The 50317-nt window shown below is 73.4% G+C and carries 40 protein-coding genes (1 of these 40 running past the window's edge); 23 read left to right on the plus strand and 17 right to left on the minus strand.

Annotated elements, in window-relative coordinates:
• The 3 genes from D459_RS0119180 to era form a co-directional block, all read left to right on the plus strand.
• A protein-coding gene (locus tag D459_RS0119180) for a hemolysin family protein (RefSeq protein WP_152523046.1) crosses the window boundary here: on the plus strand, positions 1-225 show its end. 1113 nt of this gene lie to the left of the window's left edge; 225 of the gene's 1338 nt are visible here — the last part of the coding sequence; its start codon lies off the left edge, out of view; its stop codon occupies positions 223-225.
• Positions 226-285: 60 nt separating this feature from the next.
• Positions 286-636 carry a hypothetical protein gene (locus D459_RS0119185; protein ID WP_017594625.1) on the plus strand — a complete coding sequence of 117 codons (351 nt, stop codon included), beginning with the start codon at positions 286-288 and terminating at the stop codon, positions 634-636.
• Between the two features lie 91 nt (positions 637-727).
• Positions 728-1696, plus strand: a complete 969-nt coding sequence (era, locus tag D459_RS0119190) for a GTPase Era (RefSeq protein WP_017594626.1) — start codon at positions 728-730, stop codon at positions 1694-1696.
• A 131-nt stretch (positions 1697-1827) separates the two neighbouring features.
• Here era and D459_RS0119195 read toward each other — a convergent pair whose 3' ends face one another.
• Positions 1828-2562 (minus strand): IclR family transcriptional regulator, encoded by a 735-nt coding sequence (locus D459_RS0119195; RefSeq protein ID WP_017594627.1) that lies wholly within the window; start codon positions 2560-2562, stop codon positions 1828-1830.
• 454 nt (positions 2563-3016) lie between these two features.
• Here D459_RS0119195 and D459_RS0119200 point away from each other — a divergent pair, with 454 nt between their 5' ends.
• Positions 3017-4279 (plus strand): DUF6986 family protein, encoded by a 1263-nt coding sequence (locus D459_RS0119200; RefSeq protein ID WP_026120546.1) that lies wholly within the window; start codon positions 3017-3019, stop codon positions 4277-4279.
• Between the two features lie 53 nt (positions 4280-4332).
• A complete protein-coding gene (gene allB / locus D459_RS0119205) occupies positions 4333-5685 on the plus strand; it encodes an allantoinase AllB (RefSeq protein ID WP_017594629.1) in 1353 nt (450 codons plus the stop codon).
• A gap of 1913 nt (positions 5686-7598) precedes the next feature.
• On the opposite strand, the gene D459_RS0119210 is transcribed toward allB, so the two are convergent.
• The 5 genes from D459_RS0119210 to uraD form a co-directional block, all read right to left on the minus strand.
• Positions 7599-9203: a nucleobase:cation symporter-2 family protein gene (locus D459_RS0119210; RefSeq protein ID WP_081620629.1), complete on the minus strand. Its 1605-nt coding sequence runs from the start codon at positions 9201-9203 to the stop codon at positions 7599-7601.
• Between the two features lie 251 nt (positions 9204-9454).
• Complete coding sequence (locus tag D459_RS0119215; RefSeq protein ID WP_017594631.1) at positions 9455-10915, minus strand: nucleobase:cation symporter-2 family protein; 1461 nt, start codon at positions 10913-10915, stop codon at positions 9455-9457.
• A gap of 250 nt (positions 10916-11165) precedes the next feature.
• Positions 11166-12062, minus strand: a complete 897-nt coding sequence (pucL, locus tag D459_RS0119220; RefSeq protein ID WP_017594632.1) for a factor-independent urate hydroxylase — start codon at positions 12060-12062, stop codon at positions 11166-11168.
• A gap of 231 nt (positions 12063-12293) precedes the next feature.
• Positions 12294-12638: a hydroxyisourate hydrolase gene (uraH, locus tag D459_RS0119225; protein ID WP_017594633.1), complete on the minus strand. Its 345-nt coding sequence runs from the start codon at positions 12636-12638 to the stop codon at positions 12294-12296.
• Positions 12635-13183, minus strand: coding sequence for a 2-oxo-4-hydroxy-4-carboxy-5-ureidoimidazoline decarboxylase (gene uraD, locus D459_RS0119230; protein WP_017594634.1), 549 nt, complete (start codon positions 13181-13183; stop codon positions 12635-12637). Before uraD ends, uraH begins: the two co-directional genes overlap by 4 nt.
• A 447-nt stretch (positions 13184-13630) precedes the next feature.
• Here uraD and D459_RS0119235 point away from each other — a divergent pair, with 447 nt between their 5' ends.
• From D459_RS0119235 to leuA, 4 genes are all read left to right on the plus strand, one after another.
• On the plus strand, positions 13631-14431 hold the full coding sequence (locus D459_RS0119235) for a hydroxypyruvate isomerase family protein (protein WP_017594635.1): 801 nt from the start codon (positions 13631-13633) through the stop codon (positions 14429-14431).
• A 50-nt stretch (positions 14432-14481) separates the two neighbouring features.
• On the plus strand, positions 14482-15372 hold the full coding sequence (locus D459_RS0119240) for a 2-hydroxy-3-oxopropionate reductase (RefSeq protein WP_017594636.1): 891 nt from the start codon (positions 14482-14484) through the stop codon (positions 15370-15372).
• A gap of 173 nt (positions 15373-15545) precedes the next feature.
• Positions 15546-17264, plus strand: coding sequence for a glyoxylate carboligase (gcl, locus tag D459_RS0119245; RefSeq protein WP_026120547.1), 1719 nt, complete (start codon positions 15546-15548; stop codon positions 17262-17264).
• A gap of 433 nt (positions 17265-17697) precedes the next feature.
• Complete coding sequence (gene leuA / locus D459_RS0119250; RefSeq protein ID WP_026120548.1) at positions 17698-19410, plus strand: 2-isopropylmalate synthase; 1713 nt, start codon at positions 17698-17700, stop codon at positions 19408-19410.
• Between the two features lie 78 nt (positions 19411-19488).
• Here the strand turns inward: leuA and D459_RS0119255 are convergent, their stop codons facing one another.
• Entirely contained in the window at positions 19489-19782 is a 294-nt protein-coding gene (locus tag D459_RS0119255) for an ArsR/SmtB family transcription factor (protein WP_017594639.1), read from the minus strand.
• Between the two features lie 57 nt (positions 19783-19839).
• Here D459_RS0119255 and D459_RS0119260 point away from each other — a divergent pair, with 57 nt between their 5' ends.
• On the plus strand, positions 19840-20166 hold the full coding sequence (locus tag D459_RS0119260) for a putative quinol monooxygenase (protein ID WP_017594640.1): 327 nt from the start codon (positions 19840-19842) through the stop codon (positions 20164-20166).
• 99 nt (positions 20167-20265) lie between these two features.
• Here the strand turns inward: D459_RS0119260 and D459_RS0119265 are convergent, their stop codons facing one another.
• Positions 20266-21069 carry a CAP domain-containing protein gene (locus tag D459_RS0119265; RefSeq protein ID WP_017594641.1) on the minus strand — a complete coding sequence of 268 codons (804 nt, stop codon included), beginning with the start codon at positions 21067-21069 and terminating at the stop codon, positions 20266-20268.
• Between the two features lie 160 nt (positions 21070-21229).
• On the opposite strand from D459_RS0119265, the gene recO reads away from it, so the two are divergent.
• The 4 genes from recO (at position 21230) to D459_RS0119285 (ending at position 24869) form a co-directional block, all read left to right on the plus strand.
• Positions 21230-21976, plus strand: a complete 747-nt coding sequence (recO, locus tag D459_RS0119270) for a DNA repair protein RecO (protein ID WP_017594642.1) — start codon at positions 21230-21232, stop codon at positions 21974-21976.
• A gap of 324 nt (positions 21977-22300) precedes the next feature.
• Positions 22301-23152: an isoprenyl transferase gene (locus D459_RS0119275; protein ID WP_017594643.1), complete on the plus strand. Its 852-nt coding sequence runs from the start codon at positions 22301-22303 to the stop codon at positions 23150-23152.
• Positions 23149-23940 carry an SGNH/GDSL hydrolase family protein gene (locus D459_RS0119280; RefSeq protein ID WP_017594644.1) on the plus strand — a complete coding sequence of 264 codons (792 nt, stop codon included), beginning with the start codon at positions 23149-23151 and terminating at the stop codon, positions 23938-23940. The genes D459_RS0119275 and D459_RS0119280 overlap by 4 nt, the downstream gene beginning before the upstream one ends.
• Before the next feature lie 131 nt (positions 23941-24071).
• Positions 24072-24869 carry an SGNH/GDSL hydrolase family protein gene (locus tag D459_RS0119285; RefSeq protein WP_017594645.1) on the plus strand — a complete coding sequence of 266 codons (798 nt, stop codon included), beginning with the start codon at positions 24072-24074 and terminating at the stop codon, positions 24867-24869.
• A gap of 109 nt (positions 24870-24978) precedes the next feature.
• Here D459_RS0119285 and D459_RS0119290 read toward each other — a convergent pair whose 3' ends face one another.
• The 4 genes from D459_RS0119290 to D459_RS0119305 all read right to left on the minus strand — a co-directional run bounded on the left by D459_RS0119290 (position 24979) and on the right by D459_RS0119305 (position 27585).
• Positions 24979-25383 (minus strand): Fur family transcriptional regulator, encoded by a 405-nt coding sequence (locus D459_RS0119290; protein ID WP_017594646.1) that lies wholly within the window; start codon positions 25381-25383, stop codon positions 24979-24981.
• Positions 25380-26288: a metal ABC transporter permease gene (locus D459_RS0119295; protein ID WP_026120549.1), complete on the minus strand. Its 909-nt coding sequence runs from the start codon at positions 26286-26288 to the stop codon at positions 25380-25382. The genes D459_RS0119290 and D459_RS0119295 overlap by 4 nt, the downstream gene beginning before the upstream one ends.
• The gene (locus D459_RS0119300; RefSeq protein ID WP_017594648.1) at positions 26281-27132 is read right to left on the minus strand and encodes a metal ABC transporter ATP-binding protein; all 852 of its coding nucleotides are present in this window, start codon (positions 27130-27132) and stop codon (positions 26281-26283) included. Before D459_RS0119300 ends, D459_RS0119295 begins: the two co-directional genes overlap by 8 nt.
• Positions 27133-27204: 72 nt before the next feature.
• On the minus strand, positions 27205-27585 hold the full coding sequence (locus D459_RS0119305; protein WP_017594649.1) for a DUF6703 family protein: 381 nt from the start codon (positions 27583-27585) through the stop codon (positions 27205-27207).
• Between the two features lie 400 nt (positions 27586-27985).
• Between D459_RS0119305 and D459_RS0119310 the strand changes: the two genes are divergently transcribed.
• On the plus strand, positions 27986-31675 hold the full coding sequence (locus D459_RS0119310; protein WP_017594650.1) for a CDP-glycerol glycerophosphotransferase family protein: 3690 nt from the start codon (positions 27986-27988) through the stop codon (positions 31673-31675).
• A gap of 108 nt (positions 31676-31783) precedes the next feature.
• Here D459_RS0119310 and D459_RS0119315 read toward each other — a convergent pair whose 3' ends face one another.
• Positions 31784-32554: a copper homeostasis protein CutC gene (locus D459_RS0119315; protein WP_017594651.1), complete on the minus strand. Its 771-nt coding sequence runs from the start codon at positions 32552-32554 to the stop codon at positions 31784-31786.
• A gap of 141 nt (positions 32555-32695) precedes the next feature.
• Between D459_RS0119315 and D459_RS0119320 the strand changes: the two genes are divergently transcribed.
• Together D459_RS0119320 and D459_RS0119325 are read left to right on the plus strand one after the other, a co-directional pair.
• The gene (locus D459_RS0119320) at positions 32696-32995 is read left to right on the plus strand and encodes an antibiotic biosynthesis monooxygenase family protein (protein WP_017594652.1); all 300 of its coding nucleotides are present in this window, start codon (positions 32696-32698) and stop codon (positions 32993-32995) included.
• Positions 32996-33190: 195 nt separating this feature from the next.
• On the plus strand, positions 33191-34579 hold the full coding sequence (locus tag D459_RS0119325; RefSeq protein WP_193790267.1) for a glycine--tRNA ligase: 1389 nt from the start codon (positions 33191-33193) through the stop codon (positions 34577-34579).
• Positions 34580-34858: 279 nt separating this feature from the next.
• Here D459_RS0119325 and trhA read toward each other — a convergent pair whose 3' ends face one another.
• A complete protein-coding gene (gene trhA, locus D459_RS0119330; protein WP_051065484.1) occupies positions 34859-35521 on the minus strand; it encodes a PAQR family membrane homeostasis protein TrhA in 663 nt (220 codons plus the stop codon).
• Positions 35522-36008: 487 nt separating this feature from the next.
• On the opposite strand from trhA, the gene ppdK reads away from it, so the two are divergent.
• From ppdK to D459_RS0119345, 3 genes are all read left to right on the plus strand, one after another.
• Positions 36009-38696, plus strand: a complete 2688-nt coding sequence (gene ppdK / locus D459_RS0119335) for a pyruvate, phosphate dikinase (RefSeq protein WP_017594655.1) — start codon at positions 36009-36011, stop codon at positions 38694-38696.
• 190 nt (positions 38697-38886) lie between these two features.
• Positions 38887-39927 carry a YdcF family protein gene (locus tag D459_RS0119340; protein WP_017594656.1) on the plus strand — a complete coding sequence of 347 codons (1041 nt, stop codon included), beginning with the start codon at positions 38887-38889 and terminating at the stop codon, positions 39925-39927.
• Positions 39924-41165, plus strand: coding sequence for a deoxyguanosinetriphosphate triphosphohydrolase (locus tag D459_RS0119345; RefSeq protein ID WP_017594657.1), 1242 nt, complete (start codon positions 39924-39926; stop codon positions 41163-41165). Before D459_RS0119340 ends, D459_RS0119345 begins: the two co-directional genes overlap by 4 nt.
• Positions 41166-41232: 67 nt before the next feature.
• Here the strand turns inward: D459_RS0119345 and D459_RS0119350 are convergent, their stop codons facing one another.
• From D459_RS0119350 to D459_RS0119360, 3 genes are read right to left on the minus strand one after another with little or no spacing between them, the layout of a single operon-like run.
• On the minus strand, positions 41233-42120 hold the full coding sequence (locus tag D459_RS0119350; protein ID WP_017594658.1) for a carbohydrate ABC transporter permease: 888 nt from the start codon (positions 42118-42120) through the stop codon (positions 41233-41235).
• Positions 42117-43031 carry a carbohydrate ABC transporter permease gene (locus D459_RS0119355; protein ID WP_017594659.1) on the minus strand — a complete coding sequence of 305 codons (915 nt, stop codon included), beginning with the start codon at positions 43029-43031 and terminating at the stop codon, positions 42117-42119. Before D459_RS0119355 ends, D459_RS0119350 begins: the two co-directional genes overlap by 4 nt.
• Positions 43032-43035: 4 nt before the next feature.
• Complete coding sequence (locus D459_RS0119360) at positions 43036-44382, minus strand: extracellular solute-binding protein (RefSeq protein ID WP_017594660.1); 1347 nt, start codon at positions 44380-44382, stop codon at positions 43036-43038.
• Positions 44383-44515: 133 nt separating this feature from the next.
• Here D459_RS0119360 and dnaG point away from each other — a divergent pair, with 133 nt between their 5' ends.
• From dnaG to D459_RS0119375, 3 genes are all read left to right on the plus strand, one after another.
• Positions 44516-46399, plus strand: a complete 1884-nt coding sequence (dnaG, locus tag D459_RS0119365; RefSeq protein WP_017594661.1) for a DNA primase — start codon at positions 44516-44518, stop codon at positions 46397-46399.
• Positions 46400-46470: 71 nt separating this feature from the next.
• The gene (gene rpoD / locus D459_RS0119370; RefSeq protein ID WP_026120551.1) at positions 46471-47619 is read left to right on the plus strand and encodes an RNA polymerase sigma factor RpoD; all 1149 of its coding nucleotides are present in this window, start codon (positions 46471-46473) and stop codon (positions 47617-47619) included.
• 168 nt (positions 47620-47787) lie between these two features.
• On the plus strand, positions 47788-49122 hold the full coding sequence (locus D459_RS0119375; RefSeq protein ID WP_193790268.1) for a glycoside hydrolase family 18 protein: 1335 nt from the start codon (positions 47788-47790) through the stop codon (positions 49120-49122).
• Positions 49123-50317 lie beyond the last annotated feature (1195 nt).

Below are 50317 nucleotides of genomic sequence, written 5' to 3' on the forward strand. Positions count from 1 at the left end.
GCCGAGCTCTTCGGCACCGAGGTGGACGCCCCGGAGGTGGACACCGTCGGCGGGCTGCTCGCCTACGCGCTGGGCCGGGTGCCGATCACCGGTTCCAAGGCGGACTACGCTGGTCTCAGGCTCACCGCGGAGAACCCCGCGGGCCGGCGCAACCGGACCGCGACGATCCTGGTGGAGCGGATCGGCGAGGACGGCGGTGCCGGGCCGGGCGTTCCGCGGGACTGAGCCCCCGCCTGCGCCGGCGCGGCGCGCCCGGCCGTGCCGACACCTCTGCGAAGGAGACCAGTGACCGACGATCAGCGCCCGGAACTCGGGGCCGAGGACGAGAAGCTCATCACCCTGGCGCGCGCCTCGCGCGCCCGCACCGGCGCGGCCGAGGGCGCCGCCGTGCGCGACGAGACCGGCCGCACCTACACCGCGGCCACGGTCGCCCTGCCCAGCCTCAGGCTGACCGCGCTGCAGGCGGCGGCCGCCGCCGCGGTCTCCAGCGAGGCCGCCGCCCTGGAGGCGGCGGTGGTCGTCGGCGCCGGAGGCGAGCTGAGCGCGGACGACCTCGCCGTCGCCGCGGACCTGAAGACCCCGCTGGTGGTGCTGGCGGCCCCGGACGGGACCCCCACCGCCGTCACCCGCTCCTGACGCGGACGGGGCGGGCCGCGCACCGGAGGACACCGGAGCGCCGCCGCACCGTCCGCGCGGCCCGCCCGCACCGCATGAACGTGAGACATCCATGGACGAGCTCGACCTCGAAAGACTCCGCACCCCGCTGCCGCCGCTCTCCTACCCGGAGGGCTTCCGCAGCGGCTTCGCGTGCTTCGTCGGCCGCCCCAACGTGGGCAAGTCGACGCTGATGAACGCGCTGGTGGGGCAGAAGGTCGCCATCACCAGCAACCGCCCGCAGACCACCCGGCGCACCGTGCGCGGCATCGTGCACCGTCCGGACTCCCAGCTGATCATCGTGGACACCCCGGGCCTGCACAAGCCGCGCACCCTGCTGGGCGAGCGGCTGGACAGCCTGGTCCGCTCCACCCTGGTGGAGGTGGACGTGATCGGCTTCTGCGTGCCGGCCGACGAGCCGATCGGCCGCGGCGACACCTACATCGCCCGGGAGCTGGCCGCGCAGCGGGAGACCCCGGTGGTCGCGCTGGTCACCAAGACCGACAAGGCCACCCGCGAGCAGGTCGCCGAGCAGCTGCTGGCCGTCCAGGAGCTGGGCGGGTGGACCGACATCGTGCCGGTCTCCGCGGAGAGCGGGGAGAACCTGGACCGGGCCGCCGACGTGCTCTGCGGCCACCTGCCGGAGGGGCCGCCGCTCTACCCGGACGGCGACCTCACCGACGAGCCGGACGAGATGCTCGTCGCCGAGCTGGTCCGGGAGGCCGCCCTGGAGGGCGTCCGGGACGAGCTGCCGCACTCGATCGCGGTGATGGTGGACGAGATGGGCCCGCGCGAGGGCGCCCGGCAGGGCCGGGAGCTCACCGACATCTACGCCTCGCTCTACGTGGAGCGCCCCAGCCAGAAGGCGATCGTCATCGGCTCCAAGGGCGAGCGGCTGCGCCGGGTGGGCACCGCGGCCCGCAAGCAGATCGAGGCGCTGCTGGGCACCCGGGTCTACCTCGACCTGCGGGTGCGGGTGGCCAAGGACTGGCAGCGCGACCCCAAGCAGCTCCGCCGGCTCGGCTTCGACCAGCAGACCTGACCCCAGGGCGATGATCTTGACGTTGCGGGGGTAACAGAGCGCTCTGACACCCCCGCAACGTCAAGATCATCGGGGGCGGGACCGGTGCGGTCCCCCTCCCGCGCCGGGGCGGTGCGGGAGGGGAGCGGCGGCTAGCTCTGGTGGTTCAGGTCGCCGGCCAGGGCGAGGGCGGCGCGCTGCACGATCGGCGCGGCCTTGTCCACGAACTCCCAGCTGACCCGGGCCTCCGGGCCGGAGATGGAGACGGCCATCATGGCGGGGCCGCCGAGCACCGGGACGGCCAGGCAGCGGACCCCGATCTCCTGCTCGCCGTCGTCGATGGCGTAGCCCCGCTCCCGGATGCGCACCATCTCCTCGGCGAACGCCTCCGGGGTGCTGATGGTGCGGTCGGTGGCGGCGGGCATGCCGGTCCGGCCGACGGTGGCCAGCGCCTCCTCCTCGGGCAGCTGGGCCAGGAGCGCCTTGCCCACGCCCGCGGAGTGCGGCAGCACCCTCCGGCCCACCTCGGTGAACATCCGCATCGCGTGCGGCGAGGGGACCTGGGCGACGTAGACCACCTTGTCCCCGTCGAGCATCGCCAGGTTGGCGGTCTCGCCGAGCTCGTCCACCAGCTGCGCCAGGTGCGGCCGGGCCCAGGTGCCGAGCATCCGCGACGCGCTCTCGCCCAGTCCGATCAGCCGCGGCCCCAGCGCGTACCGGCGCGAGGGGAGCTGGCGCACGTACCCGTTGTCCACCAGGGTGCGGATGATGCGGTGGATGGTGGGGAGCGGCAGCCCGGAGGAGTCGGCGAGCTGGCTCAGCGAGATCTCCCCGCCCGCGTCGGCCATGATCTCCAACAGGGCGAACGCGCGGTCGAGCGACTGCACCCCGCCAGCTCTCGCCCGGGGGACGTCGCCAGAGGGGGCGCCCTCGATCGAGGTCTGTGACGTTGCCAAAGGTCTCCAGCTCCCATCGCCTGGCCGCCGCGGTCGTGCGGTGGCCGTCAGGATCATCCGGTCTCATTCTGCGATACGGAAGTAGAGGGACGCCAATGGCGGCGCCCCGCAGCCGCATCCCGGTCCCCGCCCGCGCGCCCTCCGGGCGTGAACCGGTGCCCCGCCGCAGGTCCTCGGCGGCGTTCTGCTCCTCATCGGTGCTCGGGTCCGCGGGCCCGGCACGGGAAGCCCGCACCGAACCCCTTGTTCTTCCGAATTGTAGAAGTTAGTGTCCGCTATATAAAAGATCTAGCGGGTGGCGTTTTCCTCTTCGCGCCACCCGGCGACAGCCACGGAAGGGAAGTACCAAGTGGGAGAGCAGGAGGCCGCGCAGAGCGGGCGGCGGTTGGCCGGAATCGGCCTCGGCGAGCTCGCCGACGCACTCGACGCGCGGCTCGCGGACGCCGACGCGCGGCTCATCGCGCAGTACCCCGGGGACTCCGGCCGGCGCCAGCCGGTGCACACCGTCTACGTCCCGGCCGACCAGGTGCGCGCCGGGCTCTGCGCCGAGTGGGGAGAGCAGGCGCTGGCCTCCCTGGACGAGTTCGCGCCCGACGCCGAGACGCTGGCCGCGGCGGCCGGCATGGACCCGGGCGCGGTGGCCGACGCGCTCCCCCGGGTGCGCGCCAAGCTCGCCGGGGAGCCGATCGAGGACCTCCGCGTCGACCTGGAGGACGGCTACGGGGCCCGCTCCGACGAGGAGGAGGACGCCCACGTCGCCTCCGCCGTCGCCGCGCTCGCCGCCGACCTGGACGCCGGCCAGGCCCCGCCCTACTTCGGGGTGCGGATGAAGGGCATGGAGTCCGCCGGGCGCCGCCGCGGCCTGCGCAGCCTCGCCCTGTTCATCGGCGGGCTGCTGGACGCCGCCGGCCGCCTCCCCGAGGGCTTCGTGTTCACCCTGCCCAAGATCACCTCGGTCGACCAGGTGGAGGCCATGGTCTGGGCGTCCGAGCAGCTGGAGAAGCGGTTCGGGCTGCCCGCCGGCCGGCTCGGCTTCGAGCTGCAGATCGAGACCCCGCAGTCGGTGCTCACCCCGGACGGCGCCGCCGCGGTCGCGCGGATGGTGCACGCCGGCGAGGGCCGGGTGACCGCCCTGCACTACGGCACCTACGACTACAGCGCCGCGGTGGGCGTCACCGCCGCCTTCCAGAGCATGGCGCACCCGGCCGCCGACCACGCCAAGGCGGTCATGCAGCTCGCCGCGGCCGGCACCGGGGTGTGGCTCTCCGACGGCTCCACCAACGTGGTGCCGGTGGGCGGCCGCGAGCAGGTGCACGCCGCCTGGGCGCTCCACGCGGGCCTGGTCCGCCGTTCCCTGGAGCGCGCCTACTACCAGGGCTGGGACCTCCACCCGCACCAGCTGCCCACCCGCTACCTGGCCACCTACGCCTTCTACCGGGAGGCGTTCGAGCCCGCGGCCGCGCGGCTCAAGGCCTACCTGGGCGCGGCCGGCGGCGGCGTGCTGGACGAGCCGGCCACCGCGCAGGCGCTCGCCTCCGCCCTGGTGCGCGGCTGCAACTGCGGCGCCCTGGAGGAGGCCGAGGTCGAGGCGGCCACCGGGGTCGGCTCCGAGGTGCTGCGCGGTTTCGCCGACCGCAGGGTCGGCTGAACCGCCCGGCGGAGCGGATCGGAACCGGTAACACCAGCGGGAACGGGAGAACCATGCCTGAACACGACTACGAGCTCGTCGTCCGCGCACGCCGGGCCATCACCCCCGAGGGCGAGCGCCCGGTGGCGATCGGGGTCCGCGGCGGGCGGATCGCCGAGATCGCCGGCGCCGACGCGCCGCTGGACGGTGCGCGCACCGTCCAGACCGCCGAGGACGAGGTGCTGCTGCCCGGCCTGGTCGACAGCCACGTGCACGTCAACGAGCCCGGCCGGACCGACTGGGAGGGCTTCGCCAGCGCCACCCGGGCGGCCGCCGCCGGCGGCGTCACCACCATCGTCGACATGCCGCTGAACAGCATCCCGCCGACCACCACGGCCGAGGGGCTGCGGGTGAAGCGGGAGGCCGCCGAGGGCCAGGTCGCGGTGGACGTCGGCTTCTGGGGCGGCGCGGTGCCGGAGAACAGCGCCCCGGGGGAGACCGGGGAGCTGACCGCCCTGTACGGGCAGGGCGTCTACGGCTTCAAGTCGTTCCTCTCGCCGTCCGGTGTGGACGAGTTCGGCCACCTCACCCCGGAGCTGTACCGCTCCGCCGCGGCGGCCATCGGGGAGCTGGGCGGCACCATCATCGTGCACGCCGAGGACCCGGGGCTGCTGGAGTCGGCGCCCGCCGCTTCCGGCCCGGAGTACGCCTCCTTCCTCGCCTCCCGCCCGGACGAGGCCGAGCACGAGGCGATCCGCCTGGTCATCGAGACCGCCCGGCAGACCGGGACCCGCTCGCACATCCTGCACCTGTCCACCGCCACGGCCCTGCCGATGATCGAGAAGGCCAGGGCGGACGGCGTCCCGCTGACCGTGGAGACCTGCCCGCACTACCTGACCATCGCCGCGGAGGAGGTGCCCGCGGGCGCCACCCAGTTCAAGTGCTGCCCGCCGATCCGCGGCGCGGCCAACCGCGACGCGCTGTGGCGGGCGCTGGCCGACGGGGTGATCGACTGCGTGGTCAGCGACCACTCGCCGAGCACCGTGGACCTGAAGGACCTGGACACCGGCGACTTCGGCACCGCCTGGGGCGGCGTCTCCGGCCTCCAGGTGGGCTTCTCCGCGGTGTGGAGCGAGGCGAGCGCGCGCGGCCACTCGCTGGCCGACGTGGTGCGCTGGATGGCCTCCGGCCCGGTCCGGGTGGCCGGCCTCACCGGCAAGGGCGCGCTGGCGGTCGGCAACGACGCGGACTTCGCCGTGGTCGCCCCCGAGGCGCGCACCCGCATCGACGCCCGGACGCTGCAGCACAAGAACCCGCTGAGCGCCTACGACGGCCGGGAGCTCACCGGCGTCGTCCGCGCGACCTACCTGCGCGGTGAGCGGATCGACCCGGCCGCCCCCAAGGGCCGGCTGCTCCAGCGGTCCTGACCGACCCGGGACCGGGGAAGGCCGCCGCACCCTTCCCCGGCCCCGTTCCCCCCTTCCGGCCCGGCCCCCCGCAGCGGGGGACCGGGCCTCCGTCGTGCCCGGTCCGACCTCCCTTCCGGCCCGGCCCCGCAGCGGGGGACCGGGCCTCCGCCGTGCCCGGTCCGACCTCCGGCCGGGCGCGGCGTCTCGCGGGGCGGGGGTCCAAGCGGGCGGCGAGGGCGGGAGGGGGACCGGCTGCTCGGGCGCGGCGTCTCGCGGAGCGAAGGTCAAGACGGGCGGCGACGGCAGTGGTAGGGGCGGGGCCGGGCGTCCTAGCCGGGCGCGGCGCCTCACGGGGCGGGGGTTCAAACCGGCGGCGAGGGCGGGAGGGGGGACCGGCCGGTCGGTCGGGTACAGCCCCCCACGGGGCGAAGGTCAAAACGGGCAGCGACGGCGAAGGTAGGGCTGGGGCGGTGGCGGTCGCCCGGGCGCGGCGCTCCACGTAGCGGGGGTTCAAACCGGCGGCGAAGGCGGCGGTGGGGACCGGCTGGTCGGTCGGGCGCGGCGCCTCGCGGAGCGGAGGTACAAGCCGGCGGCGACGGCAGCGGTAGGGGAGGGGTGCAGGCGTCGCCCGGGCGCGCACCCCATGGGGCCGGGGTTCAAGCAGGCGGCGAAGGCGGGAGCGGAGTGGGCGCCGCGTTCACCGGCCCGGCCCGCACCCAGCAGGGCGGCCTTATCCCCTATGCCCGGTTTGCGGCGGGGATCGGGCGGGGGCGGGAGTCCCCTGCGCACCCCCGCAGCACCCCGATTACATCTACCAGCGAGTAGTAAGCCCCCAGACCCCCATCGCCCCCTCGCCGATCACCCAGAGTGGCCAAGGCGGGCCCTCTCTGCAGGGCAAATCCGACATCTCACCCCCGCGCCATCCCTCCCCGGGTTCCGGCCCCCTGCCTTGCGGCCTTGCGGGCGGCTCGAACCCCCGAACACCGGCCCGGTCAGGGCGATTCGGGGCTTCCGGGGGCCGATCCGGGCCGGGATGCGCGCCCGGGAATCACCGGGGTGCTCTCGCGGTGCGCAGGGCGCACCACCCCGCCATCACCCTACGTATTCGCTCAGGTCAGAGAGGTGCAGCGGTTTCAGGGGCGGCCGGCCCCGGCGCCCGGGCGACACGGAAACGGCGAACCTGCCGCCCCCTACCCTCCCCGGCCGCCCCTCCCTGCTCTGCCGCACCCGACCGACCGGCCGGCCGGTGCCCCTCCCCTCCCCGCCGTCGCCGCCGGTCTGAAGCTTCGCCCCGTGGGGCGCCGCGCTTGACCGACTGGCCGGTTCCCCTCCCTGCTCTCGCCGCCTGCTTGTACCCCCGCCCCGTGGGACGCCGCGCCCGGGTGACCACCTGCGCCCCGGCCCTACCTTCGCCGTCGCTGCCCGCTTGTACCCCCGCCCCGTGGGGCGCCGCACCAGACCGACTGGCCGGCACGCCCTCCCGCCCTCGCCGCTGGTCTGAATCCCTGCCCCGCGAGACGCCGCGCCCGGGCGACCGCCTCCGCCCCGCCCCTTCCTTGGCCGTCGCCGCCTGCTTGGACCTTCGCTCTGCGGGGCGCCGCACCGGACCGACCGGCCGGTCCCCACCGCCGCCTTCGCCGCCTGCTTGAGCCCCCGCCCCGTGGGGCGCCGCGCCCGGCTGGGGCGCCTGGCCCTGTTCCTGCCGCTGCCGTCGCCGCCTGCTTGAACCGCCACCCCGTGGGGCGCCACGCCCGAGCGACTGGCTGGTACCCCCCTTCCTGCCCTCGCCGCCTGATCGGAGCTCGGCCCTGTGGGGTGCCGCGTTCGGGCGTGGGCGCGGGTGCGGGAACCCTGCCCCGGCCGTTGCGGACGGGGAACGGCCCCGGGCGCGGTGCCCGGGGCCGTTCCTGGGGGGTGGGGAGCGGAGGAGGTCAGTCGCTCTTGGCGCTGAGCTCTCCCTCTTCGCCGGCCGGCTCACCGCCGTCGGCGCCGGCGTTCCCGCCGGCTTCTCCATGCCCGGAGGGGTGCTTCCCGTCGGCCTCTCCGCCGCCGGAAGGGCGCTTTCCGTCGCTGCTGCCGGAGCGGTAGGCGGCGTCGGCGGCCTCGGTGTACTTGGCCTCGCCGGGGCCGGCGGTCTTCAGTTCGTCCCGGTCGATCTCGGCGGAGGGCTGCGGGGCCTTGCCGCGGCCGATCACGTTGAAGCAGATGTTCAGCGTGATCGCCACGATCGCGGCGCCCACGATGCCCGAGTGCAGCACGGTGGCGATCGGGCCGGGGAAGCCCTCGTAGAAGTCCGGCACCGCCATCGGCAGGATGCCGAACCCGAGCGAGGTCGCCACCAGGATCAGGTTGAGGTTGTTGTCGAAGTCGACCTTGCCCAGGGTGCGGATGCCGCTGGCCGCGACGGTGCCGAAGAGCACCAGGCCCGCGCCGCCCAGAACCGGCATCGGGATCGCCGCCACCACCCGGCCGAGCACCGGGAACAGCCCGAGGACGATCAGGATGCCGGCGCCGCTGGCCACCACGAAGCGGCTCTTGATCTTGGTGAGCGCCAGCAGGCCGATGTTCTGCGCGAACGAGCTGCCCGGGGTGGTGTTGAAGATCGGGCCGATGATGGAGGCGCTGACGTCGGCGCGCAGGCCCGCCGAGATGCGCTTGGCGTCCACCTTGGAGCCGGTGATCTCGGCGACCGCGATGATGTGCGAGGCGCCTTCGGTCAGCACCACCAGCATGATCACGCACATGGTCAGGATGGCCGCGAGCTCGAACTCCGGCATGCCGAAGTGCAGCGGCGAGCCCAGCGCGAAGAACGCGCCGTCGGAGACCGCGCTGAAGTCGGTCTTGCCGAGCGGCAGCGCGATCAGGGTGCCGGCGATCAGGCCGAGCAGGATCGCCACCCGGCCGAGCAGCCCCGGCAGCACCCGGGAGAAGAGCAGCACCAGGGCGAGCGTCGCCGCGGCGAGCCCGATGTCGCTCAGCGACGGGTGGCCGGAGGGGTTGTTGTTGACGATCCACCCGGCCGCCACCGGCATCAGCGACAGGCCGATGACGGTGATGATGCTGCCGGTGACCGCGGGCGGGAAGAAGCGTACGAGCTGCCCGAAGAACGGCGTCAGGCAGAGGGCGAACAGGCCGCCCACCAGGGAGGCGCCGAAGACCACCGGGAGCCCCTGGTCGGTGGCGATGGTGGTCATCGCGCCGACCGGGACGAAGGAGGCGGCCACCACGATCGGCAGCTGGGCGCCGGTGCGCCACGGGCCGAGCGTCTGCAGCAGGGTGGCGATGCCGGCGACCAGCAGCGCGCCGCTGACCAGGATCCCCTGGTCGGCAGGGCTGAGGCCGGCCGCGCCGCCGATCACCAGGGCCGGTGCGACGGCACCTGCGTACATGGTCAGGATGTGCTGCAGGCCGTAGAGGCCGAGCAGCTTCGCGGGGAGGCGTTCGTCTTCAGGGCGTGGGGGGATGGCGGTGTCCCCATCATGGGCGGCGGCGTTCGTCGTGGCCGGGGTGCCGTCTTTCGACTTTCCGAGTTGCATGGCCAGTGTCAGCCCCTTGGGGTCTTGGTGCGACCGTCCCGAGGTGCGGGGCACTCCACCCTGGGGGACACCGTCCCGGGGTGCGGTCGAACCGGTTATTGGGTCGGGAGCGGTCCCGTCGCGCCCTTCAGGGGCCGCTCCTGTCCTGCTCCGGCCGCAGCGCGGGCGGCCGGTCGCGCGGACTCACCGTCCGCGCCCCCTCCCCGGGGCCGCCGGGGAGGGGAGGTTCCTATGTCCGGACCGGGGAGGTGTCAGGCCTCCGGTTCCGGGTGCGCTCCGGCGGGGTGCCGGACCGCCTCTTCTTCTCCCGCATCCGTGTTCCGTCCGCGGCGCCCCGCGTTGAACAGGATGTTAAGGACGATGGCGACCAGCGAGGCGCCCACGATGCCGGAGTGCAGCACGGTGGCGGCCCAGCCGGGGAGGCCCTCGTAGAAGTGCGGGAACAGCAGCGGGATCAGGCCCGCGCCCAGGGAGGCGCCGACCAGCACCAGGTTGAGCTGGTCGGTCAGGTCGTCCTCGGCGATCGTCTTGATGCCGCTGGCCGCGACGGTGCCGAAGAGCACCAGGCCCGCGCCGCCCAGCACCGGCATCGGCACCGCGGCGACGAGCCGGCCCAGCACCGGGAAGAGCCCCAGCAGGACCAGCAGCCCGCCGGCCCAGGCCACCACGAACCGGCTGCGCACCCGGGTCATCGCCACCAGGCCGATGTTCTGTGCGAAGGAGGAGACCGGGAAGGTGTTGAGCAGCGGCGCCAGGGTGCTGGCCAGTGCGCTCGCGCGCAGCCCCTCGGAGATCCGCCGCCGGTCCACCCGGGCGCCGACGACCGCGCCGACGCCCATGATGTTGGCGGTGCCCTCGGTCAGCACCACGAGCATCACGATGCACATGGTCAGGATGGCCGCGGGCTGGAACTCGGGGAGCCCGAAGTGGAACGGCTCGGGCAGGGCGAACAGCGGGCCCGGCGCGACCTCGGAGAAGTCGGCCCGACCGGTGAGCGCGGCCACCGCGGTCCCGGTGACCAGGCCGATCAGGATGGAGAACCGGCCGATCACGCCGGGGATCCGGTTCAGCAGCAGCACCAGGGCCAGCGTGCCCAGGCCCAGCAGCAGGTCGCCGGAGGCGGGCACGCCGCCGGGCGCGTCGCCCACGATCCAGCCCAGCGCCACCGGGAAGAGCGAGAGCCCGATGACGGTGACGATGGTCCCGGTGACGATCGGCGGGAAGAACCGGGCCAGGGAGCCGAAGAACGGGGAGATGGCGAGGCCGAACAGGCCGGCCGCGAGCGAGGCCCCGAAGACCGCGGGCAGTCCGCCCTCGGCGGCGATCGACTCCATCGCGCCGACCGGCACGAAGGTCGCGCCGACCACGATGGGCAGCTGGGAGCCGAGCCCCAGCCAGCGCACGCCGAGCGTCTGGAGCAGGGTGGCGATGCCGGCGAGCAGCGTGGTCGCGGCGATCAGGGTCGCGGTCTGCGCCCCGTCGAGGCCGGCCGCGGTGCCGATGATCAGCGGCGGGGTGATCAGCCCCGCGTACATGGTGAGCAGGTGCTGGAGTCCGCCGATGAGGTACTGGCCGGTGGTGTGCCGGCAGTCCTCGGGGCGCTCCTCGGCGCCCTGCCCCGGCGGAGGGGCCGAGCGGTCCCGGGTCGCCGTGGCGGTGGGTTCGTGCTGCGCGCGGAGGTCGTTTCCACCGCCGTCGTTGTCGTGTCGCATGGTCCTTGACCGGGCCCCTACTGGGTCAGTGGGTGCGGGCCGACGCCCCTGGGCGGAGCGCAGGGCCCGTGTGCGTCGGGTTAGGGGCGCGCATCCGGGATGCGGGTACGCGTCGCGGCCGTGCGGCTGTCGCGGTGCGGTTCGCGCGCCGACGGCTGGCGGTCGGGGACGGCGGAGAGGCCGCCCAGGCCGGGACGGGGGTCCGGGCCCCGAAGGGGGCGGGGCCCGGACCGGGAGGGGGAGCCTCGGCTTACACGAAGGCCGGCACGCTCTCCCAGGCGCGGCCCGCCTCGGGGGCGTCGTCGCGCTCGACGACGGCCTCGATCTTGCCGTAGGGGCGGTCCGCGGCGAAGAACACCTCGTTCGGGTTGTCCAGGCCGAACGGGGAGAGGTCCACCAGGAAGTGGTGGTTGTTGGGCATGGAGAACTTGACCTCGGCGATCTCCGGGTGCGCCTCGAGGACGGCCTTGCCCATCTGGTAGAGCGTCTGCTGCAGCGCGAGGCTGTGGGTGTTCGCGAAGGCCTCGAGCATGAGGGCCTTGACCGAGGCGTAGGTCTTGTCCCAGTCGACGTCGGTGCCGATGTAGCGCCAGCGGGCGGTGACGTCGGTGGCCAGGATCCGGTCGTCGGTCTCCTGCAGCGTGGTGTACTTCGTCTTCGGGTAGCCGTGGAACTCCGAGCCGGTCGACTTGAGCACGGTCAGCCCGGTGAAGCCGGACACCACCCACTCCTTGTCGCCGTCCTTGGTGATCACGGTGCTGCGCACCTCGCCGCCGCTGCGGACGAAGGAGTGGTCGTGCGGGCCGGCCGAGGTGGCGATCCGCTCCCAGGTGTACTCCTCGACCTCCTGGCGGGCGCCGTACACGTAGTCGTGCTCATCGACGAAGTGCCGGGCCATCTTCAGCGCGAAGTCCTCGATGGCGCCGACGCCGCCCCACTCCTTGGCCTTGGCGTAGACGGTGTTCTTCTGGGTGTCGGTGGGCAGGCACTTGCAGTTGTCGCCCTCGGTGTGCACCGACTCCAGGTCGCCGCGGAGCTGGGAGGTGTAGTTGATGTCCTTGATGGTGTGCACGGCGCTGCCGCGGTCGACGTGCACCATGCGCACCTCGGCCTTGCCGTACTGGTTGTCTCCGAGTCGGATCCCCATGGATCGTCTCCGTCCTGTGCGTCGAGATCAGGCTTCGCCGCCCGGCCGCCGTCCGCGTTCGCGCGGGAAGGGCGCGGGGCGGTTCACAGAAAGGGCCTGCGCGCCCGGGGCGCCCGGGGGCGCCGTCGCGGGGTCGCGCGGCGTGCGACGAGGGAGGACCGCTGTGGTCATGCGGAAGGACCTGTCACCGCACTCGGATGGGATGTCGATTCCGGTCGACTCCTTGAGGCCTCAGCTCCCCCGGTAGGTCGAGAAGGCGAACGGGCTGAGGAGCAGCGGGACGTGGTAGTGCGCCCCGGTGTCGGCGAGCTCGAACGCGATGGTCACGTCGGGGTAGAACCCGCGCTGCCCGGTGCGCTCGAAGTAGCCGGCGGTGTCGAAGACGACCCGGTAGACGCCCGCTTCCAGCTGGTCCGGACCGAAGTCCGGGACCCGGCCGTCCTCGTTGGTGGCGCCGGTCGCGACCGGCTTCCAGGAGGTCCGCGCCTCGTCGGCGGCGGCCTCCAGCCGCACCTCGACGCCGGCCGCCGGGCGGCCCAGGGCGGCGTCGAGGACGTGTGTGGTGACGTGGCTCATGTGTTGTCCAGTACCTTCTCCACGCGCAGCAGCGCGATCTTGCGGAACTCTCCTGCGACGACCCGCTTCTCCCGGTCGGCGGAGTTGCCCATCCGCTCCTTGAGGTCGGTGAGCAGCTCCTCGGGGGAGCGGCCGGAGGCGCACACCAGGTAGATGTGGCCGAACCGGTCCTCGTAGGCGGCGTTGGCCTCGGCGAAGGCCTGCGCGGCGGCGTCGCCGCCGGCGGTGACCGCGGACTGCTCGCCGCGCGACCACCGGGACTCGGTGTCGGAGCCGCTCGCCTTCTCGCCGATCCGCGGGTGCCGGGAGATCGCGGTGTCCACTTCGCCGTCGCTCATCTGCGCGGCGTGCGCGTCCGCGGCGGCGAGCAGGGCCTCGCGGGAGGCGAAGGGCCGCTCCGCGTCCAGGGCCGCGGTCCACCGGTCCACGTTGAGGCACTGGGCGAACTCGGCGCGGAAGTCGTCCGAGGTCAGCGCGTTGATGCGCGCCAGCCCCGGATCGCCGTTCGGGTCCGTTGCGGAGGAGCCCGAAGAGGTGTCGGACATGGTCCCCTCTGTCCTGTTCCGTCCGTCCGTCGGGGCCGGGCCCCGGTCCGGTGGCGCGGTGCGGCCGCGCGCCGTGGCTGAAGCGCGCGTTAACGCGGCGGCCACAGGGAGGACGGTCGGATTTCGTAGTGCAGAAACTTTCTTTTACATGTCGGACTGTAGCCCCGGTCACAGTGTGGTTGTCAACACCGGGCCGCAGATCGCCCCGCCGTCGAGCAGGACGAGCCGGGCAGGTGAGCGCCCCATATGTGAGTTTCTGTGAGCTAGATCCCACTGTCTACCCCTTTGCTCCTTATAGGGGGCGGAGGGGGTGCGGGCGGGGTGTCCGGCGGAGGGGTGGTTGACAAGCCGCGGTTCGCGACGCAGACTCGCATCATTCCTTCAAGCGAAAAATAGATTCCGCATCATGAAATTCACCGCCACCGACTCTGCTGAGGAGAGCACGCCATGAGCCACTCGCTGCGCTACACGGTGAACTGCTCGCTGCTCTTTACCGAGCTGCCGCTGAACGAGCGCCCCGCCGCAGCCCGCAAGGCCGGGTTCGACGCGGTCGAGTTCTGGTGGCCGTTCGCCTCCCCGGTCCCCTCCGACACCGAGGTCGACGCCTTCGTCACCGCGATCTCCGACGCCGGGGTCGAGCTCACCGGGCTGAACTTCTTCGCCGGCGAGCTGCCCGGCCCGGACCGCGGGGTGCTCTCCCAGCCCTCCCGGGCCGGCGAGTTCCGCGACAACCTGGACGTCGTGGCCGGCATCGCCCGGCGCACCGGCACCAAGGCGTTCAACGCCCTCTACGGGCTGCGCCAGGACGGCGTCGACCCGGCCGAGCAGGACCGCGTCGCCCTGGAGAGCATCACCGCCGCCGCCGAGGCGGTCGCCCCGATCGGCGGCACCGTGCTCATCGAGCCGGTCAGCGGCTCCGACGCCTTCCCGATCAAGACCGCCGCCGACGGCCTGGCCGTCGTCGAGCGGGCCAAGGCCGCGGGCGCGGGCAACGTCGCGCTCCTCGCCGACTTCTTCCACCTCGCGGTCAACGGCGACGACGTCGCCGCGGTCGTCCGCGACCACGCCGCCGACTTCGGCCACATCCAGATCGCCGACGCCCCCGGGCGCGGCGAGCCGGGCACCGGCGACCTCCCGCTGCTCGACCTGCTCGAGGCCGCCCAGGCCGGCGGCTACGACGGGTTCGTCGGCCTGGAGTACAAGCCGACCGTGCCCACCGCGGAGAGCTTCGGCTGGCTCGGCCGCTGAGCGGCCCGAGCGGCCCCCGAACCAGACCTCCCCAGGAAGGAACCAGCCACATGTCCGCCAAGCAGAACATCGCCTTCATCGGCCTCGGCATCATGGGCCTGCCCATGGCCGTCAACCTGGTCAAGGCCGGCTACCAGGTGACCGGCAACAACCTCACCCCGGAGCCCGCCCAGAAGCTCGCCGCGCAGGGCGGCAAGGCGGCCGACTCGATCGCCGAGGCGGTGGCCGGCGCCGACGTCGTCATCACCATGGTCCCGGACTCCCCGGACGTGGAGGGGGTCCTGCTCGGCGAGGACGGCGTCTACGCCAACGCCCCGGCCGGCGCGCTGGTGATCGACATGAGCACCATCCGCCCCGACGTCTCCCGCTCCCTCGCCGAGGAGGGCGCCCGCCGCGGCTTCCGCGTGCTCGACGCCCCGGTCAGCGGCGGCGAGGCCGGCGCCATCGAGGCGAAGCTGTCCATCATGGTCGGCGGCGCCCAGGCGGACTTCGACGCCGCGCTGCCGGTCTTCGAGGTGCTGGGCACCACCCCGGTGCTGGTCGGCCCGTCCGGCGCCGGCCAGACCGTCAAGGCCGCCAACCAGCTCATCGTGGCCGGCAACATCCAGCTGGTCGCCGAGGCCCTGGTCTTCCTGGAGGCGCACGGCGTCGACACCGAGGCCGGCCTCAAGGTGCTCAACGGCGGCCTGGCCGGCAGCACCGTGCTGACCCGCAAGGGCGAGGGGATGCGGAACCGCTCCTTCGACCCCGGCTTCCGCATCGCGCTGCACGACAAGGACATGAAGATCGTGACCACCGCGGCCCGCGAGGCCGGCGTGGCGATCCCGCTCGGCGCCCTGGTGGCCCAGTTCATCGGCGCGCTCAAGGCCCAGGGCCACGGCGGCCTGGACCACTCGGCGCTGCTGAAGATCGTCGAGCAGCTCTCCAGCCAGGAGAAGTGAGCGCGGGCGGAGCCGCTCGGAACGCTCCGGATTAGGGATCCCGCGGGCGGGACGGCCGAAGGCGGTCGCGGCTTAGCCGTGATACGCGCGTCCGCCTCGGGCCCGGGTGTTGGCCGCACCCGATGTCCCGCCTGCGGGCCCATGACCCCCCTAGCACTGAAGGGTTCAAGCAAATGGTACAGATGCCCGCGATGAACGCGGCCGTCGAGGTCATGAAGGACGAGGGCGTCACCACCGCCTTCGGCTGCCCCGGCGCCGCGATCCTGCCCCTCTACAAGGCCATGGAGCAGGTGGGGGGGATCGAGCACCTCACCGTCCGGCACGAGGAGGGCGCCACCCACATGGCCGACGGCTGGTCCCGCACCACCGGCAAGGTGGGCGTGGCGATCGGCACCTCCGGCCCGGCCGGCACCAACATGATCACCGGTCTGTACACCGCGATGGCCGACTCCATCCCGATCGTGTGCATCACCGGCCAGAACCGCACCGACCTGCTGGACAAGGAGGGCTTCCAGGCGGTCGACATCGTCTCCATCGCCAAGCCCGTCACCAAGTGGGCGGTGCAGATCAAGGAGGCCGGCAGCGCTCCGTGGATCTTCCGCGAGGCGTTCCGGATCGCCCAGGAGGGCCGCCCCGGCCCGGTGCTGATCGACATCCCGCTGGACGTCGCCCAGCAGGTCATCGAGTACGACCCGGCGATCGACGCGCCGCTGCAGCTCAACGAGGTGCGGCCGCACCTGCCGCGGGTCGAGCGCGCGCTGGACCTGCTGCTGGAGGCCGAGCGCCCGCTGATCCTGGCCGGCGGCGGCATCATCCTCGCCGAGGCCTCCGACGAGCTGGCCGAGCTGGCCGAGCTGCTGCGGGTCCCGGTCCAGGTCACCCTGATGGGCAAGGGCTCCTTCGACGAGGACTCCGAGCTGTTCGCGGGCATGACCGGCGTGCAGACCTCGCAGCGCTACGGCAACGCCTCCTTCCTCGAGTCCGACCTGGTGCTCGCGGTCGGCGCCCGGTTCGCCGACCGGCACACCGGCAAGATCGACGTCTACCGGGGCGAGCGCAAGTTCATCCACGTCGACATCGAGGCCACCCAGCTGGGCAAGGTCTTCGAGCCGGACCTGGGCATCGTCTCCGACGCCAGGCTGTTCCTGCGCGCGCTGATCGACGCCGCGAAGCGCCGCAAGGCCAAGGCCGACGTCGGCGCCTGGATCGAGCGGATCGGCGAGCTCAAGCGCACGCTGGGCCGCAAGGAGGACTTCGACTCCGTCCCGGTCAAGGCCCCGCGGGTCTACAAGGAGATCAACGAGGCCTTCGACGAGGACGCCTACTTCGTCACCGCGATCGGCCTCTACCAGATCTGGGGCGGCCAGCACCAGAAGGCCTACAAGCCGCGGCACTACCAGATCTGCGGCCAGGCCGGCCCGCTCGGCTGGGAGATCCCGGCGGCCATCGGCGTGAAGAAGGCGCTGAAGGACACCGAGCCGGACGCCGAGGTCGTCGGCATCGTCGGCGACTACGGCTTCCAGTACATGGTCGAGGAGCTGGCGGTCGCGGCGCAGTACAACGTGCCGTTCGTGATCATCATGCTGAACAACGAGTACCTCGGCCTCATCCGCCAGGCCGAGATCCCGTTCGACATGAACTACCAGGTCGACATCCACTACGACGACTACGGCACGGACAACGTCAAGGTGATGGAGGCCTACGGCTGCTCCGGCCGCCGGGTCTTCGAGCCCGCCGAGATCCGCGACACGATCGAGTGGGCCCGCAAGGAGGCGCGTGCGACCTCCCGCCCGGTGCTCGTGGAGATCATGATCGAGCGCGAGGCGAACACGCCGCACGGTCCGGCGATCGACGCGGTGAAGGAGTTCGAGCCGGAGCCGGAGACCGCCTGATCGGGCGGCACATGAACGGGGGAGCCGCGCCGGCGCCGCAAGGCCCGGCCGGACTCCCCGCACCGGGCGCAACGGTGGCCACTTGGCCGGGCCACCGCTGCGGTCCGGGCCCCGCGGGGCGCATCGGTGGTCACTTGGCCGGACCACCGCTGCGCCCCGCACGCATGCCCGCGGGCCGGGCGGGCGGGAAGGAACCCGGGGGCGGGCGCGTTCCGGTTCCGCCGGGGGTTCCGCGGGGCCGGTGCGGTCCCGCGCTCGGGGAGTCTGCTAACGTGGCCCACGTTATGCTGCGCGAGCTGCTCCTCCTTAGCGGCCGCGGCGGGGGTCGTTAGAAACGGTCGGCTCCCTCGCCGCGGGGCTTCGGCGTGTTCAGGTCGACCATGACCCCGTGTCCCCGAATCCGGGGAAACGTCCTATGAGGAGCCTTTTCTCCATGGTGCCGCAGCAGCAGACGAGTGGTATGCCCTTCCAGCGCTACGCTCCCTTCAAGCCGGTCGACCTGCCCGACCGCACCTGGCCCGCCAAGACCATCGACGCCGCCCCGCGCTGGCTGTCCACCGACCTGCGGGACGGGAACCAGGCCCTGATCGAGCCGATGGACTCCGACCGCAAGCGGGAGATGTTCGACCTGCTGGTCCGGATGGGCTACAAGGAGATCGAGGTCGGCTTCCCGTCGGCCAGCCAGACCGACTTCGACTTCGTCCGGTCCCTGATCGAAGAGGGCCGCATCCCCGACGACGTGCAGATCTCGGTGCTGACCCAGGCCCGCGAGGACCTGATCGAGCGCACCGTGCAGTCCCTGGTCGGCGCCAAGCGCGCCACCGTGCACCTGTACAACGCCACCGCGCCGGTCTTCCGCCGGGTGGTGTTCCGGGTCGACCGCGAGGCCTGCAAGGCGATCGCGGTCGAGGGCACCCGGCACGTGGTCCGCTTCGCCGAGCAGTACCTGGGCGACACCGAGTACTTCGGCTACGAGTACTCCCCGGAGATCTTCATCGACACCGAGCTGGACTTCGCGCTGGAGGTCTGCGAGGCGGTGATGGACGTCTGGAACCCCGGCCCCGGGCGGGAGATCATCCTGAACCTGCCGGCCACGGTCGAGCGGGCCACCCCCAACGTCTACGCCGACCAGATCGAGTGGATGAGCCGGAACCTGACCCGGCGCGAGCACGTGTGCCTGTCGGTCCACCCGCACAACGACCGCGGCACCGGCATCGCCTCCGCCGAGCTGGGCGTGATGGCCGGCGCGGACCGGGTCGAGGGCTGCCTGTTCGGCCACGGCGAGCGGACCGGCAACGTCGACCTGGTCACCCTGGGCATGAACCTGTACAGCCAGGGCGTCGACCCGATGATCGACTTCAGCGACATCGACGAGATCCGGCGCACCGTGGAGCACTGCACCCAGCTGCCGGTCGCCCCGCGCCACCCCTACGGCGGCGACCTGGTCTACACCGCCTTCTCCGGCTCGCACCAGGACGCGATCAAGAAGGGGCTGAACGCCCTGGAGGACGACGCCGCAGCGGCCGGGGTCCCGGTCTCCGAGCACCCCTGGAGCGTCCCCTACCTGCCGATCGACCCCAAGGACGTGGGCCGCGACTACGAGGCGGTCATCCGGGTGAACAGCCAGTCCGGCAAGGGCGGCGTCTCCTACATCCTGCAGCGGGACCACGCGCTGGACCTGCCGCGCCGGCTGCAGATCGAGTTCTCCCACGAGGTCCAGAAGCACACCGACGCCGAGGGCGGCGAGTTCGGCGGCGAGCGGATCTGGGAGATCTTCTCCGAGGCCTACCTGAGCGAGGACGGCCCGGTCGGGATCCTGGCGCACCGCTCGACCAACACCGAGGAGGGCTACCGGATCAGCGCCGACGTACGGGTCGAGGGCGAGATCCGCGAGATCACCGGCACCGGCCAGGGCCCGCTGTCGGCGTTCTGCGACGCGCTGACCGGGGTCGACGTCAAGTTCCGGGTGGTCGACTACAAGGAGCACGCGCTGAGCGAGGGCACCGACGCCCGCGCCGCCGCCTACGTCGAGGCGGACGTCGACGGGGTGACCGTGTGGGGCGTGGGCATGCACCACAACATCACCACCGCCTCGCTGCGCGCGGTGTGCAGCGCGGTCAACCGCGCCCGGGCCGTCCAGGGCTGATCCGCGCGGAGCCGGCCGGCGGAGCACCGGCCGGCGGGCGCACGGGGGCGCCGCCGACCACATCGGCGGCGCCCCCGGTCATGCGCGGCCGCCGGACTCCGACTCCTCGGACAGGAGCTCCAGCAGACCGGGCAGGCGGCGCTCGATGTCCTGCCTGGGCAGCGAGACGGCGCTCCCGTTGCCGTGGTCGCGCTGCACGATCAGCCCCGCCTCGCGCAGCACCCGGAAGTGGTGCGTGCGCGCGGCCTTCTTCACCGGCAGGTCGAACGAGCCGCAGGCGCGCTCCCGGTCCTCGGGGTCGGCGGCGAGTTCGGCCACCACCCGGCGGCGGGAGTCGTCGGCCAGTGCGCGGAACACCTTGCCCAGATCCATGGCTCACTCCTAGGTACGGTTTGCATCATACCTTGCCGGCGGCTACCGTCGGCAGGTATGGAAATCGTCGTACCTGATGGGGGCGGGCCGGTCGGCATCTACGGCTTCGCCCGGCCGAAGCCCGAGCGCGCCGACGAGCTGGAGCGGCTGCTGCTGTCGTTCGTGGAGCCGACCAGGGCCGAGCCCGGCTCGATGCAGTACCAGGTCCACCGGGACGCGGCCGATCCCGGCACGTTCGTGTTCTACGAACTGTGGCGGTCGGCCGACGACCTGCGCGCGCATCTCGCGCGTCCCGAACTCGCGCACTTCCAGCGACACCGCATGGACTACCTGCGAGAAGACCTGGAGATCCACTGGCTCACGCCGCTCAGCGCGACCCCCTGACCCCGGGGCCGGCGCATCCGCGCCGGTACGCCGGACGGAGCGGCCGGCCCCGGCCGGGCGCCCGTCGCGGGCGCCGGTCCCCGGCGAACCGCGCCGCCGTCACTCGTAGCCGAAGTTCTGCGTCCAGTGCGCGTCGGCCTCGCCGACGCCGATCGAGACGAAGTCGCAGTTGAGGATGTTGGCGCGGTGGCCCTCGCTGTTCATCCAGCCCTCCATCACCGCCTCCGGGGAGGAGTAGCCGGCGGCCACGTTCTCCCCGCCCCAGGCGGAGTAGCCGGCCTCCTGGGCGCGCTCGCCGGGACCGATGCCCTCGGGGGTGTGGTGCGACATGTAGTCGCGGTCTGCCATGTCCCGGCTGTGCTTCTCCGAGGCGGCGGTGAGCCGGGAGTCGACGCCGACCGGGCCGCAGCCGGCCTCCGCGCGCTCCTCGTTGACCAGCGCGACGACGCCGCCGCCCTGGCCGGACCCGGAGTCCGACGAGGAGCCGCCCCCGCCGCCCCCGTCCGCGGAGCCGCCGTCCGGTTCGGAGCCGGACCCGTCCTCCTCGGGGCTCTCGGGCTCTTCGGAGGCGGAGACGGAGCCCTGCGCCTCGCCGCTCCCGGCGGAGCCGCCGCGCCCGCCCTGCTCCGCGCCGTCGCCGCCGCTCTCGTCCGCAGGGTCGGCGGGCGCCTCGGAGGCGCCGTCGAAGAAGTCGCCGGCGGCCGGGGGCAGCGCCGCGTCCGGGGTGATCCGCCCCGGGTCGGCGGAGAGGGCGCCGCCGCCCTCGGACAGGTCGGCCAGGACCAGCGCGCCGGCGGTGCCCAGGCCGACGGGGAGGGCGAGCGCCGCGGCGATGAGCGCGCTCCTGCCGCGGCGCGGCGGCCGGGGTTCGCGGTGCCGGTGCCTTCGACGTCCTCGTCCCATGAGAGGTCTCCAGGGGTCTGGTGGATCAGCGGGGTGTGCGTGATCGTAGAGCAATGTAGGGCAATATGCTCGCTTTGCCGACCTTCTCGGGAGATGTGCCAGTTCAGCGGGGTGCGGGCGCCGGTCGCCCGCTGTCGGCGGGATCCGGGACAATGGCGGGGTGAGCCTCTACCGCGACGAAGGCGTCGTCCTGCGCACCCAGAAGCTGGGCGAGGCGGACCGCATCGTGACCCTGCTGACCCGGCGCACCGGACTGGTGCGCGCGGTCGGCAAGGGCGTGCGCCGCACCAAGTCGCGGTTCGGCGCCCGCCTGGAGCCCTTCACCCACATCGACGTGCAGCTCTACACCGGCCGCACGCTGGACGTCATCACCCAGGCCGAGACGGTGCGCGCCTACGGCGAACCGATCGTCGCCGACTACGCCCGCTACACCGCGGCGACCGCCATGCTGGAGACCGCGGAGAAGATCGTCGCGGTGGAGAAGGACCCGGCGCTCCGCCAGTTCCTGCTGCTCATCGGGGCGCTGCGCACCCTGGGCGAGGGCGGGCACGCGCCCCGGCTGGTGCTCGACGCCTTCCTGCTGCGCTCGCTGGCGGTGGCCGGGTACGCGCCCGCGCTGGAGGAGTGCGCCCGCTGCGGGGCCCGGAGCGGGCTGCGCGGCTTCGCGGTGCACGCCGGCGGGGCGGTCTGCTCGGTCTGCCGGCCGCACGGGGCGGTGAACCCCGCCCCGGAGTCGGTGCGGCTGATGGGCGCGCTGCTCGGCGGGGACTGGGCGGCCGCCGACGCCAGCGAGGAGCGGCACCGCTCCGAATGCAGCGGCCTGGTCGCCGCCTACCTCCAGTGGCACCTGGAGAACGGCATCCGCTCGCTGCGCCTGGTGGAGCGCTCGGCCCCCACCCCCCGTTGATCTTGGAGTTATCGACCGGTCTGGGAGCGCTCATCGGTACAGGTCCGCGGGCCGGGGCCGGTCGATAACTCCAAGATCAACGGCTCCCTGGGGGGCGCCCTCGGCGGGGGAGAGGGGCACCGGGTGCGGTATCGTGCGAGCACCGCCCCGAGGCCGCGGGCGGCGGCTCCGAACCGGTGCCGGCGCGGCCCGGAGGGCACGCGGCCGCCGGGCGCCCCCGGCGGAGCCGCCCGGTTCCGGGGGCGCGGCCCCTTCCGGAACCGATGGCCGTTCCGGCGACCGACATCCCAGCCATCGAGGGCCGCCGTCCCGGGAGGAAGCCAAGTGAGCCTTTTCACGTCCGGTTCCGGTCGCGGTTACGCCGCGCCTTCGCCGCACCCGAGCGGGGCGCGCCCGCCGGAGCTGCCCAAGGCGCTGGTGCCCAAGCACGTCGCGATCGTCATGGACGGGAACGGCCGCTGGGCCAAGCAGCGCGGCCTGCCCCGCACCGAGGGGCACAAGGCGGGGGAGGCGTCGCTGTTCGACGTCATCGAGGGCGCCCTGGAGCTGGGCATCCCCAACCTCTCGGCCTACGCCTTCTCCACCGAGAACTGGAAGCGCTCCCCGGAGGAGGTCCGCTTCCTGATGGGCTTCAACCGGGACGTGATCCGGCGCCGCCGCGACGAGCTGAACGCGATGGGCGTCCGGGTGCGCTGGGCCGGGCGGCGCGGCCGGCTGTGGAAGAGCGTCATCTCCGAGCTGCAGGACGCCGAGGAGATGACCAAGGACAACACCGCGCTCACCCTGCAGTTCTGCGTCAACTACGGGGGCCGCGCGGAGATCGCCGACGCCGCCGCCCGGCTGGCCGAGGACGTCGCCCAGGGCCGGATCGACCCGTCCAAGGTGAACGAGGACGCGCTCTCTTCCCGGCTGTACGCCGCCGACGTCCCCGACGTCGACCTGTTCGTCCGCTCCTCCGGCGAGCAGCGGTTCTCCAACTTCCTGCTCTGGCAGTCGGCCTACGCCGAGTTCGTCTTCCTGGACACCCTCTGGCCCGACTTCGACCGGCGGCACCTCTGGCACGCCTGCGAGATCTACGCCTCCCGGGACCGCCGCTACGGCGGGGCCGTGCCCAACCCGGTCCCGGCCGACCCGGCGCCCGGCACCGCGCCCGCGGCCCCGGAGGAGCGGGCATGACCAGCATCGACCTGGACCGGAGCACGCTCACCTACGTCGCGATCGGGGACAGCTTCACCGAGGGCGTCGGCGACCCGGGCCCGGACGGCCGGTTCCGCGGCTGGGCGGACCGGTTCGCCGAGCACCTCGCCGGGCGGGTCCCCGAGGTGCGCTACGCCAACCTGGCGGTGCGCGGCAAGCTCATCCGCCAGATCATCACCGACCAGCTGCCCCGCGCCCTGGAGCTCCGGCCGGACCTGGTCACCCTGTGCGCCGGCGGCAACGACCTGCTCCGCCCCGGCGCCGACCCAGAGCTGCTGGCCCGGATCCTGGAGCACGCGGTCCGCCGGCTGCGCGCGCAGGGCACCGAGGTGGTGCTGTTCACCGGGGTGAACATCGCCGGCGGGTACATGCGCGCCCGGATCGGGCTGTTCGCCCGGTTCTACCTGGACATCCGGTCGATCGCCGACCGGTACGGGTGCCACCTGGTCGACCAGTGGTCGATGGCCGCGCTGACCGACCCCCGCGCCTGGGACGACGACCGCCTGCACATGTCCCCGGAGGGCCACCGCCGGCTCGCGCTCAAGGTCTGCCGGGCGCTGGGCGTGCCCGCCGACGGCGACCCGGATGCGCCCTGGCCCCCGGCCCCGCCCGCCGACGCGGGCCGGGCCCGCCGGGAGAACCTGCGCTGGGCCCGGGAGTACCTGGTGCCGTGGATCGGCCGCCGGCTGACCGGCCGCTCCTCCGGCGACGGCGTCACCGCCAAGCGGCCCGACCCGGCCCCCGTCCCCCCGGCCGCGGGGGAGTGAGCGGCGCCCCCGGACCGCCCCCGGCGGGCCGGCCCGGGGCGCGCCGGGGACCGTGACGGCTGTTACAAAAGGCCGCGCGACCGTAACCTACTGTCGCGTAACCAGGGGTCCGGGAGGCATCATCGGTACCCATGAGCGGCATCGACACTGGGCAGGACATCCTCTCCTACGTCGCTCTCGGTGACAGCTTCACCGAGGGCATGGACGATCCCTATCCGGACAGCGGGCAGACGCCGCACGGCCGCTACCGCGGCTGGGCCGACCGGCTCGCCGAGCACCTCGCCGGGCAGGTCCCCGAGGTGCGCTACGCCAACCTCGCGGTGCGCGGCAAGCTCATCGGCCAGATCGTCCGGGACCAGCTGCCGCGCGCGGTGGAGCTCCGGCCGGACCTGGTCACCATCTGCGCCGGCGGCAACGACATCATCCGCCCCGGCGCCGACCCGGACCAGGTCGCCGAGGTCTTCGAGGGCGCCGTCGGGCGGCTCCGCGCCACCGGGGCCGCGGTGGTCGTCTTCACCGGCTTCGACACCGGGTTCCAGCCGGTCATGCGGCACATGCGGGGCAAGATCGCCACCTACAACATGCACGTGCGGGCGATCGCGGACCGCTACGACTGCACCGTGGCCGACCTGTGGTCGATGAAGATGCTCCACGACCACCGGGCGTGGAGCTGGGACCGGCTGCACCTCTCCCAGGAGGGCCACCGCCGCCTCGGCCTGCGCGTCGCGGAGATCCTCGGCCTGCAGGTCGAGCCGGGCTGGGACGCCCCCTGGCCGGACGAGCCGCCGAAGGACTGGCGCTCGGCCCGCCAGGAGGACCTGCACTGGGCCCGCGAGTTCCTGGTGCCGTGGATCGGCCGCCGGCTGACCGGCCGCTCCTCCGGCGACGGCCTGGAGCCCAAGCGCCCCCGGCTGGAGCCGCTGCGCTGACCCGGTCGGAGGACGGCGAAGACGGCGGAGCCCCCGCCCGGTCCGACCGGGCGGGGGCTCCGCCGTCCTCCGCCTCCGGGGCGGACTGCGCCCCGGGGCGGATCGCCTCTCAGGTCCGCTTCCCGGAGCCCTCCCGGCAGGCCGCGGCGCACTCCGCGCAGGTGCCGAAGACCTCCACGGTGTGCGTGACCTCGGTGAAACCGTGCTGGGCCCCGATGCTCTCCGCCCACTTCTCCACCGCGGGCCCCTCCACCTCCACGGCCTTGCCGCAGCCGCGGCAGACCAGGTGGTGGTGGTGGCTCTCGGTCGCGCAGGCGCGGTAGACCGCCTCACCGTCGTCGGTGCGCAGCACGTCGACCTCACCGGAGTCGTGCAGGTTCTGCAGCGCCCGGTAGACGGTGGTCAGCCCGATCTTGGACCCCTCGGCGCGCAGGTCCGCGTAGAGGTCCTGGGCGCTGCGGAATCCGGTGCTGTGGTTGAGGGCCTGCTTGACTGCCTCTCGTCGTGTACTCACGTGGTTACGCTCCCCGGCTCGTCCTGGGGCATCGTACCGACCGCGGCGCCCTTCCCGCCTCCGGGGGCGGTCCGCTCCCCGGCCGCGCGCCCGCCCCGGGAGCGCACCAGCCGGCCGGCGGTCACGGCGACCGCGAACACCGCCAGGGTGAGCAGCACGATCGCGGCGCCGGGGGCCACGTCGACATAGAAGGCGGTGCTCAGCCCGCCCACCGCGGACAGCACCCCGATCGCCACCGCCAGCGCGGCGGTCACCCGGAAGCTCCGGGTGAGCTGCTGGGCGGCGACCACCGGGACCACCATCAGGGCGCTCACCATGAGCACCCCCACCACCCGCATCGAGATGACCACGGTGACCGCCGCCGTGATGGAGACCAGCAGGCTCAGGAAGCGCACCGGCAGCCCGGCGGCGCGGGCGGTGTCCTCGTCCATGCAGAGCACGAACAGCTCCCGGCCGAAGTAGGCGATCACGGCGACGACGAGCACCGCCAGCCCGATCACCACCGCGACGTCCTCCTCGCTGACGCTGCTCACCGAGCCGAACAGGAACGCGGTCAGGGTGGCGTTGTTGGCGCCCGGCGCCAGGCCGATGAGGAGCACGCCGCCGGCGATGCCGCCGTAGAACAGCAGCGCCAGCGCCACGTCGCCGCCGGTGCGGGCGCGCACCCGGACCAGCTCGATGGCGGCGGCGCCCAGCGCGGAGACGATCAGCGCGGAGAGCACCGGGGAGGTGCCGGTGAGGAAGCCCAGCGCCACGCCGGTGAGCGCCACGTGGCCGATCCCGTCGCCGAGCAGCGCCAGCCGCCGCTGTACCAGGAAGGTGCCGATGACCGGGGCGACCAGGCCGACCAGGGCGGCCGCGATCAGCGCCCGCTGCATGAAGTCGTAGGAGAGCATCTCAGTCACGGCGGGGCACCTCGGCGCCGGTGACCATGGGCAGGGCGACGCCGCCGGCGGGCCCGGCGCCGTCCTCGTGCGGGTGGACGTGGTCGTGGCCGGGGCGGGCGCAGTCGCCGGTGGGGCGGGGCGCGGCCCCGTCGTGCGCGATCTCCCCGTGCGAGAGCACCACGGCCCGCTCGATGAGCGTCTCCAGCGGGCCGGTCTCGTGCAGCACCAGGACCACGGTGGTGCCGTCCTCGCGCAGCCGGGCGATGGCGGAGGCCAGCGCGAGCTGGTTCTCCGCGTCGACCCCGGCCATCGGCTCGTCCATCAGGAAGGTGTCCGGGCGGCCGGCCAGCGCGCGGGCGATCAGCACCCGCTGCTGCTGGCCCCCGGAGAGCTCGTGCACGGCGGCGCGGGCGCGGTCGGCGAGCCCGACGGCCTCCAGCGCCTCCTGCACCGCGGCCCGCTCCTCCCGGGTGGCCCGGTGCAGCCGGCGCCGGGTGGAGATCTGGCCGGAGGCGACGACCTCGCGCACGGTGGCGGGCACGCCGCCGCCGACGAAGAGCCGCTGCGGGACGTAGCCGATCCGGTTCCAGTCGCGGAACCGGCGCAGCGGGGTGCCGTGCACCTCGACCGTGCCGGCGGCGACCGGGGTGATGCCGAGCATCGCCCGCATCAGGGTGGACTTGCCCGAGCCGTTGGCGCCGAGGATGGCGAGGGTCTGCCCGCGCGGCACGGTGAGGTCCACGCCGCGCAGGACCGGGTCGCGGTCGTAGGCGACGACGGCCCCCTCCACCCGGAAGGCGGGGGGCGCGGACGCGGGGTCCCCGGCGGCCGCCCCGCGCGCGGTGGTGGTTTCTGAGGTCACCGGCCAAGTATGCCGAAAATGAAAATGATTGTCAAAAAGTGTGCGGCGGCGCACAGGGCCCCGCGGGCGGCCTCAGACCGCGCCGCTCTGCAGCACCCCGAAGACCAGCAGCACGCCGATCACCACCACTCGCATCGTGCGCTCCCCGGTGCGCAGCGACGGCCAGGCCAGGAACGCCAGCCAGGAGAAGAAGAGCGCCAGCAGCACCAGCAGCAGCGCGCCGGCCGGCCCGGAGAGCAGCAGCCCGGCGAGGAACACCCCGGCCATGCCGGCCGGCAGGATCCACCGCGGGGCCTGGTGCAGCCAGACCAGCGGGACGGCGCTGCGCCGCTCGATCTCCCGGCGCAGCCGGCCCGCGCCCGGGGTGTAGAACGAATCACCCTGCGGGAGCGGCCGGGCGCCCCGGCCCTCCCGGCCGCCGCGCCGATCGCTGCCCTCGCCCTTGGCCACCACGCGGTTCCTCCGCCCGATCGCTGTCGCACCGTCCCCTGGAGGCAGCCTATTACCGCAAGGCCCGGCGCGGCCCGGCGGATTCCACCGGGCGCCCCTGGAGAAGAGGAGCGGAACGCCGGCCCCGGAGCCCCTGCGGCGGCGGCGTTCCCGGGGGCGGGGCAGGGGCGGTGGGCGTGAACAGCCGGGAGTTCTCGCTAGGATCCTCGGATAGGGAGAGAGGCGGGCCCGCGGGCCGCGGGCGGTCGCCCGCCGGGATCGGGCGCGTACCGCGACCGTGTTCTTACCGGCCGTTTAGGCCCGGGGCCCTAGGGTCGCCGCCGATCCGGCGGCCCCGTGCGATCCGGCCGCCCCTGTCTGTGCCCCCGCTCCGCAGCGATGAATACCGGGAGACTGTTTTTCCGTGCCGAAGCTCAGCGTCATCGTCGCCTTCGACGTCACAGAGCCGCATCTGCGCCACTGCCTGGACTCCTTGGCGGGACAGGACGCAGGGGGACGCGGCGTCGAGATCGTGCTCGCCCCCGTGGCCGCCGGGCAGGCCGGGGAGCAGGAGACCGGCCGGCCCGGCGGGGAGGGCGCCGCGGCCGACGTCGGCGACCAGGACGAGGCGGTCGACAACGGCTCCGCCGACGAGGAGGAGCCGGAGGGCGCCGACGCCGACGAGGGCGGCGAGGCGGAGGCCGACGGCGGCGCGGACAGCGAGTCGGTCGGCCCCGCCCGCGCCGAGGGCCTGATCACCGCCAAGGAGTTCGCCGCCGAGCCGCCGGCCGGGGTCTCCGCCGTGCTGCTGGACGGGCCGGCCGCCTCCCGCGCCGCGGCCCGCGAGGCCGGCGCCGCCGCCTCCGCCGGCGAGTACCTGATGTTCCTCGACGGGAGCGACGCCCTCTCCTCCTACGCGCTGGACTACCTGGCCGGCCGGCTGGACGACTCCGGTTCCGAGGTGGCCACCGGCAACGTCTACCGCTTCAACGACCTGGGCGCCCGGCAGTCCTCGGCGCACCGCAAGATCTTCGGCAAGGCGCGCACCGGCGTCGACGTGCACGCAACCTCCTCCCTCCTCGGCGACCGGCTGCTCGGCAACAAGCTGTGGCGCCGCTCGTTCTGGGAGGGCACCGCCCCCCTCGGGCTGGGCGAGGAGGACGAGGACCTCGAAGTGGTCCGCCGGATGATCGCGGCGCGCACCGTCGACGTGCTGCCCGCCCCGGTCCTGCTCCGCCGCGACCGCGAGCAGGCCTCCCGGCTCAGCGGGACCGAGCGGATCGGCACCCGGCTGCGCGCCCTCGCCGCCCTGGCCGCCTCGCTCGACCCGGCCGACCGCGACCTGTGGGACTCCCGCGCCCTCCGCAGCGACGTGCGCTCCATCCTGCTGGTCCTGGACGACGCCGAGGACGAGGGCCGGGAGTGCTTCCTGGACCTGGCCAACGCCTACCTGGACACCGTCTCGCGCGCGGTCCTGGACCGGCTCGCCCCGCTGCACCGGCTCAACTACTTCCTGGTCCGCAAGCGGCAGACCGAGCGGCTGCTGGAGGCCGTCACCTTCCAGAAGAGCGTCGAGCTGAAGAAGGCCCCGGTGGTCCGCCGCGGGCTGCAGTACTTCATCCGCTACCCGTTCTTCGAGGACGCCGAGGCCGGGGTGCCGCGCGAGGTCTACCGGCTCCGCAACGAGCTCAAGGTGCGGCAGAAGACCGAGCGGGTGGAGTGGCGCGACGGCCGGCTGGTGGTCGGCGGCCGGGTGGGCATCCTCGGCCTGCGCGCCGGCCGCCGCTGGCAGCAGCAGGTGGTGGCGTTCGCGGTCAACTCCGACACCGGGCGCCGGCTGCCGGTCCCGGTCAAGGTGCTGCGCGCCGCCGAGTACCGGCTGCCCGACGTGCCGGACGCGGCCCGGCACGACTACGGCGGCTTCGAGATCACCGTCGACCCGGCCCGGCTGCGCCTCTCCGGGGAGTGGCGGGGCACCGACTGGAAGCTGGAGCTGGTGGTGGTCAACCGCGGCCTGGTGCGCCGCCGGATCATCGCCAACCCGGTGGCCGGCCCCGCCCAGCGGCCGCCCTACCGCCGGGTCGAGGGCGACGTGTGGGTGCGCCCGCAGTGGAACCGCGACGGCCACCTGGCGCTGGCCGTCGCGCCGGTGCGGGCCCGGGTCACCGGGCACCGGCTGGACGCCGCGGGCGGCCGCCCCGAACTGGAGCTGAGCGGCGAGTTCGTGACGCCGCCGGCGGCCGGCGCGCGCACCCTGCGGCTGTGCCGGACGCCGGGCACCGCGGTGCTGGAGTACCCGGTCGTCCCCGGCGACGCCGGCTTCACCGCCCGGGTGCCCGCGGCGGACCTGCTCTCCGCCGCCGTCGACGAGGGCCCCGGCCTGCTCCGCCAGGAGCACTGGCGGGCGTCGCTGATCGCCCCGGACGGCTCCGAGCTCCCGCTGGTGCTCCCGGACGAGGCGGAGACCGGCCCGCACCCGGTGGGCGACGGCCAGCGCGAGGTGGCGGTGCAGCGCACCAACACCGGCCACCTGCGGCTCCGGGCCGGCTGGTCGCACCCGGTGGTGGAGGGCGCCGAGTGGCGCGGCGAGGAGCTGGTGCTCCGCGGCCGCTACTCCGCGGGCTCCCCGATGCGGCTGGTCTTCAAGGCGCGCGGCCGGGACGAGGAGCACCGGGTGGCGCTGGAGCGGGACGGCGCGGAGTTCACCGCCTCGTTCGCGCCGTCGGCGATCGCCACCCTGTCCGGGACGCTGCCCCTGCCGGCCGGCTCCTACCAGCTGTGGGGCCGGGTGGAGCCGACCGACGGCGGCACCCGCGACGTCGGCGCCGAGCTCGACCCGGGCTTCGTGCGCAGCCTCCCGCTCCGGCTGGAGACGCCCGAGCGGGAGTACTCCTTCGGCGACTCCGGGTTCGACACCCCGGTGCTGCGGGTCGGCAGCGACCTGCGCCCGGAGGAGCGCGGCTCGTTCGCCCAGCGCACGCTGCGCGAGACGGTCTACCCGGCGCTGCGCGAGGAGCCGGTGGCCGAGGGCGTGCTGTTCGACAGCTACACCGGCCGGCAGTTCTCCGACAGCCCGCACAGCATCTACGCCGAGCTGCGCCGGCGCGGCGGCGAGTGGGCCGACTACCCGATGTCCTGGCTGGTCAAGGACGGCCAGGTGAACCTGCCCGCGGACCTGTCCGCGGTCCGGCACAACGGCCGGGGGTTCTACGAGGCGCTGGCCCGCTCCCGCTACCTGGTCACCAACTCCCGCCAGCCCGCCTGGTTCGCCCGCCGCCCGGACCAGGTGGTGGTGCAGACCTGGCACGGGTCGATGCTGAAGCGGATCGGCTTCGACATCGAGAACATCCGCGGCAAGTCCCGGGACTACCACGAGAAGCTGGCCTGGGAGACCAAGCAGTGGGACTACCTGGTCTCGCCCAGCCCGTGGGCGACGCCGATCCTGCGCCGGGCGTTCCGCTTCGACGGGGAGATCCTGGAGACCGGCTACCCGCGCAACGACATCTTCTTCTCCCCGGACCGGGAGGCCGTCGCCGAGCGCACCCGGCGGGCCCTGGGCCTGCCCGAGGGCAAGAAGGTGGTGCTCTACGCGCCGACCTGGCGGGACGACAAGTACTACACGCGCGGCAAGCACAAGCTCGACCTCCACCTGGACCTGCAGCGCATGTACGACAAGCTCGGCGACGACCACGTGCTGCTGGTCCGCCGGCACCCGCGCGTGGTGGACAGCGTGCCGATCGTCGGCCGCGACTTCGTCTACGACGTGTCGCTCTACCCGGAGATCATGGAGCTGTTCCTGATCACCGACGTGCTGATCACCGACTACTCGTCGATGATGTTCGACTTCGCCAACACCGGCCGCCCGATGCTCTTCTTCACCTACGACATCGAGGGCTACCGGGACAACCTGCGCGGGTTCTACTTCGACTTCGAGGAGACCGCCCCCGGCCCGCTGCTGCTGGAGTCCGACGACGTCATCCGGGCGCTGCAGGACATCGGCGAGGTGGCCGAGGCGCACGCCGACCGGTACCGGGCCTTCACCGAGCAGTTCTGCCCGCTGGACGACGGCAGCGCGGCCGCCCGGGTGGTCGACCGGGTCTTCGGTGAGAAGTGAGCGCACCGCCCGGCCGCGGCCCCGCAGGGCTCCGCGGCCGGGCGGCAGGGCGGTGACCGGGGGCGGAGCGCCCCGGCGCTCCTCCGGCCGCCGGGGGAGGCCGCGGGGTCAGGCGCCGACGGCCGGCGCCTCCCGGACGGCGCGCATCACCGGCACGATCTTCTCCGCGGAGTTGATCGTGCGCACGTCCTCCGGCGGTACGGTGCCGCCGCCCATCGACACCCGCGGGTTGCGGTGCCGGTAGGGCGAGGGAACCGTGTCCATCCCGGAGAAGTGCAGGTCCCGCACGCCGGTGCGGGCGACGATCTCGCCCGCGTTGCCGGCCCGCACCCCGCCGCCCGGCATCACCGCGATCCGCCCCTCGGCGCGCCGCACCAGCTCGGCGATGAGCGGCGCGCCCTCGGCCGCGGTGCCCTCCTGCCCCGAGGTCAGCACCCGGTCCACGCCCAGCTCGATCAGCTCGTCCAGCACCGCGAACGGGTCGGCGGCCACGTCGAAGGCGCGGTGGAAGGTGACCGACAGCCCCTCGGCGGCCGCCATCAGGCGCTCCACCACCGGCCGGTCCACCCGCCCGTCCGGGGTGAGCGCGCCGATCACCACCCCGTCCACCCCGGCCCGGGCCAGGACGCCGATGTCGTACTCCATCGCGGCGGCCTCGTACCGGTCGAAGACGAAGTCGCCGCCGCGCGGCCGGATGATCGGGAACACCCCGATGTGCGCGGTGGCCTCCATGACCGACTTGACGGTGCCCAGGCTGGGCGTGAGGCCGCCGTCGACCAGCGCGCTGACCAGCTCGACCCGGTCCGCTCCGGCGCGCTCCGCGGTGATCGCGCCGGCCGCGCCCTCGACGACGATCTCGAACCGGACTCTCTCCGACATGGGCGGGGCCCCCACTTCTGCTCGGTTCCGACGGGGCGGCCCCCGCCGCGGTCTAGACCAGTAGACCACGCGGCCGGGGGACGGCGCCCGCACCCGGCCCCGCGCGTCCCGGCCCCGGGCCGGCGGTGCGACAATGGCCCGGTGATCGTCATCACCCGCCACACCGTCGACCCCGCCGACGCCGAGGACTTCGCCGCCCGCGCCGCGGAGGCGCTGCGGGTGCTCGGCGCGCGCCCCGGCTTCGTCTCCTCGCGGGTGGGGCGGGCCGCCGACGACCCGCGGCTGTGGACCGTGGTGACCGAGTGGGAGGGCGCCGGCCACTACCGCCGGGCGCTGAGCGACTTCGAGGTCAAGATGGCCGCGGTCCCGCTGCTCTCCACGGCCCTCGACGAGCCCAGCGCCTACGAGATCGTGTCGGTCCCCACGCCCGGGCGCGGGTAAAACGGTCGCACGGGCCCCCCGGCGGGCGTATCGTCGATGGGGCACCCGGGGCCGCAGCGGCCCCCGCGGGCTGCGGGGACGCGGACCGCGCACGGTGCCGCTCGGGCCCCTGGGTGGGCCCGTTCGTTGTTCAACGACCGAGAATCGCCGAAGAGCGATCCGCCGACCGCCAGCCGGATGGAGAGTCTGAGAGAGATGGCCGCTAAATCTGAGGCAATGGACAAGCTCGTCAACCTCGCCAAGCGACGGGGTCTGGTGTACCCCTCCAGCGAGATCTACGGCGGCCTGCGCGCTTCTTGGGACTACGGCCCGCTGGGCGTGGAGCTGAAGCAGAACATCAAGCGGCAGTGGTGGCGCGCGATGGTCCAGGAGCGCGAGGACATCGTCGGCCTGGACTCCAGCGTCATCCTCGCCCGCGAGGTCTGGGAGGCCTCCGGCCACGTGCAGGCCTTCGTGGACCCGCTGACCGAGTGCCAGTCCTGCCACAAGCGGTTCCGCGCCGACCACCTGATCGAGGCCTACGAGGAGAAGCACGGCAAGGAGCCCGCCGGCGGCCTGGCCGACCTGGCCTGCCCCAACTGCGGCGCCAAGCACTCCTTCACCGAGCCGAAGATGTTCAACGGCCTGCTCCGCACCCACCTGGGCCCGGTGCAGGACGAGGGCGGCCTCGCCTTCCTGCGCCCGGAGACCGCGCAGGGCATCTTCATCAACTACCTCAACGTGCAGCAGAGCGCCCGCCGGAAGATCCCGTTCGGCATCGGCCAGATCGGCAAGTCGTTCCGGAACGAGATCACCCCGGGCAACTTCATCTTCCGGACCCGCGAGTTCGAGCAGATGGAGATGGAGTTCTTCGTCAAGCCGGGCGAGGACGAGAAGTGGCACCAGTACTGGATCGACACCCGGATGAACTGGTACCTCGACCTCGGCGTGGACAAGGAGAACCTGCGGCTGTACGAGCACCCGCAGGAGAAGCTCTCGCACTACTCCAAGCGGACCGTGGACATCGAGTACCGGTTCAACTTCCAGGGCGCCGAGTGGGGCGAGCTGGAGGGCGTCGCCAACCGGACCGACTACGACCTGCGGACGCACTCCGAGAAGTCCGGCACCGACCTCTCCTTCTTCGACCAGGAGAACAGCGAGCGGTACATCCCCTACGTCATCGAGCCGGCGGCCGGCGTGGACCGCGCCATGCTGATGTTCATGCTGGACGCCTTCCACGAGGGCGAGGCGCCCAACGCCAAGGGCAAGATGGAGAAGCGCTCGCTGATGCGCCTGGACCCGCGGCTGGCCCCGGTCAAGGCCGCGGTGCTGCCGCTGTCCCGCAACGCCGACCTGTCGCCCAAGGCGCGCGACCTGGCCGCGCGGCTGCGCAAGCGGTGGAACGTGGAGTTCGACGACGCCGGCGCGATCGGCCGCCGCTACCGCCGCCAGGACGAGATCGGCACGCCGTTCTGCGTCACGGTCGACTTCGACAGCCTGGAGGACGACGCGGTCACCGTGCGCGAGCGGGACACCATGGCCCAGGAGCGGGTCTCCCTGGACCGGGTGGAGACGTACCTGATCGAGCGGCTGCCCGGCTGCTGACCGGCGGCACGGGGGAGGCGGCCGGACCCGGGGGGATTGGTCTCCGGCCGCCTCCGCGGTTCGCTCTCCCGGCGCTACCCGCCCGGAAGAACTGGTTCTAAAGCTAACCCGTGCGGCCCCGCCTGGTAAGGGGGTCGGGGCGAGGTGTCCGACCGCGTAAGCGAATCGTGACTCCCGGGCGACCGTCCGCAGGAGGCCGGGAACCGGCTGCGAGAGGGCCCCGGTGGAACCCGTTCAAGGTTCCGCCGGGGCCCTCTTCCGGGTCGGCCGCCGGGGTGCTCAGCCCTGGCCGTAGACCACCATGGACACCGCGATGTAGTGGCAGATGTAGGCCGCCACGGTCATCGAGTGGAAGATCTCGTGGAAGCCGAACCAGCGCGGTGCGGCGTCCGGCCGCTTCAGCCCGTAGACCACCGCGCCGGCGCTGTACAGCAGGCCGCCGGCGAGCACCAGGATCCAGGCGGCCGGGTGCACCCCGGAGATCAGCTGCGGCATGAAGAGCACCGCCACCCAGCCGATGGCCAGGTACAGCGCGGTGGACAGCCAGCGCGGCGCGTTCAGCCAGAACATCTTGAACAGCACCCCGGCCAGGGCGCCGCCCCAGATGAGCGCGGTCATCGCGGTGCGCAGCGCACCGTCCAGCACCAGGATCACGAACGGGGTGTAGGTGCCCGCGATGATCAGGTAGATGTTGGCGTGGTCGAGCCGGCGCAGCACCGCCACCCCGCGCCGGGACCAGCGGCCCACGTGGTAGACGGCCGAGGTGCTGAAGAGCAGCACGGCGGTGAGCGCGTACACCGCGCTGACGATCCGCCCGGCGGCGGTGGGGGCCAGGCAGACCAGGACGATGCCGGCGGCCAGCGCCAGCGGTGCGGTGCCCAGGTGCAGCCACCCCCGGAGCCGGGGCTTGACCGCGTCGAGCAGTTCGGCGGCCTTGTCCAGAGGGGTGTCGGGGGCGGCGGGCGGCCGCTGCGCCGCGGTTCCGCTCCGCTCTGCCGGTTGTGCGGGCACTGCTCATCTCCGTGGTCTCGGCGCGGGTGGGGCCGGGTCCGAGTGCGTCGCGGGGGCGGCGTGCCCCGGGCCGTGGAACCGACTCTAACTTACGGAACCGTAGGTTACTTCGGGGTAATGGTGTGGTGCTCGGCACAGGCCGGAGTGGTCTTTTTCGGGGGTCTGGGTCCCGGAAATCGGATCCGCGGCTGCTACGGTTCAGCCAAGCGTCTCTGACCACGACGATCATCGGCGACCGCCTTTCCCCGACTCTGTTTCCGAACATGGGGGACGTCTACCCCTCCAAGACCATTGGTCTAAACCACTTGAACGGTGATGGCCAGCGGAAACAAGGGGTAGTTAACCGAAAGTGGAGGTCGGCGATGATCGACGCGGCCAGGGCGTCCGAGGTGCAGCCGTCCCGTCGAAGGAGCTAGCGGTGCTCACGTACGTCTACGAGTTCAGCGAAGGCAACAAGGATCTGAAGGACCTGCTGGGCGGCAAGGGCGCCAACCTCGCCGAGATGACCAACCTGGGCCTGCCGGTCCCGCCCGGGTTCACCATCACGACCGAGGCGTGCCGGGCCTACCTGGCCGACGGCGCCATGCCCGACGGGCTCGCCGAGCAGATCGAGGAGAAGCTCAGAGCCCTTGAGGCGGCCATGGGCAAGCGCCTCGGCCAACCGGACGACCCCCTCCTGGTGAGCGTCCGCTCCGGCGCCAGGTTCTCCATGCCCGGGATGATGGAGACGGTGCTCAACATCGGCCTCAACGACGAGTCGGTGCGCGGCCTGGCCGAGCAGGCCGGCGACGAGCGCTTCGCCTGGGACTCCTACCGCCGGCTGATCCAGATGTTCGGCAAGACCGTGCAGGGCATCGACGGGGACCTGTTCGAGGAGGCCATCGAGCGGGCCAAGCGGGACAAGGGCGTCACCGACGACCTGCACCTCGACGCCGCGGACTTCCGCCGCCTGGTGGAGGAGTTCAAGGGCATCGTCGCCGAGCACACCGGCGGCGGCTTCCCCGCCGACCCGCGCGAGCAGATGGAGCTGGCGGTCAAGGCCGTCTTCGAGTCCTGGAACGCGCCGCGGGCCGTGCTCTACCGGCGCCAGGAGCGGATCCCGGTCGACCTGGGCACCGCGGTCAACGTCTGCGCGATGGTCTTCGGCAACCTCGGCATGGACTCCGGCACCGGCGTCGCCTTCACCCGCGACCCGGCCACCGGCCGGCAGGGCGTCTACGGCGACTACCTGGCCAACGCCCAGGGCGAGGACGTGGTGGCCGGCATCCGCAACACCGTCCCCCTCGCCGACCTGGAGCGGATCGACAAGCGCAGCCACGACGAGCTCATGTCGATCATGGAGACCCTGGAGAACCACTACCGGGACCTGTGCGACATCGAGTTCACCATCGAGCGCGGCAAGCTGTGGATGCTGCAGACCCGGGTGGGCAAGCGCACCGCCGCCGCGGCCTTCCGCATCGCCGACCAGCTCGTCGAGCAGGGCATGATCACCCGGGACGAGGCGCTGGAGCGGGTCACCGGCGACCAGCTCGCCCAGCTCATGTTCCCCCGCTTCGACGAGAAGGCCGAGCGGGACCTGCTCGGCACCGGCATGAACGCCTCCCCGGGCGCCGCGGTGGGCCGCGCGGTGTTCGACTCCTACACCGCGGTCAAGTGGTCGCGCAGCGGCGAGAAGGTCATCCTGTGCCGCCGCGAGACCAACCCCGACGACCTGGAGGGCATGCTCGCCGCCGAGGGCATCCTGACCAGCCGCGGCGGCAAGACCTCGCACGCCGCGGTGGTCGCCCGCGGCATGGGCAAGACCTGCGTCTGCGGCGCCGAGGAGCTCGACGTCGACACCAAGAACCGGCGGATGCGCACCCCCGGCGGGCGCACCGTGGAGGAGGGCGACCTCATCTCCATCGACGGCTCCACCGGCCAGGTCTTCCTCGGCGAGGTCCCGGTGGTCGACTCCCCGGTGGTGCGCTACTTCGACGGCGCCGAGCCCGCCTCCGGGCAGGGCGACGACCTGGTCGGCGCGGTCGACCGGATGATGGCCGCCGCCGACAAGGCGCGCGGGATGGGGGTGCGGGCCAACGCCGACACCCCGGAGGACTCGGCCCGCGCCCGCCGGATGGGCGCCCAGGGCATCGGGCTGTGCCGCACCGAGCACATGTTCCTCGGCGACCGGCGCCCGCTGGTCGAGCGGCTCATCCTGGCCGACACCGAGCAGGAGCGCGAGGAGGCGCTGGCCGCCCTGCTCCCGCTGCAGCGCGAGGACTTCACCGGGATCTTCGGCGCGATGGACGGGCTGCCGGTCACGGTCCGCCTGCTCGACCCGCCGCTGCACGAGTTCCTGCCCGACATCACCGAGCTGTCGGTGCGGGTCGCCGTCGCCGAGGCGCGCGGCGAGGAGAACGAGAACGACCTGCGGCTGCTCCAGGCCGTGCACCGGCTGCACGAGCAGAACCCGATGCTGGGCCTGCGCGGCGTCCGCCTCGGCCTGGTGGTCCCCGGCCTGTTCACCATGCAGGTGCGCGCGATCGCCCAGGCCGCGGCCGAGCGGGTCCGGGCCGGCGGCGACCCGCGGCCGGAGATCATGATCCCGCTGGTCGGCACCGTGCAGGAGCTGGAGATCATCCGGGACGAGTCGGTCCGGGTGCTGCGCGAGGTCGGCGAGGAGTACGGCGTCGGGCTGGACTTCCCGGTGGGCACCATGATCGAGCTGCCCCGCGCCGCGCTCACCGCCGGGCAGATCGCGGAGAGCGCGGAGTTCTTCTCCTTCGGCACCAACGACCTGACCCAGACCGTGTGGGGCTTCTCCCGCGACGACGTGGAGGCCTCCTTCTTCTCCTCCTACCTGGAGAAGGGCGTGTTCGGCGTGTCCCCGTTCGAGACGCTGGACACCGACGGCGTCGGCCGGCTGGTGCGGATCGCCGCGGAGGAGGGGCGGGCCGCCCGCCCCGGCCTCAAGCTCGGCGTCTGCGGCGAGCACGGCGGGGACCCGGCGTCGGTGCACTTCTTCCACGCGGTCGGGCTCGACTACGTCTCCTGCTCGCCGTTCCGCGTCCCGGTGGCCCGGCTGGAGGCGGGCCGCGCCGCCGCGCGGGAGCGGCGCGAAGCATGACACGGAAGCGGGGTGCACCACCGCCAACTGGGTAAGGCGTAACCTTTCCGTGATATAGGCTTGACCGTCGCAAGGCGGGCGTACTCCACTACGCTGTGGCCGCCGCCCGCCTACGGACCCGGCCCCCTCCCGGGGTCGGTTATCGTCGGGCGAGCCGAGGACCCAGAAATCACGGAGCCGGGGGTGGCGGGTGCGGACAGCCGACGAGGAGCGCGGCGAGGAGCCGCGCGACGAGTGGTCGCGGAGCCGCTCGGCGGAGAGCATGGAGACGCGCGTCTTCACCTCCGCCGACCGCCCCCGCCCGGCGGCGCCGGCCGCGGACCCCGGCGCCGCCCCCGCGGGCGGCGCCGAGGCCACCCGGGTCTTCACCCGCGCCCCCGACCCGGTCCGGGAGCCCGCGCCGGCCCCCGGCACGGAGAACGACACGGTGCACGACGGCCGCCTCCCCGGCGTCCACCGCCGCGACGGCCCGTCCGGCGGCGGGCCCGGTGACGGCGGCCCCTTCGACGACGACCCGTTCGACGACGACCCGTTCGACGAGCCCGAGCCGCGGCCCCGGCGCGGCGGGCGGCGCTCCCGCTCCCGCCCGCGCCCCCGGCTGCGCCTGGGCCGGATCATCGCGCTCGTACTGCTGGTCGCGGTCGCGCTCCCCCCGGCCACCTGGGGCTGGGTCTGGTGGACCGCCCGCCAGGACGAGCGCCCGCCCTCCGACGCGATCGTGGTGCTGGGCGCCAGCCAGTACAACGGCACCCCGTCCCCGATCTTCCAGGCCCGCCTGCAGCACGCGGCCGACCTCTACCGGGACGGCGTCGCCCCGATGGTGGTCACCGTCGGCGGCAACCAGCCCGGCGACAACTACACCGAGGGCGGCTCCGGCCGGGACTGGCTGGTCGAGCAGGGCATCCCGGCCGAATCGGTGGTCGCCGTCGAGACCGGCAGCAACACCCTGCGCAGCCTGGAGGCGGTCTCCGGGGTCTTCGACGACCAGGGCTGGGGCACCGCCGTCATCGTCACCGACCCCTGGCACAGCCTGCGCTCCCGCATCATGGCCGAGGACCAGGGCATGGAGGCCGAGACCTCCCCGGTCCGCTCCGGCCCCGCGGTGCTGGAGCGCAAGACCCAGCTGTGGTACATCACCAGGGAGACCGGATCGCTCTGGTACTACTGGCTGTTCGGCGACAGCGCCGACATCCGCGACGACCTCAAGGACCACGGGACCGACGCCGCTTGACCGAGACCACCGAATCCGGATACACCGACCGCGACCGGGAGCGCCGCGCGGGCGAGCCGCCGAAGAACCGGGCCCGCGGCCCGTTCGAGCGCGACCGCGCCCGGGTGCTGCACAGCTACGCGCTGCGCCGGCTCGCCGCCAAGACCCAGGTGGTCCAGCCCGGCGCCAGCGACTTCCCGCGCACCCGGCTCACCCACTCGCTGGAGTGCGCCCAGATCGGCCGGGAACTCGGCAGCGTCCTGGGCTGCGACGCCGACCTGGTCGAGGCCGCCTGCCTCTCGCACGACCTGGGCCACCCGCCGTTCGGCCACAACGGGGAGCGGGCGCTGGACGCCGCCGCGGCCGCCTGCGGCGGGTTCGAGGGCAACGCGCAGAGCCTGCGCATCCTCACCCGGCTGGAGGGCAAGGTGCTGGACGGCACCGGGGCCGGCGCCGGGCTCAACCTGACCCGGGCCACCCTGGACGCCACCGTCAAGTACCCCTGGCAGCGCGGCGGCGGCGACGGCCGCAAGTTCAACTGCTACCCCGACGACGCCCCGGTCTTCGACTGGATCCGCGCGGGCGCCCCCGAGGGGGAGCCGCGCACCTGCTTCGAGGCGCAGGTGATGGACTGGTCCGACGACGTCGCCTACTCCGTGCACGACGTGGAGGACGGCATCTTCTCCGGGATGATCCGGCTGGAGGCCCTGCGCAGCCCGGAGGAGCGGGCCGCGGTGTGCGCGGTGGCCGCCGAGCGCTACACCGACGCCCCCGCGGCCGAACTGGAGGAGGTCTTCGCCGACCTGGCCGCCGAGGAGTTCTGGCCCCGCCGCTTCGACGGCGACCTCGCCGCCCTCGCGGCGCTGAAGAACCTCACCAGCGAGCTGATCGGCCGGCTGTGCCGGTCCGCGGAGCGGGAGACCCGGCGCCGGTACGGCCCCGGCCCGCTCACCCGCTACTCCGCCGACCTGGTCGTCCCCCGGCGCACCCTGCTGGAGTGCGCCGCGCTCAAGGCGGTCGCCGCGCACTACGTGCTGGGCCGCTCGGAGGCCGTCGCCTACCAGGCCCGCGAGCGCGAGCTGGTCACCGAGCTGGTCGAGGCGGTCCGGGCCGGCGCCCCCGGCACCCTGGAGCCGCCGCTGCGCGCCGCCTACCTGGACGCCCCCGACGACGCGGCCGCGCTGCGCGTCGTCATCGACCAGGTCGCCTCGCTCACCGACACCTCCGCCCGGACCTGGCACGCCCGGCTGGCCGGCTGAGCCCGCCGGGCACCGGCCCCGGCGCCGCCCGGCACCGGGGCCGCCGGGGGCGGGCCCGGGCGCGCCCTCAGCCCTTCATCGCCCCGCCGAAGTTGAACGCCCCGCCCAGCGAGCGCGCCGCCACCAGGTAGAGCACCACCACCGGCAGCGCGTACAGCAGCGAGTAGGCGGCCAGCTCCCCGTAGCTCACCTGGCCGTACTGGCCGAAGAAGGTGTAGATCCGCACCGCGGCGGGGATCCGCTCGGCGCTGCGCAGCAGCAGGAACGGGACGAAGAAGTTGCCCCAGGTGACGACGAGGGTGAACACCCCGACCACGGCCAGGCCCGGGGCGGCCAGCGGCACCACCAGGCGGAGCAGCGACTGGCGCGCCGAGGCCCCGTCCACCCAGGCCGCCTCCTCCAGCTCGACCGGGATGCCGTCCAGGAAGTTCTTGGTCAGCCAGATGCCGAACGGCAGGCTCGCCGCGGCCAGGAAGAGCATCGTCGCCCACCTGGAGTCGACCAGGCCGAACTGCACGAACAGGCTGTAGACCGGCACCATGATCGCGGTCAGCGGCAGGCCGGTGGCGAACAGCACCGTGTACAGGAACGGCCGGCCGAACCGCAGCCCGAACCGGGAGAGCGGGTAGGCGGCCAGCACCGAGGCGGCCACCGTCACCACCGCGGCCCCGCCGCAGATGAACAGCGAGTTCCAGATCGGAAGGAAGAGCACGTCCCGGGTGGCCACCGCGGCGAAGTTGTCCAGGGTGAACGCCTCCGGCAGCCGGACCCGGGCCGAGGCGCGGGCGTCGAAGGCGGCCAGCAGCAGCCAGAGCGCGGGCAGCGCGAAGGCCAGCGCCAGCCCGGCCAGGAGCAGGTGCACCACGGCCGCGGCGGCCGCCCGGCGCGGCGCGGCGACCGAGCGGACCCGGCGCCGGCGCGGGGCGGCGGGGGAGGGGCGCGGAGCCGTCGTCATCGGACCTCCTCGGGGCGGAGCGTGCGCAGGTGGACCGCGGAGAACAGGCCGGCCACCACGAGCAGCGCGAGCCCCACCGCGGTGCCGTAGCCGATGTCGCCGAAGCCCAGCGCCTCCCGGTACATCAGCAGCGGCAGGGTGGTGCTGCGCCCGCCCGGCCCGCCGCCGGTCATCACGAAGATCAGCGTGAACACCTGCACCGTCTGCAGGGTCACCAGCAGCAGCGTGGCCGCGACGGTGCGGCGCAGCAGCGGCAGCACCACGTGCCACACCACCCGCAGCGGCCCCGCGCCGTCCACCCGGGCGGCCTCCTTCAGGTCGACCGGGACCTCGGCCAGCGCGGCCGAGTAGGCCATCATCGAGAACGCGGTGCCCTTCCACACGTTGGCCAGCACCACCGCCAGGATCGGCAGCGAGGTCAGCCAGGACTGCGGCGCCGCCCCCGCCGCCTGGAGCAGCAGGTTCAGCGTGCCCTCCCGCTCCAGGAAGGCCGCCCACACGAACCCGGCCACCACCTCGGGCAGCACCCAGGCGGCGACCACCACCCCGCCCACCGCGCCGCGCACCCACCCCCGGCGGCCCTGCATCAGCAGGGCGAGCAGCAGGCCGAGCGCGGTCTGGCCGAGCACGCCCGAGCCGACCAGGAAGACCGCGGTGAGCACGGTGGCGTCCAGCACGTCCGGGTCGGTGAGCAGCCGCTCGAAGTTGCGCAGCCCGACGAAGTCGGTGCGGGCCGCGGCCGCACCGGTCAGCGCGGCGTCGGTGAAGGAGGCCCACACCGTCCACAGCACCGGGCCGGCGAAGAAGGCGAGCAGCAGGAAGAGCGCGGGCACCAGGGGCAGCACCCGGGCGGCCGGGCCGGGGCGGAGCGCGGGCGGCGCCCCGCGGCGCGCGGTCGTCTCCCCCGCCATCGCCTCACCCGCCCGTCACGGCGTCGGGGCCGACGATCCCGGCCACCTCGGCGTCGTAGGCCGCGGCGGCCTCCTCCGGGGTGGCCTCGCCGAGCACCACCTGCTCGGTGGCCTCCTGGATCGCCAGGGAGATCCGCGGGTAGTCGCCGTAGGCGGGGCGGAAGGCGGTGACGCCGACCAGCTCGACGGCCTCCGGCACGATGGACGAGCGCTCCCTGTACTCCTCGGAGTCGGCCACATCGGAACGGACCGGGATCTGCGCGCCCTCCACCGCGAACTCCAGGGCGTTCTCCCGGCTCAGCGCGTGCGCCATCACCCGCCAGGCGAGGCCGGGGTCGGCGGTGTGCGCGCCCATCGCCAGCGTCCACCCGCCGGACATGCTGGCCGCGCCGGGCTCCTGCCCCTCCCGGGTGGGCATCGGGGCGAACGCCATCTCCTCCTCCCACTCCGGCCAGGGCCGGTTGCCGCTCTCGATCCAGGACTGGGTCACCCAGGACCCGTCCAGGCTGATCGCGATCTCCCCGTCGGGGATCCGCTCGTCGTTGTTGAGCGTGGCGACGTTGGCGTTGAGCGCGTCCCGCTGGTCCAGGGCCAGGCCCTCGCCGTACACGGTGCCGATGAACTCCAGGGCGTCGGTGAACCCCTGCGCCCCGGTGACCCACTTCTGCTCCTCCTCGTCGAAGAGGGCGTCGCCGGTGCCGGCCAGCAGCATCTGGAAGCCCTGCATGGAGGAGACCTCGCCGGCCGGGGTTCCGGCGTAGACGTTGAGCGGGACGACCCCGTCGCCGAGCTCCGCCTCCAGCTCGCGGGCGGTGTCCAGCACCGCGTCCCAGTCCTCGGGCCGCCACGGGGTCTCCACGCCGGCCTCTTCGAGCAGCCGGGAGTTGTACCAGAGCCCCCGGGTGTCGGTGCCGAGCATCACCCCGTACCGCTTCCCGTCCAGCGCGGTCACCGCGGCGTCGGCCTGCTCGCTGTAGAACTCCGCGTCCTCCCAGTCGGCCCAGTACTCGTCCAGCGGGTGCAGGTAGCCGGCGTCCACGTCCTGGTTGATGGTGAAGCTGTCCTCGTAGATGATGTCCGGCGCGTCCGCGGGGGACCGGTTCATCAGGTTGACCTGGGTCTGGTAGTCCTCGGCGGGCGCCTCGATCGGGTGCAGCTCCACGGTCACGCCCTCGTTGGCGGCCTCGAACTCCTCCTTCACCCGCCGGAACAGCGGGTCGGCGGCGCGGAACGCGCCGAAGTCCTGGTAGACGATCTTCACCGTGCCGGGGTCGCGCCCCGACCCCTCGCACCCGGCGGCGGCCGGGACGGCGGCGAGCAGGAGGGCGAGTGCGGCCGGGGCCCGTCTCATGCCCCTCTCCTTCCCCACGGGTACGCTCCGGTGTGGCCCGTGCCACTCGACTCTCGCACGGTGCGCCGCCCGCCTTCCACAACCGGTAAGGGCCTTGTATCCCCCGGCTCCGGCCACGAACTACGCTTGCGGTGTGGCCGGACGGATCAGAGACGAAGACATCGCGCTCGTCCGCGAGCGCACCCCCATCGCCGACGTGATCGGCGAGTACCTGCAGCTCCGAAGCGCCGGGGGCGGCTCGCTGAAGGGCCTGTGCCCGTTCCACGACGAGAAGTCCCCGTCGTTCAACGTGACCCCCTCGCGCGGGCTCTACCACTGCTTCGGCTGCGGGGTCGGCGGAGACGCCTTCACCTTCCTGCAGGAGATGGAGCACATCAGCTTCGTCGAGGCGGTGGAGGCGCTGGCCGCCAAGGCCGGGATCCGGCTCCGCTACGAGGAGGGCGGCTACACCAAGCGGCAGGACCAGGGGCAGCGGCAGCGGCTGATCGAGGCGCACCGGATCGCCCAGGAGTTCTACGCCGGGCAGCTGCTCTCCCCGGGGGCCCGGCACGCCCGCTCCTTCCTCGCCGAGCGCGGGTTCACCGGGGCCGACGCCGAGCGGTTCGGCGTCGGCTACGCCCCCGGCGGGTGGGAGGCGCTCACCGGGCACCTGCGCGGCAAGGGCTTCTCCGACGCCGAGATCGTCACCGCCGGCCTGGGCGGCCAGGGCCGCCGCGGCGCCTACGACAAGTTCCGCGACCGCCTGGTCTGGCCGGTGCGCGAGGTCACCGGGGAGACGGTCGGCTTCGGCGCGCGCAAGCTCTCCGCCTCCGACGACGGACCCAAGTACCTCAACACCCCCGAGACGCCGATCTTCAAGAAGGGCCACCTGCTCTACGGCCTGGACATGGCCAAGCGGGACATCGCCCGCGGCCACCAGGCGGTCATCGTGGAGGGCTACACCGACGTGATGGCCTGCCACCTGGCCGGGGTGGGCACGGCCGTCGCCACCTGCGGCACCTCCTTCGGTGAGGACCACGTCAAGGTGCTGCGCCGGATCATGCTGGACCGGGCCGGCGCCCGCGGCCGGGTGGTGTTCACCTTCGACGGCGACGCCGCCGGGCAGAAGGCCGCGGTGCGCGCCTTCGCCGAGGAGCACAACTTCGCCGCGGAGACCTACGTCGCGGTCCAGCAGGACGGCCTGGACCCCTGCGACCTGCGGGTCCGGCAGGGCGAGGAGGCCGTCAAGCACCTCGTCGAGCAGGCCCGGCCGCTGTACGAGTTCATGATCCGCAACGTCATCGAGGGCTACGACCTGAGCACCCCCGAGGGGCGGATGGCCGGGCTGGACGCGGCCGCCGAGATCGTCGCCAGCATCCGCAACGAGGGCGTGCGCAAGCTCTACGGGGTCAACCTCGACCACTGGCTGGGCATCATGGACGAGGCGTTCGTGCAGCGCCGGGTGGCCCAGCACATGCGGGCCGCGCACGGCCGGGGGGAGGCCCGGCGGAGCGGCCCCGCGCCGGTCGCCCCGGCGGGCGCGGCCGAGGCCGCCCCCTACGACCTGCGCGACCCCTCGCTGCGCCGGGAGCGCCAGGCGCTGAAGATCGCGGTGCAGGCCCCCGGCCTGGCCTCCGGCTTCGACGAGCTGGACACCGAGGCGTTCACCGCCCCGCAGCACCGGGCCGTCTTCGAGCTGATCCGCGGCCAGGGCGGGGTGGCCGCCGCGGCCGACGCCGCCGGGTGGGCCGCCCGGCTGCGCGAGGCCGCGCCCAACGACGCGCAGCGGTCCTTCGTCACCGAGCTGGGCGTGGAGCGGGTCGAGGTCGACGGCGAGCTGGAGGAGCGCTACGCCCGCAACATCATCGACACAATCATGCTTCATTCCGCCAATCGGGCGGAGGCAAACCTGAAGTCGCGGCTGGGCCGCCTGGACCCGGCCGCCGACGCCGAGGAGTACAACCGGGTCTTCGCCGAGCTGCTCGCCGCGGGCCAGCGGAAACGCGCGGTACGGGAGCGCATCGCCGGGGCCGGGTAGCACCGGGGTGACAAAACTAGCGCTCTCTACGCGGCGGTGTGAGCGGGCACACTGTAAGTGTGGCTCTATCGGTGCTGCCGAGCGAAATGCCGCCGATCCGGCAGGTGGCGCAACTGGTCGCGGGCGGAAGGACCGGGGAACCGGTCACGGTCGCGGACGTCGCCTCGGTCCTGGAGCGGCTCGACATCCCGGCCGAGTCGCTGGACCAGGTGGTCCGGGGACTCACCCGGCAGGGGGTCGACGTCGTGGACCCGGTCGCCGAGGAGGCCGCCTCCGCCGAGGCCGGCCGCAGGACCTCCGCCGGCGACCTCGTGCGCATCTACCTCCGGGAGATCGGCCGGGTACCGCTGCTCACGGCAGAAGAAGAAGTGGAACTGGCCAAATCGATCGAGGTCGGCCTGTTCGCGGCGGAGAAGCTGCGCCGGGCCCGCTCGCCCGCGGTCCCGCCGCAGATGTCCGCCGAGCACGCCGCCGACCTGGAGCAGCTCGTCGGGGAGGGGGAGCGCGCCAAGCGCCGGCTGATCGAGGCCAACCTCCGCCTGGTGGTCTCCATCGCCAAGCGCTACATCGGGCGCGGCCTGCTCTTCCTGGACCTGATCCAGGAGGGCAACCTCGGGCTGATCCGCGCGGTGGAGAAGTTCGACTACACCAAGGGGTTCAAGTTCTCCACCTACGCCACCTGGTGGATCCGGCAGGCCATCACCCGGGCCATCGCCGACCAGGCGCGGACCATCCGGATCCCGGTGCACATGGTGGAGACCATCAACAAGCTGATGCGCGTGCAGCGCCAGCTCCACCAGGAGCTCGGCCGCGAGCCCACCCCCGCGGAGATCTCCGGCGAGCTCGGCTTCGGCGACGAGCGGGTGCAGGAGATCCAGCGGATCGCCCAGGAACCGGTCTCCCTCCAGGCCCCCATCGGCGAGGAGGACTCCGACTTCGGCGACTTCATCGAGGACTCCGACGCGGTGGTCCCGGTGGAGGCGGCCGCCTTCATCATGCTCCAGGACCAGCTGGTCTCGCTGCTGGGCGGGCTGTCCGACCGGGAGCAGCGGATCATCCGGCTCCGCTTCGGCCTGGCCGACGGCCACCCGCGCACCCTGGAGGAGGTGGGGCGGGAGTTCGGGGTCACCCGGGAGCGGATCCGCCAGATCGAATCGAAGACGCTGGCGAAGCTGCGCCACCCCTCGCGCGCCCAGATGCTCCGCGACTACCTGGACTGACCGGGGCGGGTGGGCGACCATGGAGGGGGCCGCCCCGCAGGCCGGGGCGGTCCGCACGTCGAACGCCCGGCCCCGCCCGGGGGTTCCCGCGCCGCCCGATCGTCCTGATGTGGCCGCCTCGGCGGTGCGCGTACTCCGGAGGGGCCCCTGAGGCTACCTTCTTATGTGATGTCAGCTCAGCGGCAGTCAGCGGCCCGCAGGGGCAGAGTGATCATCGGCGTCGTCACCGCGGTGGCCCTCGGCGCCGTGTTCTTCACCGCGTTCACCACCGTGACCCGGATGAGCGCGGGCGGCGGCGACGGCAAGGAGCGGATCGCCTACTTCGCCGACTGGAACACCGCCAACCGCGGCTACACCGTCAAGGACTTCCGGGACAGCGGCGCCGCGGCCCGCCTCACCCGGGTGCTGTGGGCCTTCGGCGACGTGGACGAGGAGGGGCGCTGCTTCATCTCGCCCGACGCCGACCAGCCCTGGGAGATCTACCAGCGCCGGTACAAGGCGGAGGCCAGCGTCGACGGCGAGGCCGACACCTACGAGCAGCCGCTCGCCGGCAGCCTGAACCAGATGCGCAAGCTCCAGCGGGAGTACCCCGAGCTGTCGGTCAGCATCTCGCTGGGCGGGTGGAACCTGTCCAAGCACATGTCCACCGCGGCGCGCACCGAGGAGTCCCGCCGGGAGTTCGCCTCCTCCTGCATCGACCTGTGGATCCGCGGGAACCTGCCGAAGCTCAACGACGAGCCGCAGGGCGGCGAGGGCGCCGCCGCCGGCATCTTCGACGGCATCGACCTGGACTGGGAGTGGCCCGGCGGCTCCGGCCACCCGGACAACGTCGAGCACCCCGACGACAAGCGCAACTTCACCCTGCTGGTGCAGGAGCTCCGCCGCCAGCTGGACGCCCTGGAGGAGGAGACCGGCGAGGAGTACAGCCTGTCGGTGTCGATGGCCAACGTGCCCGAGATCATCGAGGCCAGCTACGAGCCGGAGATCTTCGACGACGTCGACTTCGCCACCGTGCAGGGCTACGACTTCACCGGGCCGTGGAGCAAGACCACCGACCACCACTCGCAGCTGTACTCGGTCGAGGGGCACGAGGACGACCTCAGCGGGGACCGCGCGGTGCAGCAGTACATCGAGTACGGGGTGCCGCGGGAGAAGCTGGTGCTGGGCTTCCCCGGCTTCGGCCGCGGCTGGTCCGGGGTCGAACCGCAGAACTTCGGCCGGTTCGCCCCCGCGGAGGGCCCGGCCGAGGGCGACTACGGCGAGGCCACCGACTCCTACGAAGACCTGGAGCGCAAGGAGGGCCAGCGGTTCTTCGACCCGGTCCACGCCGCCTACTGGCTCTACGACGGCGACGAGTGGTGGACCTACGACACCCCCGAGGTGGTCGACCTCAAGGGCGACTACGTGCGCCGCGAGGACCTGGGCGGCCTGATGATGTGGAACCTGGACATGGACCCCGAGGGCGAACTGGTCGAGGCGATGGACCGGTCCCTGGCCGAGTGACGCAGTGATGCCTCTCCAATGCTCTCGGCGCTGCGGCCCTGCCAGAGCGCTTGCCGTCGAGTGGCCGTCGCAACGAGGAAGCCTCGGAAACCGAGGAAGCCGCGGAAACCGAGGAAAAGAGGAACTCGGGGAGCGACGAGGCGCGAGGACCGGGAGGTGCCCCGCCCGGGCGCGGCGCCTCACGGGGCGGGGGGTCAAGCGGGCGGCGATGGCGGGGTGGGGGACCGGCTGCTCGGTCGGGCGCGGCGCCCCACGGGGTGGCGGTTCAGGCCGGCAGCGAGGGCAGGCAGGGGAACCGGCCGGTCGGTCGGGCGCGGCGCCCCACGGGGTGGCGGTTCAGGCCGGCAGCGAGGGCAGGCAGGGGAACCGGCCGGTCGGTCGGGCGCGGCGCCCCACGGGGTGACGGCTCAAACAGGCGGCGACGGCGCAGGTAGGGGCGGGGCCGGGCGCCTCACCCGGGCGCGGCGCCTCGCGGAGTGAAGGTACAAGCGGGCAGCGAAGGCAGCGGTGGGGACCGGCCGGTCGGTTCGGCGCGGCGCCTCGCGGAGCGGAGGTTCAAGCAGCGGCGGCGGCGGGGGCGGGGCGCAGGCGGTCGCCCGGGTGTCGGGCCCCACGGGGCTGGGGTTCAGGCTGGCGGCGACGGCAGCGGCAGGGGCGGGGCGGAGGCGGTCGCCCGGGCGCGGCGTCTCGCGAGGCGGGGGTCAAGCAGGCGGCGAAGGCGGGAAGGGGAACCGGCTGGTCGGTCGGGCGCGGCAGAGCAGGGAGGGGCGGCCGGGGCGGGCAGAGGGAGCGGGTTCGCCGTTCCCGCGTCGCCCGGGCGTCGGAGCCGGCCGCCTCTGAAACCACTGCACCTCCCCGACCTGGGCGAATACCCAGGGTGATGGTGGTGTGGGGTGCCCTGCGCACCGCGAGAGCACCCCGGTGATTCCCGGGCGCGCATCCCGGGCCGGAACGGCCCCCGGGAGGCCCGAATCGCCTTGATCGGCCTGGTGGTGAGGGGTTCGAGGCGCCCGGAAGACCGGGATGCAGGGGGCCGGAACCCGGGAAGAGCAGGGGTGGGGGCGAGATGTCGCTTTTGCCCTGCAGGGAGGGCCCGCCTCGGCCACTCTGGGTGATCGGTGAGGGGGCGATTGGGGTCTGGGGGCTTACTACTCGCTGGTAGATGTAATCGGGGTGCCGCGGAGGTGCGCAGGGC

Origin of the sequence: Nocardiopsis potens DSM 45234, assembly GCF_000341105.1 — a bacterium.
Classification (GTDB): Bacteria; Actinomycetota; Actinomycetes; order Streptosporangiales; family Streptosporangiaceae; genus Nocardiopsis_A; species Nocardiopsis_A potens.

Bases quoted from the DNA above. Each gene is read 5' to 3' on its own strand.
- D459_RS0119235 (WP_017594635.1), top strand. From the start codon at position 13,631: ATGAGCCACTCGCTGCGCTACACGGTGAACTGCTCGCTGCTCTTTACC.
- D459_RS0119375 (WP_193790268.1), top strand. From the start codon at position 47,788: ATGTCAGCTCAGCGGCAGTCAGCGGCCCGCAGGGGCAGAGTGATCATC.
- D459_RS0119215 (WP_017594631.1), bottom strand. From the start codon at position 10,915: ATGCGACACGACAACGACGGCGGTGGAAACGACCTCCGCGCGCAGCAC.
- D459_RS0119280 (WP_017594644.1), top strand. From the start codon at position 23,149: ATGACCAGCATCGACCTGGACCGGAGCACGCTCACCTACGTCGCGATC.
- D459_RS0119240 (WP_017594636.1), top strand. From the start codon at position 14,482: ATGTCCGCCAAGCAGAACATCGCCTTCATCGGCCTCGGCATCATGGGC.
- uraH (WP_017594633.1), bottom strand. From the start codon at position 12,638: ATGAGCCACGTCACCACACACGTCCTCGACGCCGCCCTGGGCCGCCCG.
- D459_RS0119355 (WP_017594659.1), bottom strand. From the start codon at position 43,031: ATGGCGGGGGAGACGACCGCGCGCCGCGGGGCGCCGCCCGCGCTCCGC.
- D459_RS0119350 (WP_017594658.1), bottom strand. From the start codon at position 42,120: ATGACGACGGCTCCGCGCCCCTCCCCCGCCGCCCCGCGCCGGCGCCGG.
- D459_RS0119210 (WP_081620629.1), bottom strand. From the start codon at position 9,203: ATGCAACTCGGAAAGTCGAAAGACGGCACCCCGGCCACGACGAACGCC.
- pucL (WP_017594632.1), bottom strand. From the start codon at position 12,062: ATGGGGATCCGACTCGGAGACAACCAGTACGGCAAGGCCGAGGTGCGC.
- D459_RS0119255 (WP_017594639.1), bottom strand. From the start codon at position 19,782: ATGGATCTGGGCAAGGTGTTCCGCGCACTGGCCGACGACTCCCGCCGC.
- era (WP_017594626.1), top strand. From the start codon at position 728: ATGGACGAGCTCGACCTCGAAAGACTCCGCACCCCGCTGCCGCCGCTC.
- D459_RS0119325 (WP_193790267.1), top strand. From the start codon at position 33,191: ATGGCCGCTAAATCTGAGGCAATGGACAAGCTCGTCAACCTCGCCAAG.
- D459_RS0119360 (WP_017594660.1), bottom strand. From the start codon at position 44,382: ATGAGACGGGCCCCGGCCGCACTCGCCCTCCTGCTCGCCGCCGTCCCG.
- D459_RS0119265 (WP_017594641.1), bottom strand. From the start codon at position 21,069: ATGGGACGAGGACGTCGAAGGCACCGGCACCGCGAACCCCGGCCGCCG.
- uraD (WP_017594634.1), bottom strand. From the start codon at position 13,183: ATGTCCGACACCTCTTCGGGCTCCTCCGCAACGGACCCGAACGGCGAT.
- gcl (WP_026120547.1), top strand. From the start codon at position 15,546: ATGGTACAGATGCCCGCGATGAACGCGGCCGTCGAGGTCATGAAGGAC.
- D459_RS0119260 (WP_017594640.1), top strand. From the start codon at position 19,840: ATGGAAATCGTCGTACCTGATGGGGGCGGGCCGGTCGGCATCTACGGC.
- D459_RS0119315 (WP_017594651.1), bottom strand. From the start codon at position 32,554: ATGTCGGAGAGAGTCCGGTTCGAGATCGTCGTCGAGGGCGCGGCCGGC.
- allB (WP_017594629.1), top strand. From the start codon at position 4,333: ATGCCTGAACACGACTACGAGCTCGTCGTCCGCGCACGCCGGGCCATC.
- leuA (WP_026120548.1), top strand. From the start codon at position 17,698: ATGGTGCCGCAGCAGCAGACGAGTGGTATGCCCTTCCAGCGCTACGCT.
- D459_RS0119285 (WP_017594645.1), top strand. From the start codon at position 24,072: ATGAGCGGCATCGACACTGGGCAGGACATCCTCTCCTACGTCGCTCTC.